The sequence below is a fragment of the Streptomyces sp. NPDC048291 genome, assembly GCF_043201715.1.
Lineage (GTDB): Bacteria > Actinomycetota > Actinomycetes > Streptomycetales > Streptomycetaceae > Streptomyces.
On record NZ_JBICZC010000005.1, the window covers coordinates 1 to 57,671 of the forward strand.

A 57,671-nucleotide genomic window follows, 5' to 3' on the forward strand; every position below is an offset into this window, starting at 1 on the left:
AAACGCCCGGTTACATTCCGAACCCGGAAGCTAAGCCTTACAGCGCCGATGGTACTGCAGGGGGGACCCTGTGGGAGAGTAGGACACCGCCGAACAATTCTTCAAAGGGTTGGATCTGGAACTTCGGTTCCGGGTCCAACCCTTTTTTGGTTTGCGTAACGTGTCGTTCACGTTCCGCGCCGAGCATCCCAGCATGGGTACTGCTGCAATGCTCAGGGCCGCCGGTGTCGGAGTCGGCGACGAGGTCATCGTGCCGGCCTTCGGGAACGTCGAGGTCGCCGAGGCCGTGACACTGGCCGGTGCGCTTCCGGTGTTCGCCGACATAGATCCGCTCACCTACTGTCTCGACGTGACGGCGGTGGAGGCGGCCGTAACCGCCCGTTCCGCAGCGGTCGTTGTCGTGCACCGGTTTGGACGGTGGGCCGACATCCGGCGGTTGCGCGAGCTGGGGCAGCGGCACGGGCTGCTGGTGCTGGAGCAGGGCGAGTCGGAGGCTCCGTACGACGAGATCGCGCAGCGACGGCAGCGGGCCACCTACCTCGATGCGAAGCTGCGCGGTGTGCGGACGCCGGACGGCGGTGACGGGCACACCTACCAGCAGTACGTCGTGCGGGTGCCGGGGAACGGCCGGCCCGACCGGGACGCCTTCGCTCGGGCCCTGCGGGGCAAGGGAGTTGACTGCCGGGTGCCGGTGAAGACGCCGGTGCACCGACTGCCGGAATTCAGGCGTTGTGTCTCGCTGCCGGAAACCGAGGTGGCCGCGGACGAGACGCTGGCGCTGCCCGTGGACGCCGCGTTGACGAAGCGGGAGATGCAGCGGATCGTGTCCGCCTGCAATGCCCTCGGCGGACTGCTTCAGCCCGCCTTCTGAACGAGTTTGGGAAGTCGGGTCTGTTCGGGGTATGATCTATTCCGTTGCCGCGGGGGAAACCTCGAAAAGGCGACAGGCCCCTATAGCTCAGTCGGTAGAGCGTCTCCATGGTAAGGAGAAGGTCAACGGTTCGATTCCGTTTGGGGGCTCCAGTGAAAAGGCCCCGCCCGTATGGGCGGGGCCTTTCTCATGCCCTCTTTCCCCCGCCCTCTCAGTCCTTCTGAAGGCCGGGGACCCGCATCGCCAGAATGGCCATGTCGTCGGACGGGGCGTCGGACGCGAAGCGCTCCACCGCGCGCATGATGCGTGCGGCGACCGCGCCCGCGGTCAGGCCGGTGCAGGTGGTCAGGACGTCCGCGAGGCCGTCGTCGCCCAACATGCGCGTGCCTTCCCGGCGTTCCGTCACGCCGTCGGTGACGCAGAGGAGGACGTCGCCCGGGTCGAGGGTGACCGTCTGCTCGTACAGCTCCAGGTCCTCGATGACGCCGAGGAGGGGCTGGGGTTCGGCGGCGGCCTCGACCGTGCCGTCCTGGCGCAGGCGCAGCGGGAGCGGGTGGCCGGCGCAGACCACCTTCATCTCCGCGCTGCCGTCCGCCTGGGGGCGCATCTCGCCGTACAGGAGGGTCAGGAAGCGGCTGCGGGCTCCCTCGTCCAGGATGGCCGAGTTGAGGCGCTCCAGGACGGCGGGGCCGCTGAGGCCCTCACGGGCCAGGAGGCGGAGCGCGTGCCGGGCGAGGCCGGTGACCGCGGCCGCGTTGGGGCCCGTACCGCAGACGTCGCCGATGGCGAAGCCGTACGCGTTGTCGGCGATGGGGAAGACGTCGTAGAAGTCGCCGCCGACCTCGTTGCCCTCGCCGGCCGCGCGGTAGATGACCTCGACCTCCATGCCCTCGATGTGCGGGGTGCCCGGGGGCAGGAGGCTGCGCTGGAGGGCCTGGCTGATGGCCGTGCGCTCCGAGTACAGGCGGGCGTTGTCCAGGGCCAGGGCGGCCCGGCGGGACAGGTCCTCGGCCAGTTCCAGGATCTCCTGGCGGAAGTGTTCGTCGGTGGGCTTGCCGAGGGTGAGCATGCCGATGACGCGGTTGCGGGCGACCAGGGGGAGGACGACGGTCTCGCCGCCCACTGCGGAGGCCGTGGCGAGCGTCGGGCCGATGCCGGCGGAGACCTGCCGGGTGGGGCCGCCGGTCAGGCCGAGACTGCGCATGGAGCTGCGCAGGGCGGCCTGGTGGGCGTGCTCGCCGGGGGCGGTCCAGACGCGGGCGCCGGGCGTGGGTACCGGGTCCGGCGGGGGCACCTTGGCGAGCAACGACTTGATGCCGTCGATGAGTTCCTCGTCCTCGTGCAGGACGTACGACAGGTAGGGGTCGGAGGCCTGGTCGGCGATGGTGTAGACGGCGCACCAGGTGGCGAGGGTCGGGACGGTCATCTGGGCCATCAGGGCGAGGGTCTGGTCGCGGTCCAGGGTGCCGGCGAGCAGGTCGGAGGCCTCGACGAGGAAGCTGAGCGAGCCGCGGCGCAGCCGTTCCAGCTCGCCCAGGCGGGCCGACTCGACGGCCAGGGCGATGCGGTCGGCGGCGAACTGGAGGCGCAGCGCCTCCTCGTTGGAGTACCTGCCCGGTGCTTCGGCCGCGACGCCCAGGGAGCCGGTGAGGCGGCCCTCGACCTTCAGCGGGACCGTGACGACCGAGCGCATGCCGGTGCCGGCCAGGAGGGGGACCGCGCCAGGAACGGCCGCCAGATCGTCGTGTACGGCCGGCATGCGGGCCGAGCCGTAGCGGCCGGGGCCGGCTTCCACGGGCACGCGCGCGAAGCGCTGACGGGCGGACGGGAGGCCGGTGGAGGCGCGGACCTCCAACTCGGTCTCGTCGTCGGTGGCGAGGAGCAGGAACGCGGAGTCGCCGTCGAGCATGTCGCGGGCGCGTTCGACCGTGCGCTGGAGGAGGCCGTCGAGGTCGTCCGGGGCGGGGGAGCCGATGAACACCTCGAAGGGGTCGCTGCTCTGGCCGTCGGAGGCGCCGCCGGTGTCGGAGGCGGGGACGCGCAACGGGGTCTGGAGGACGGCCCGTTCGTGGTCGCGGACGAGCAGGCAGACGGTGGAGGGCTCGCCGCCGGTGTCACGGACTCTCAGGTGCGAGGCGTAGACGGGGGTCACGCGGCCGTCGGCGCCGCGGATGCCGTAGCTGCCCTCCCAGCGGGAGAGCTGGAGGGCCTCGGCGATGCCGGTGCCGGTGCCGGGGGTGTGCGGCCAGGCGGCGAGGTCGCTGAGCGGCTTGCCGGTGACGTCGGCGGCGGTGTGGCCGAAGACCTCCTCGGCGTCCTCGTTCCACGCCGAGATGGAGCCCTTGCGGTCGATCTGGACGACCGCGACCCGGACCCGGCCGTCGGCGAGGGGCAGCAGGTCGGCGGGGAGGGACGGGCCGGCCGCGCGGGTGCCCACCGGGCGTTCGGGGAGATCGAGCTGAAACCAGACATTTTTGTGCGTGGACGTGTACTCGACACCCCAGCGGGCGGCGAGGGCCGCGCAGAGCTGGAGTCCGCGGCCGCCCTCGCGGTCGGGGCTGCCCATGTTGACGGCGGAGCCCTGGAGCGGGACCTCGCGTTCCGGGTAGCGGTCGGCGACCTCGATGCGCACCCCGTCGTCCGAGCGCAGGCACAGCACGTCGGCGTGGGTGCCGGCGTGCACCACCGCGTTGGTCACGAGTTCGCTGGTGAGGACCACCGCGTCGTCCACGACGTCGGCGAAGCCCCAGCCCTGGAGGGTGTCGCGGACGAAGGACCGGGCGGTCGCGACCGATCGCCCGACGGGCTCGAAGGTGGCGGCCGCGCGCGCGGTGATCACAGAACTCCCCGTCCGGGTCTCGACATGCGGGCTCGCCTGGCCGGGCTGGTGCCGCTGTTGCGGCATGCGCTCGCCCGTTGGCCGTGGCTCCGGGTTGTGTCCCCCGGGGATCACTCCGGTGGTCATGGTCTGCGGCCGCCCCTCCGAATGCCCGCTCGTTCTCGTGCCACCGCCCAGGCCGGACGGACCGGTGCGGCTGGACAGCCGCATGCAAGGTTACTTACCTTCACGGTCCGAGCGGATGCCGGTCGCCAGTGTTTACGCCCCCAGGGTGTGCGGACGATGTGCGAAGCTGCCGAACTGTTATGGCCTGGTTCGGTGAGGGTGAAACACTGGGCAGGCTTGTGATGAAGGTCCGGTCAGCCCGAATGCGTTGCGTGTTCGGCGGGCAGCAGCCCCTGGTGTGGCCGGATGTCGTCCGGCAGAAATACGCAGCAGTAACTGGTACGCCGGAGTAAGCGGTACGCCGAGTATGGCGGTGTCCGAGCACAGCAGTAACGGTCGACCCCTGCGGGAGGGACACAGTGGAGTCTGGCGCAGCGGCGCGGGGCACTAGGGCGCGCGCGAAGGGCGGACCGTCCCTGAGCAGGCAGCGGGGCGGTGACGGGACCACCGCGGTGGACACGGCTTCGCTGAACCGGTTGCTGGTGGCGCTCGTGGCGATGCGGGACGGCAACTTCCGCAAGCGGCTCACGGTGTCCGGGGACGGCGTGATGTCGGAGATCGCGGCGGTCTTCAACGAGGTGGCCGACCGCAATCTCCACCTCACGGGTGAGCTGTCGCGGGTACGGCGTGTCGTCGGACGTGAGGGAAAGCTCACGGAGCGGCTGGAGACGGGTGCCTGCGAAGGCTCCTGGGCGGCGGCCGTCGACAACTCCAACGCGCTCGTGGACGACCTGGTACGGCCGGTCTCCGAGGTGGGGCGGGTCCTGACGGCGGTGGCGGAGGGCGACCTGTCGCCGCGCATGGAGTTGCGGTCGCCGTCGGCGGACGGGGCCGGGCATCCGCTGCGCGGTGAGTTCCTGAAGGTCGGCCGGACCGTCAACAACCTGGTCGACCAGTTGTCGACGTTCACCGACGAGGTCACGCGGGTGGCCAGTGAGGTGGGCACCGAGGGCAAGTTGGGCGGTCAGGCCCGGGTGCGCGGTATGTCCGGTTCGTGGCGGGACCTCACGGACTCGGTGAACACGATGGCGTACCGGTTGACGGCGCAGGTGCGGGACATCGCGCTGGTGACGACGGCGGTCGCCAAGGGTGATCTGTCGCGGAAGGTCACGGTTCAGGTCGCCGGCGAGATGCTGGAGCTGAAGGAAACCGTCAACACGATGGTGGACCAGCTGTCGGCGTTCTCCTCGGAGGTGACCCGGGTCGCCCGCGAGGTGGGCACGGACGGCATCCTGGGCGGTCAGGCGAACGTGCCGGGGGTGGCGGGGACGTGGAAGGAGCTCACCGACTCCGTCAACACGATGGCCGGCAACCTGACGGCCCAGGTGCGCGGGATCTCGGAGGTGACCACCGCGGTCGCCAACGGTGACCTGTCACGCAAGGTCACCGTTCCGGCGCGCGGTGAGGTCGCGCAGCTCGCCGAGACGATCAACCAGATGACCGAGACGCTGCGGATCTTCGCGGACGAGGTCACGCGCGTGGCCAACGAGGTCGGCGGCGAGGGGCGCCTCGGCGGGCAGGCGAACGTGCCGGGCGCGGCGGGTACCTGGAAGGACCTGACGGACTCCGTCAACACGGTCTTCCGGAACCTCACCACGCAGGTGCGCGACATCGCCGCGGTGACGACGGCGGTGGCCAACGGTGATCTGTCGCAGAAGGTCACCGTCGACGTGGCCGGCGAGATGCTGGAACTGAAGAACACCGTCAACGGCATGGTTGATCAACTGTCGTCGTTCGGTGCCGAGGTCACCCGGGTGGCCCGGGAGATCGGGGTCGAGGGTGAGCTGGGCGGCCAGGCGCAGGTGCCCGGAGCCGCCGGTACCTGGAAGGACTTGACCGACTCCGTCAACACCGCATTCCGCAACCTCACCGGCCAGGTCCGCAACATCGCCCAGGTGACGACGGCGGTGGCCAACGGTGATCTGTCGCAGAAGGTCACGGTCGACGTCTCCGGCGAGATGCTGAAGCTGAAGAACACCGTGAACACGATGGTGGACCAGCTCTCCAGCTTCGCCGACCAGGTGACGCGGATGGCCAGGGACGTGGGCACGGAGGGCCGCCTCGGCGGTCAGGCGCGCGTGGACGGCGTCTCGGGCACCTGGAAGGAGCTGACGGACTCCGTCAACTTCATGGCCGGCAACCTGACCTCGCAGGTGCGGCAGATCGCCCAGGTGACGACGGCGGTGGCACGGGGCGACCTGTCCCAGAAGATCGACGTCGACGCGCGTGGCGAGATCCTCGAACTGAAGAACACGATCAACACGATGGTCGACCAGCTGTCCGCCTTCGCCGACCAGGTCACCAAGGTGGCCCGTGAGGTGGGTACGGAGGGCCGGCTCGGCGGTCAGGCGCAGGTTCCCGGTGTGGCCGGTGTGTGGCGGGACCTGACGGACTCCGTGAACGGCATGGCCGGCAACCTCACGGCCCAGGTGCGCAACATCGCCCAGGTGGCCACCGCGGTGGCCCGGGGTGACCTCTCCCAGAAGATCACCGTGGACGCGCGCGGTGAGATCCAGGAGCTGAAGAACACCCTGAACACGATGGTCGACCAGCTGTCGTCGTTCGCCCAGGAGGTCACGCGCGTGGCGCGCGAGGTGGGCACCGAGGGCATCCTCGGCGGCCAGGCCGAGGTGCAGGGGGTGGCGGGCACCTGGAAGGACCTCACCCAGTCCGTGAACTTCATGGCGAACAACCTGACCATCCAGGTGCGCAACATCGCCGAGGTCACGACCGCGGTCGCCAAGGGCGACCTGTCGAAGAAGATCACCGTTGACGCGAAGGGCGAGATCCTCGAACTCGTCACGACGGTCAACACCATGGTTGACCAGCTGTCGAGTTTCGCGGAGCAGGTGACCCGGGTGGCCCGTGAGGTGGGCACCGAGGGCATCCTGGGCGGTCAGGCGCGGGTTCCGGGTGTCACGGGCATCTGGAAGGACCTCAGCAACAACGTGAACCAGATGGCCAACAACCTGACCATGCAGGTGCGGAACATCTCCCAGGTGTCGGCGGCGGTCGCCAACGGCGACCTGACCCGGCAGGTCACCATCGAGGCCAGCGGCGAGGTGGCCCAGCTCGCCGACACCATCAACCAGATGGTGAAGACGCTGAGTTCGTTCGCCGACCAGGTCACCAAGGTGGCCCGTGAGGTGGGCACGGACGGCATCCTGGGCGGTCAGGCGCACGTACCGGGTGTGGCGGGTACGTGGAAGGACCTCACCGAGTCGGTGAACCAGATGGCGTCCAACCTGACCGGTCAGGTGCGCAACATCGCGATGGTCACGACGGCCATCGCGAAGGGCGACCTGACCAAGAAGATCGACATTGACGCGCGCGGCGAGATCCTCGAGCTGAAGACGACGATCAACACGATGGTCGACCAGCTGTCCAGCTTCGCCGAGGAGGTCACCCGGGTCGCCCGCGAGGTGGGTACCGAGGGGGCGCTCGGCGGGCAGGCACGCGTGCGTGACGTCGACGGCACCTGGCGGGACCTCACCGAGTCCGTGAACGAGATGGCCGGGAACCTGACCAGGCAGGTGCGTGCCATCGCGCGCGTGGCGACCGCGGTGACCCGCGGCGACCTGAACCTGAAGATCGACGTGGACGCGTCCGGCGAGATCCAGGAACTCCAGGACTACATCAACAAGATGATCGCCAACCTGCGCGACACCACGGTGGCCAACCAGGAGCAGGACTGGCTCAAGGGCAACCTGGCCCGGATCTCCGCGCTGATGCAGGGCCGCCGCGACCTGGTGGACGTGGCCTCCCTGATCATGAGCGAGCTGACGCCGGTGGTGACCGCGCAGCACGGCGCGTTCTTCCTGGCGATGCCGCTGGTCGACGGCAAGGACACGAACGCCGAGAACGAGGAGGCGTACGAACTGCGCATGCTCGGTTCGTACGGCTACTCGATGGGCTCCATGCCGACGTCGTTCCGGCCCGGTGAGGCGCTGATCGGGACCGCCGCCCAGGAGAAGCGCACGATCCTGGTGGAGAAGGCGCCCACCGGCTATCTGAAGATCTCCTCCGGGCTCGGCGAGGCTCCGCCGGCGCAGGTGATCGTGCTTCCGGTGCTGTTCGAGGGCCAGGTGCTCGGCGTGATCGAGCTGGCGTCCTTCACGCCGTTCACGCAGATCCAGAAGGACTTCCTGAACCAGATCGCCGAGATGATCGCGACCAGCGTCAACACCATCTCCGTCAACACCAAGACCGAGGTGCTGCTGAAGCAGTCGCAGGAGCTGACCGAGCAGCTCCAGGAGCGGTCGGCGGAGCTGGAGAACCGGCAGAAGGCCCTCCAGGCGTCCAACGCCGAACTGGAGGAGAAGGCCGAGCTGCTGGCCCAGCAGAACCGGGACATCGAGGTGAAGAACACCGAGATCGAGGAGGCCCGGCAGGTCCTGGAGGAGCGTGCCGAGCAACTCGCCGTCTCCATGCGCTACAAGAGCGAGTTCCTCGCCAACATGTCGCACGAGCTGCGCACCCCGCTCAACTCGCTGCTGATCCTGGCCAAGCTGCTCGCCGACAACGCCGAGGGCAACCTGTCGCCGAAGCAGGTGGAGTTCGCCGAGACCATCCACGGCGCGGGATCCGACCTGCTCCAGCTGATCAACGACATCCTGGACCTGTCGAAGGTCGAGGCGGGCAAGATGGACGTCTCCCCGACGCGGATCGCGCTCGTCCAGCTCGTGGACTACGTGGAAGCGACCTTCCGGCCGCTGACCGCGGAGAAGGGCCTGGACCTGTCGGTGCGGGTCTCGCCGGAGCTGCCCGCCACCCTGCACACCGACGAGCAGCGGCTCCTCCAGGTGCTGCGCAACCTGCTCTCCAACGCGGTGAAGTTCACCGACTCCGGCTCGGTGGAGCTGGTGATCCGGCCGGCGAGCGGGGATGTCCCGGTGGGGATCAGGGAGCAGCTCCTGGAGGCCGGTTCGCTCAGCGATCCGGACGCGCCGCTGATCGCGTTCTCGGTGACCGACACGGGCATCGGCATCGCGGCCAGCAAGATGCGGGTGATCTTCGAGGCGTTCAAGCAGGCCGACGGCACGACCAGCCGCAAGTACGGCGGCACGGGCCTCGGGCTGTCGATCTCGCGGGAGATCGCGCAGTTGCTCGGCGGTGAGATCCACGCGCAGAGCGAGCCGGGCCGTGGCTCCACGTTCACGCTGTACCTGCCGCTGCACCCGAGCGAGCTGCCGCCGCAGGGCTACCAGCAGTCCGTGCCCCAGCTGGAGGCCGGGGACCTGGTCGCCTCGCAGCACCTGGCGCTGGAGGCGTCCGGCGTGGAGATCGAGACGCCGGCCGAGGTGAAGTCGTACCAGGAGACCCAGAACGGCGCCGCGGCGCTCTTCAGGCGCCGTCGCCGGGGGGCGCCGGTGGCCGAGGCGTGGCCGGTGCTGGCCGAGCAGGAGGCGATGTCCCCGCAGCCGCGCCGGGGCATGCGGTTCGGCGGGGAGAAGGTGCTGATCGTCGACGACGACATCCGCAACGTCTTCGCGCTCACCAGCGTCCTGGAGCAGCACGGCCTGTCGGTGCTGTACGCGGAGAACGGCCGGGAGGGCATCGAGGTCCTGGAGCAGCACGACGACGTCGCGGTCGTCCTGATGGACATCATGATGCCGGAGATGGACGGTTACGCGACGACCAACGCGATCCGCCGGATGCCGCAGTTCGCCGGGCTGCCGATCATCGCGCTCACCGCGAAGGCGATGAAGGGCGACCGGGAGAAGGCCATCGAGTCGGGCGCCTCGGACTATGTCACCAAGCCGGTCGACCCCGATCATCTTCTGGCGGTGATGGAGCAGTGGATGCGCGCGGAGTGACCGGAACGGCCAGGTGTGATGTGAACGTTTCGGGAACGTTCCGTGTGTACGGGGAGTTGCTGACTCAGGGTGGCGGAACCCGTGTAGAAGTGCGGGATTGGGGGAACCTTCTGGTCTCCGGCTGCGTTTCTGCTACGTGCACAGTGACATCGCGGTGACAGGGTGTGGCGACAGGCGGGGTGCGGCTACCATGACCGGCACAAGGACGGGCGGCGAAAGGGAGTCGTCCCCTGGGGCGGCGCCCGGTGCACATCCGGGGCGAGGAGGGCGGGCCATGGTGCAGAAGGCCAAGATCCTCCTGGTCGATGACCGGCCGGAGAATCTGCTGGCGCTGGAGGCCATCCTCTCTGCGCTCGATCAGACACTGGTGCGGGCATCGTCCGGGGAGGAAGCGCTCAAGGCACTGCTCACGGACGACTTCGCGGTGATTCTGCTGGACGTCCAGATGCCGGGCATGGACGGTTTCGAGACCGCGGCGCACATCAAGCGGCGGGAGCGGACCCGGGACATCCCGATCATCTTCCTGACGGCCATCAACCACGGTCCGCACCACACCTTCCGGGGCTACGCCGCGGGCGCGGTCGACTACATCTCCAAGCCCTTCGACCCGTGGGTGCTGCGCGCCAAGGTCTCGGTGTTCGTCGAGCTGTACATGAAGAACTGCCAGCTCCGGGAGCAGGCGGCGCTGCTGCGGCTCCAGTTGGAGGGCGGCGGCAAGGGCGGCGCGGTCGCCGGCAAGGAGTCCGCGGGGCTGCTCGCCGAGCTGTCCGCCCGGCTCGCGGCCGTCGAGGAGCAGGCCGAGGCGCTGTCCAAGCAGCTGGACGACGAGTCCGCGGACGCGGCGGCGGTGGCCACGGCGGCTCACCTGGAGCGCAAACTCACCGGCCTGCGCCGGGCGCTCGACGCCCTCGAACCGGGCACGGGCGGCGCCGCGCCGTCACTCCCCTCGCAGAACTGACCCCGACCGCGGACGCAGTTGCCCATGAGCGTGCGTCAGTTCTGCGCCCCGCGAAGGGCGACACGAACGGGTGAAGCTGTGGGCACACGTGTCCCTTGTCGCATCCCCCGGTAATCTCACACCCATGGCCTCACGTCCCTCGGCAGCCAAGAAGCAGCCCGCGAAGAAGGCCGCTCCCTCGAAGGCTCCGGCGAAGAAGGCCGCCGCGAAGAAAGCCCCGGCCAAGAAGGCGCCCGCCAAGAGGACCGCGGCGAAGAAGTCCGCGCCGGCACCCAAGCCGGCGCCGAGCCCCACCGGGGGCGTGTACCGCCTGGTGCGCGCCCTCTGGCTCGGCGTCGCGCACGCCGTCGGCGCGGTCTTCCGCGGCATAGGACAGGGAGCCAGGAACCTGGATCCGGCCCACCGCAAGGACGGCGTCGCCCTCCTGCTCCTCGGCATCGCCCTGATCGTCGCCGCCGGCACCTGGGCCGACCTGCGCGGTCCGGTCGGCGACCTGGTCGAGATCCTCGTCACCGGCGCCTTCGGCCGCCTCGACCTGCTGGTGCCGATACTGCTCGCGATGATCGCCGTGCGGTTCATGCGCCACCCCGAGCAGCAGGACGCCAACGGACGGATCGTGATCGGCCTGTCCGCGCTGGTCATCGGCGTGCTCGGACAGGTGCACATCGCGTGCGGCTCACCCGCCCGCAGCGACGGCATGCAGGGCATAAGGGATGCCGGCGGCCTCATCGGCTGGGCGGCGGCGACCCCGCTGACGTACACCATGACCGAGGTCCTCGCCGTACCCCTGCTGGCGCTGCTCACGATCTTCGGGCTGCTCGTGGTCACCGCGACCCCGGTCAACGCCATCCCGCAGCGGCTGCGGGCGCTCGGCGCACGCCTCGGACTGCTGCACGACCCCCAGCCCGACGACGAGTACCCGGAGTACGGCGAGGACGACGAGCGCTACGACGAGCAGTGGCGCGAGGCGCTGCCCGCGCGCCCCCGAAGGCGCTCCGGCGCCCCCCAGGAGTACGACCCGGACGGCGCCGAACAGGAGGCCCTCGCCAAGCGCCGGGGCCGGCCGCGGCGCTCCGCCGTGCCGCAGCCCGAGCTGGGCCGCCGGATGGACGCCGTGGACGTGGCGGCGGCGGCCGCCGCCGCACTCGACGGCGCCGTCCTGCACGGCATGCCGCCCTCGCCGCTCGTCGCCGACCTCACCCAGGGCGTCAGCGTCGGTGACCGCGAGGAGACCACCCCGACACCCCTGCCGGCGCCGAGCCCGAGCGCGAGCCCGAGTCCGGTTCCGGCCGCGCGGCCCAAGCAGGAGCGGCTCGCCGTCGAGCCGGTCGTCGCGGACCTGACGAAACCGGCGCCCGCGGTCCACCGCGACCTGCCCCCGCGCGCCGAGCAGCTCCAGCTCTCCGGCGACATCACCTACTCGCTGCCGTCGCTCGACCTCCTCACCCGCGGCGGCCCCGGCAAGGCGCGCAGCGAGGCCAACGACCGGGTGGTCGCCTCGCTCACCAACGTCTTCTCCGAGTTCAAGGTCGACGCGGCCGTCACCGGCTTCACCCGCGGGCCGACGGTCACCCGCTACGAGGTCGAGCTCGGCCCCGCCGTGAAGGTCGAGCGGATCACCGCGCTCACCAAGAACATCGCGTACGCGGTCGCCAGCCCGGACGTGCGGATCATCAGCCCGATCCCGGGCAAGTCCGCGGTCGGCATCGAGATCCCCAACACCGACCGCGAGATGGTCAACCTCGGCGACGTGCTGCGGCTCGCCGAGTCCGCCGAGGACGACGACCCGATGCTGGTCGCCTTCGGCAAGGACGTCGAGGGCGGCTACGTCATGCACTCGCTGGCGAAGATGCCGCACATGCTCGTCGCCGGCGCCACCGGCTCCGGCAAGTCGTCCTGCATCAACTGCCTGATCACCTCGGTCATGATGCGGGCCACCCCGGAGGACGTGCGGATGGTCCTCGTCGACCCCAAGCGCGTCGAGCTGACCGCGTACGAGGGCATCCCGCACCTGATCACGCCGATCATCACCAACCCGAAGCGGGCCGCCGAGGCGCTCCAGTGGGTCGTCCGCGAGATGGACCTGCGCTACGACGACCTGGCCGCCTTCGGCTACCGGCACATCGACGACTTCAACAAGGCCGTCCGGGACGGCAAGCTCAAGACGCCCGAGGGCAGTGAGCGCGAGCTCCAGGCGTACCCGTACCTGCTGGTGATCGTCGACGAGCTCGCCGACCTGATGATGGTCGCCCCGCGTGACGTCGAGGACTCGATCGTGCGCATCACGCAGCTCGCGCGGGCGGCCGGCATCCACCTGGTGCTCGCCACCCAGCGCCCGTCGGTCGACGTGGTCACCGGTCTCATCAAGGCGAACGTGCCCTCCCGGCTCGCCTTCGCCACCTCCTCGCTCGCCGACAGCCGCGTCATCCTCGACCAGCCCGGCGCCGAGAAGCTGATCGGCAAGGGCGACGGACTCTTCCTGCCGATGGGGGCGAACAAGCCGACCCGTCTGCAGGGCGCGTTCATCACCGAGGAAGAGATCGCCGTCGTCGTCCAGCACTGCAAGGACCAGATGACGCCGGTCTTCCGGGACGACGTCGTCGTGGGCACCAAGCAGAAGAAGGAGATCGACGAGGACATCGGCGACGACCTCGACCTGCTCTGCCAGGCCGCCGAGCTGGTCGTCTCCACCCAGTTCGGCTCCACGTCCATGCTCCAGCGCAAGCTGCGCGTCGGCTTCGCCAAGGCCGGCCGGCTCATGGACCTCATGGAGTCGCGAGGTGTGGTCGGGCCGAGCGAGGGGTCCAAGGCGCGCGACGTATTGGTAAAACCTGATGAGCTGGACGGGGTGCTTGCTGTGATCCGTGGGGAGTCCGAGGGGTAGACCTGAAGGGGTAGACCTGTCTGAGGGCTACGGGCGCCTGTGGGCCGGGTGGTGTCACCGCCGTGATCCACCCGTTAGGGACCGTCGGGCAACCGTTTCCCTTTGACGTACGTCAAGTTGAGCGAGAGGAAAGGTGTGCACCCCATTCTGGGGCGCGCACCTGACCCGTCATCGGGATGTCGGGCCATACCGATGGCGTACAAAGTCGTACCGCCCGGTTGCCTCACCCTTTCGCACCCCCCATAGACTGAACCTCCAGCACAGGTGGCTACACGCTCGAAAGGCGCCCCCGTGTCCATCGGCAGCAACTCCCCTGAAGACGAGCGTCCGTTCCCAGACGTGTCCGAGGAAAACCGCCCCTCCGTAGGCCGAGCCCTCAAGCAGGCCCGCATCGCCGCCGGGCTGACCGTCGACGAGATCAGCGGGAGCACCCGGGTCCGTATCGCCATCGTGCACGCCATGGAGGCCGACGACTTCGCCCCCTGCGGCGGCGACGTCTACGCCCGCGGGCACATCCGGACCCTGGCCAAGGCCGTCGGTCTCGACCCCGAACCGCTGCTCGCGCAGTTCGCGGCTGAGCACGGCGGTGGGCGGCCCGCGCCGACGCCCGCCGCGCCGCTGTTCGAGGCGGAACGTATCCGCCCCGAGCGGCGCGGGCCCAACTGGACCGCGGCCATGGTCGCCGCGATCGTCGTCGTGATCGGTTTCGTCGGCTTCACCGCCTTCAAGGGCGGCAACGGCGACGACGCCAAGCAGTCGGTCGCCGAGGGCCCCGCCCCGTCGACCAGCAAGCCGGCCTCGCCGACCCCGAAGGAGAGCAAGCCCGGCAAGACCCCCGAGCCCTCCGACAGCGCGATCGCCGCCGCGCCCCAGGACAAGGTCACCGTCCAGGTCAGCGCGGTCAACGGACGCAGCTGGATCTCGGCCAAGGACCACAACGGCCGGATGCTCTTCGACGGGCTCCTGAAGAAGGGCGAGTCCAAGACCTTCCAGGACAGCTCCAAGATCAACCTGATCCTCGGCGACGCCGGAGCGATCCAGCTCTACGTCAACGGAAAGAAGATCGAGGACCAGTTCCGGCCCGGTGCGGTGGAGCGTCTGACGTACACCAAGGGCGACCCGGAAGTCGGATAGTCGTTCGGATCATGCACGTACACAAGGGGTTGGCCATGATCGGCCAGCCCCTTCGACGTGGGCTGTCAGTGAGACAAAGTAGTCTTGAGCCCATGCCTGAACGCCGTACCGTCGCACTTGTCACTCTCGGCTGCGCCCGTAACGAGGTGGACTCGGAGGAGCTCGCAGGCCGCTTGGAGGCGGACGGCTGGCAGCTCGTCGAGGACGCATCGGACGCGGACGTCGCCGTCGTCAACACCTGTGGATTCGTCGAGGCCGCCAAGAAGGACTCGGTCGACGCCCTCCTGGAGGCCAACGACCTCAAGGGCCACGGCAGAACCCAGGCCGTCGTGGCGGTGGGCTGCATGGCCGAGCGGTACGGCAAGGAGCTCGCCGAGGCGCTGCCCGAGGCGGACGGCGTGCTCGGCTTCGACGACTACTCCGACATCTCCGACCGCCTGCAGACGATCCTCAACGGCGGCATCCACGCCTCGCACACCCCGCGCGACCGCCGCAAGCTGCTGCCCATCAGCCCCGCCGAGCGACAGGACTCGGCCGCCGCGGTCGCGCTCCCCGGGCACGGCCCCGCCGACCTCCCGGACGGCGTCGCGCCCGCCTCCGGCCCGCGTGCGCCCCTGCGCCGCCGCCTGGACGGCGCCCCGGTCGCCTCGGTCAAGCTCGCCTCCGGCTGCGACCGGCGCTGCTCCTTCTGCGCCATCCCGTCCTTCCGCGGCTCCTTCATCTCGCGCCGCCCCAGCGACGTGCTGAACGAGACCCGGTGGCTGGCCGAACAGGGCGTGAAGGAGATCATGCTGGTCTCCGAGAACAACACCTCCTACGGCAAGGACCTGGGTGACATCCGTCTCCTGGAGTCCCTGCTGCCGGAGCTGGCCGAGGTGGACGGCGTCGAGCGGGTGCGCGTCAGCTACCTCCAGCCCGCCGAGATGCGGCCCGGCCTGATCGACGTGCTGACCTCCACCCCGAAGGTCGTCCCGTACTTCGACCTGTCCTTCCAGCACTCCGCTCCGGGCGTGCTGCGGGCCATGCGCCGCTTCGGCGACACCGACCGCTTCCTGGAGCTGCTCGACACCATCCGGAGCAAGGCCCCGCAGGCCGGTGTCCGCTCCAACTTCATCGTCGGCTTCCCCGGCGAGTCCGAGTCCGATCTCGGCGAGCTGGAGCGCTTCCTGAACGGCGCGCGCCTGGACGCCATCGGCGTCTTCGGCTACTCCGACGAGGAGGGCACCGAGGCGGCGACGTACGAGAACAAGCTCGCCGAGGAAGTCGTCGCCGAGCGTCTCGCGCACATCTCCCGGCTCGCCGAGGAGCTCGTCTCGCAGCGGGCCGAGGAACGGCTCGGAGAGACCGTGCACGTCCTCGTGGAGTCCGTGGACGACGAGGACGGCGTCTACGGCCGGGCGGCCCACCAGGCGCCCGAGACGGACGGACAGGTGCTGCTCACCAGCGGCGCCGGACTGCGCGTCGGCCGTATGGTCGAGGCGAAGGTGGTCGGTACGGAAGGTGTCGACCTGGTGGCCGAGCCGCTGCAGGGCTCGCCCGCATGGAGTGAGGAGGCCGGCAGATGACCGGAGTCCCGGCGTCCGCCGCGGGCGGCTCCTCCGGCGCGCACGGCGCCCCGGGCTCCGCCGCCACCTCCGGTGCCGCCCCGGATTCCGGTTCCCACGGTTCCGGTTCCCGTGACACCGGTTCCCGTGACATCGGTTCTCGTGACGCCGGTTCCCACGACGGCGAGCGGTCCGTACGCGGCGGGAAGATCGCCGCTGCCGCCGTCAACCAGGCCAGCCTGTGGAACGTCGCCAACCTGCTGACCATGCTCCGGCTGGTCCTGGTGCCCGGCTTCGTCGCCCTGATGCTGGCCGACGGCGGCTACGACCCGGCGTGGCGCTCGCTCGCCTGGGCGGCCTTCGCCATCGCCATGATCACCGACCTGTTCGACGGGCATCTGGCGCGCACCTACAACCTCGTCACCGACTTCGGGAAGATCGCCGACCCCATCGCCGACAAGGCGATCATGGGAGCGGCGCTGATCTGTCTCTCCGGGCTGGGCGATCTGCCCTGGTGGGTGACGATCGTGATCCTCGCCCGGGAACTCGGCATCACGCTCATGCGTTTCGTGGTCATCCGGTACGGCGTGATCCCGGCCAGCCGCGGCGGCAAGCTCAAGACGCTCACCCAGGGCGTGGCCGTCGGGATGTACGTGCTGGCGTTGACGGGGTGGCTGGCGACCCTGAGGTTCTGGGTGATGGCCGCGGCCGTCGTCCTGACCGTCGTCACCGGACTCGACTACGTGAGACAGGCCATTGTGCTGCGGAGGCAGGGAATCGCCGAGCGCGCGGCGGCGTCGGAGGAGACGGAAGCGTGAGTTCCACGGCCGCCGAACTGGTGCGACTACTGATGGTGAGGGGCCAGACCCTCGCTGTCGCCGAGTCGCTGACCGGCGGTCTGGTGGCGGCGGAGATCACCACGGTCCCGGGGGCGTCCAAGGCGTTCCGGGGCTCCGTCACCGCCTACGCCACCGAACTCAAGCACGACCTGCTGGGCGTCGACGCCACTCTGCTGGCCCAGCGAGGAGCGGTGGATCCGCAGGTCGCGGCCCAGATGGCCGCCGGAGTACGCAAGGCGCTGGGCGCCGACTGGGGCCTCGCGACCACCGGGGTCGCCGGACCGGAACCGCAGGACGGCCAACCGGTCGGGACGGTATTCGTGGCCGTGGACGGGCCGTTCGGCCCTGGTTCCGGTTCTGCCGCTGGCGGAAAAGTGGAGGCCCTGCGGTTGAACGGCGACCGCGCGGAAATTCGTAGAGAGAGTGTACGGAGCGTACTCGCACTGCTCCTGAGGGAGCTTGCGAGCGAACAGACCGGGAATGAGCGGACACAGGATACGGAACAGAACGGGGGGTTTTGATGTTTGCAGCCCTGAGTGAACACGACATCGCTCCCCGCACGGCCGCGGCGCAAGGCGGTACGGTGGGGCGTGAAGGATGCGGCTACGCGGTCCGAGGAGGGAGCCACCGATGATTCTGCTCCGTCGCCTGCTGGGTGACGTGCTGCGTCGGCAGCGCCAGCGCCAGGGCCGTACTCTGCGCGAAGTCTCCTCGTCCGCCCGAGTCTCACTCGGCTATCTCTCCGAGGTGGAGCGGGGGCAGAAGGAGGCTTCCTCCGAGCTGCTCTCCGCCATCTGCGACGCGCTGGACGTACGGATGTCCGAGCTCATGCGAGAAGTGAGCGACGAGCTCGCCCTCGCTGAGCTGGCCCAGTCCGCCCAGGCCACCGAGCCCGTGCCCACGCCGGTTCGCCCGATGCTGGGTACCGTCTCGGTGACCGGCGTACCACCGGAACGGGTGACCATCAAGGCGCCCGCCGAGGCGGTGGACGTGGTCGCCGCGTGACGTCTGCGCGGATGTAGACCGACGCGGCGCCGACCTGGCGTCGAAGAAGTGCGCGAGGCCCCGGCCGGGGCCTCCCGGGCAGACCCGGGACGGTGTGGCCGGGGCCTTCGCGCGTCCGCGGACGGCATGCGTCCATTTGCCGGTGTCCGCCGGTCCGGTCATGGTGGAGGAACGCTGACCGGGGGCTGACGACCGGAGAGAACGCATGTACGTCGTGAAGAGCCCGCCGTCCTGCACGGGCCTGAAGACCGTGGCCGAGACGGTGCGGGGCGCCCTCGCCGATCCGGTCTCCCGGGACGTCTCCGCCGGAAGCAGGGCGGATCCGGAGCGGTGGCACGGGAGGTTCCAGGCGGAGAGCGCGTAGCAGAGGCCGATGCCGGTCCACGGCCGTTGCATCGATGAGCCCTCGGTGCGCCTCCCCGGTGGACCGGGCGGCGTTCTAGCGTCCGGCTGGAGGTGACGGCCATGGTGGGGCGGATAGTGCGCTGGGGGGTTGCGGCGGTGTTCGCGGCGGTGTGGTGGTGGGCCGTGCTGCGGATCACGTTCGCCGACGGCGCCGGTGCGCTGGAAGGGACCGTGGCGGCCGGCGGATGGGGACTGAGCCTGCTGCCGGTGAACTGCGTGCCGAGGGCCCGGGCGGCGGGAGCCCTGGGGCCGGCGCGCTGGCGGACTGCCTGGCGGACTCGGGGGGCTACCAGGGCATCGCCACCCCTCCGTTCGGGCGCAGGATCTGGCCCGTTGTGAACGAGGACGCGTCGGAGGCCAGATAGAGCACGGCGTGCGCGACGTCCGCCGCCTCGCCGACCCGGCCCAGCGGCGACATCCGGGCCATCCGGGCCTCCGTCCGCTGCTGCTCCGCGCCGTCGTCGCGGTCGGTCATGGGGGTGCGGGTCCAGCCCGGGGCGACCGCGTTGACCCGGATGCCCTGCCGGCCGACCTCGTTGGCGAGCGTCTTGGTCAGCTGCACCACGGCCGCCTTGGCCGCGCCGTAGCAGAGCAGGCCGGGGCCGCCGGTGTCGATCGCGCCGGAGGCCATGGTGATGATGCTGCCCCCGCTCCGCCCGGCCAGCATCAGCCGCGCCGCCTCCTGGCAGGCGTACAGCACGCCCTTGAAGTTGACAGCCAGCACCCGGTCGAGATCCTCGTCCCTGGTCTCCAGGACCGGGCTGCGGTGCATGATCCCGGCGATCGCCGCCATGACGTCCAGCCGCCCGCAGGACTGCACGGCCTCCCCGAGCCGGGTCCGGTCGGTGACGTCGAGGGGGTGGGTGCGGGCGGTGCCGCCCCGCTCCTTGATCAGCGCCGCCGTCTCGTGCAGGCCGTCCGCGTCCCGGTCCGCACAGTGCACGGTCGCGCCCGCCTCCGCCAGCAGCACGGCGGACGCCCGGCCGATACCGCCGGCGGCGCCGGTGACGAATGCGGTGCGTCCGCTGAGGTCGTACGCCTGGAGGGACATGAGGGGACGGTACGAGCGTTTCTGACGGTCCGTCAATTAGTTGGGCGGGGGCGGATTCCGTGGGCCCGCCGGGAACCCGGCGCCGGGGCCGGACCGGTCTGGCAGGCGGGGCACCAGTACGTGGGGCGCTCGCGGGAGCCGTCGCCCTGGTCGGCGAGGCGGATCGGGGTGCGGCAGCGCAGGCAGGGGCGGGGCGCGCGGCCGTAGACGAAGAGGTCGTGGTCGCGCAGGCCGGTGGTGCGGCGGACCACGCGGTCGCGGTTTGCCTCCAGGAGGCGCTGGGCCAGGCCGGGGAGGATCGCGGCGCGGTCGGCGGGGAGGGCGCCGACCGGGAGCCAGGGGGTCGCGCCGATCAGGAAGCAGAGCTCGCTCTTGTAGATGTTGCCGATCCCGGCGAGGTTGCGCTGGTCGAGCAGGGCCTCGCCGAGCGGGCGGGCGGGGTCCGCGAGGAGGTTGGCGAGGGCGCGGTCGGGGTTCCAGTCGGGGCCCAGCAGGTCGGGGCCGAGGTGGCCGACGGCGCGCTCCTCCTCGCCGGTGCGCAGGAGCTCCAGGACCTGGAGCCGGTATCCGACGGCGGTGCGGTCGGCGGTGGAGAGGATCGCCCGGATCTGGTGCGCGGGACCGCCTCTCCAGCGCTCACCGGCGCCGAAGACCTTCCAGGCGCCTTCCATCCGCAGGTGCGTGTGCAGGGTCAGGTCGCCCTCGAAACGGGTGAGCAGGTGCTTGCCGCGCGGGGTGGTGCCGAGGACCGTACGGCCGCCGAGGTCGACCGTGGCGTACGTGGGCACCCGGAAGTCGGTGCGGGTCAGCACCTGCCCGGCGAGCGCGTCGTGCAGGCGCCTCGCGGCCTGCCAGACCGTGTCACCTTCAGGCATGGGTCAAGGGTGGCACGGAGGGACGGGGTGGTGAGGCGTCCGCGGGAGGTGAGGCGTCCACCCTGCTTCACGCCCGGAGCCGCAGGCCGCGCGGGGTAGCGATGAAGCCCGCTCCCTCCAGGAGGGCGCCCAGGGGGGAGGTCAGGGCCGAGACGCCGTTGACGCGCTCCACCGTCACCGTGCCGAGGGTGCCCGCGCGGGCGGCGGCCGCGAGGGCCTCAGCCGCCGTGCGGAGCCGGGGGTCGTCGGTGGCGGCCGTGTCCGGGGCGGCGGGCCAGGCCAGCAGGGTCTTGCCGCCGCGCTCCATGTAGAGGGTCAGCTCCCCGTCGACCAGGACCACCAGGGAACCGGCCTTGCGGCCAGGTTTGTGCCCGGCGCCGGTCGGGGGCTCGGGCCAGGGGAGCGCGGCGCCGTAGGCGTTCGCCGGGTCGGCGGCGGCGAGGACCACGGCTCTGGGGTCGGGTGCGGCGGGGGTGCGGGTGCGATGGCCGCCGTAGGCGTAGGGGTTCGGAACGTAGGCGTTGGCTGGGCCACCGCCTCGGGGGCCGCCGTAGCCGGGTGCGGCGAACGGGTCGGCGGGGGCGAGGTCCTTGGGGGAGACGTAGTCGCCCGGGGCGGTGGGTGGCTCGGGCGGCCAGGTGAAGTCGCCGTCCAGGTCGGGGAAGCCGGACGCGTCGAAAGGGCCGAGGGGGTCGAACGGGTCGCCGGGGCCGAGCGGGGCGGCGGGGTCGAATGGGTCGGTGGGGGCCGGAGAGCTGTGGTCGCCGCTCGGGCCGGTGGGCGCGGGGGCGCCGGTGCCCGCGAGACCCGCGCCCGGCAGGACCTCGCCCCGCTCGCGGGCGTTGGACACCGCGCGCAGCCGGTCGACCGCGCCGTCCATCGCGAACTGGGCCGCGCCCAGGCCCTCCACCACGTAACCGCGGCGGGCCTGGCCGCTCTCCTCGAACGCCGACAGGATCCGGTACACCGCGGAGAAGCCGCCCTCCACGCCCTCCGCCGCGACCGCGCCCCTGGTCACCACGCCGTGCCGGTCGAGGAGGGTGCGGGCCAGGGCGTGGGCGCGCACGGTGGTGTCGGGCTCGCGCTGCGGCAGCAGGGACCAGCGCCCGGCCACGGTCGGCGGGCCGGTACGGGAGGCGGGGCGGGCGGCGGCCGTCAGCGAGCCGTATCGGCCGCGCGGGACGGCACGCTTGGCGCGGTGCGCCGTGGAGCCCGCGGTACGGCCCGAACCCAGCAGGGAGCGCATCGGGGCCAGCGTGTCGTTGGTGAGCCGCCCGGACCACGCCAGGTCCCAGACGGCGTCGGCCAGTTGGGGATCGGTGGCGTCGGGGTGCGTGGTGGCGCGGACCTGGTCGGCGATCTGCCGGAAGAACAGGCCGTAGCCCCCGGACAGGGCGTCGAGGACGGACTGGTGGAGGGCGGTCAGCTCCAGCGGGTGCGGCGGCGGGAGGAGCACGGGCGCCGCGTCCGCCAGATACAGGGAGACCCAGCCGTCCTTGCCGGGCAGGGCACCCGCGCCGGCCCACACGAGCTCGCCGGCCGCGGTGAGTTCGTCGAGCATCGCCGGCGAGTAGTTCGCCACGCGGGACGGCAGGACCAGCTTCTCCAGAGCCGACGCCGGCACCGACGCGCCCTGCAACTGCTCCACGGCGCGCACCAGTCCGTCGACGCCGCGCAGCCCGTGCCCCTTGCCGATGTGCTGCCACTGCGGCAGGAACTGGGCGAGCGCGGCCGGTGCCACCGGCTCCAACTCGTGCCGGAGCGCGGCCAGCGAACGGCGGCGCAGCCTGCGCAGCACCGCCGCGTCGCACCACTCCTGGCCGATGCCCGCCGGATGGAACTCGCCCTGCACCATCCGCCCGCCCGCGGCGAGCCGCTGCAACGCGCCGTCCGTGACCGCCACCCCGAGCCCGAAGCGGGTCGCCGCGGTGGTCGACGTGAACGGGCCGTGGGTGCGCGCGTACCGCGCGAGGAGGTCGCCGAGCGGATCCTTCACGGGCTCGGTGAACGCCTCGGGGACACCGACGGGCAGTGCCGTGCCGAGGGCGTCGCGCAGCCGGCCCGCGTCCTCGATCGCCGCCCAGTGGTCGGCGCCGGCGATCCGGACCTTGATGGCCCGGCGCGACCTGGCGAGTTCCCCGGCCCACTGCGGTTCGGCGCCCCGCTCCGCCAACTCGGCGTCCGTGACCGGTCCGAGCAGCCGCAGCACGTCGGCGACGCCTTCCAGGTCCTTGATCCGGCGGTCCTCGGCGAGCCACTGGAGCTCGCGCTCCAGCTCGCTCAGGACGTCCGCGTCGAGCAGTTCGCGCAGCTCCGCCTGGCCCAGCAGCTCGGCCAGCAGCCTGGAGTCCAGGGAGAGCGCGGCCGCGCGGCGCTCGGCGAGCGGGGAGTCGCCCTCGTACAGGAACTGGGCGACGTAGCCGAAGAGGAGGGAACGGGCGAACGGGGACGGCTCCGGGGTGGTGACCTCGACCAGGCGGACCTTGCGGGATTCGAGGTCGCCCATCAGCTCGACCAGGCCCGGCACGTCGAAGACGTCCTGGAGGCACTCGCGGACCGCCTCCAGGACGATCGGGAACGAACCGAACTCGCTCGCCACCTGGAGCAGTTGGGCGGCGCGCTGGCGCTGCTGCCACAGCGGGGTGCGCTTGCCGGGGTTGCGGCGCGGCAGCAGCAGCGCGCGGGCCGCGCATTCGCGGAAACGGGCGGCGAACAGGGCCGAACCGCCGACCTGCTCGGTGACGATCTGGTCGACCTCGCCCTTGTCGAAGGCGACGTCCGCCGCGCCCACGGGGGCCTGCTCGGCGTCGACCGCCGTGTCGAAAGGCGTACCGGCCTTCACGGGGGCCTGGTCGAGCAGGTCCAGGCCCATCAGGTCGGCGTCGGGCAGCCGCAGCACGATGCCGTCGTCGGCGTGCATGACCTGGGCGTCCATGCCGTACCGCTCGGCCAGCCGGGCACCGAGGGCGAGCGCCCAGGGGGCGTGCACCTGGGCGCCGAACGGGGAGTGGACGACGACCCGCCAGTCGCCGAGTTCGTCACGGAAGCGTTCGACCACGATCGTGCGGTCGTCGGGGATGTGGCCGCAGGCCTCGCGCTGTTCGTCCAGGTACGTCAGCACGTTGTCCGCCGCCCAGGCGTCCAGGCCCGCGGCGAGCAGGCGCAGGCGGGCGTCGTCCTTGGGGAGCGCGCCGACCTCGCGCAGGAACGCGCCGACCGCGCGGCCCAGTTCGAGCGGGCGGCCCAGCTGGTCGCCCTTCCAGAAGGGCAGGCGCCCCGGGACACCCGGGGCGGGGGAGACCAGGACCCGGTCCCGGGTGATGTCCTCGATGCGCCAGGAGCTGGTCCCCAGGGTGAAGACATCGCCCACCCGGGACTCGTAGACCATCTCCTCGTCCAGCTCGCCGACCCGGCCGCCGCCCTTCTTCGGGTCGGCGCCGGCCAGGAAGACGCCGAAGAGGCCGCGGTCGGGGATGGTGCCGCCGGAGGTGACGGCGAGCCGCTGGGCGCCCGGACGTCCGGTGACCGTCCCCGCGATCCGGTCCCAGACCACGCGCGGGCGCAATTCCGCGAACGCGTCCGAGGGGTAGCGGCCCGCGAGCATGTCGAGGACCGCGGTGAACGCCGACTCCGGGAGCGCGGCGAAGGGGGCCGCACGGCGGACCGTGGCGAGCAGGTCGTCGACCTGCCAGGTGTCCAGGGAGGTCATCGCGACCAGCTGCTGGGCGAGCACGTCCAGCGGGTTGGCCGGGACCCTCAGGGACTCGATGGAGCCGGTGCGCATCCGCTCGGTGACCACGGCCGCCTGCACCAGGTCGCCCCGGTACTTGGGGAAGACCACGCCGGTGGAGACCGCGCCGACCTGGTGTCCGGCCCGGCCGACGCGTTGCAGGCCGGAGGCGACCGACGGTGGGGACTCGACCTGGACGACCAGGTCCACCGCGCCCATGTCGATGCCCAGTTCGAGACTGGAGGTGGCCACCACGGCGGGCAGCCGGCCGGCCTTCAGGTCCTCCTCGACCAGGGCGCGCTGCTCCTTGGAGACCGAGCCGTGGTGCGCGCGGGCGAGGACCGGCGGGGCGCCCTGGGCCGCGCCCGAGCCGCCCATCAGCTCGGCCGGCGCGTGGTGCTCGTCCAGGGGCTCGCCGGTCGCCCTCTCGTAGGCGATCTCGTTGAGCCGGTTGCACAGCCGCTCCGCCAGGCGGCGGGAGTTCGCGAACACGATCGTCGAGCGGTGGGATTGCACCAGGTCGGCGATCCGCTCCTCCACGTGCGGCCAGATCGACGGCTTCTCCGCCCCCTCGGCGCCGTCGGTGGCCGGGGAGCCACCCAGCTCCCCCATGTCCTCCACCGGGACGACGACGGAGAGGTCGAACTCCTTGCCGGACTTCGGCTGGACCATCTCCACCTTGCGGTGCGGCGAGAGGTAGCGGGCCACCTCGTCGACCGGGCGGACGGTCGCCGACAGGCCGATCCGGCGGGCCGGGGCAGGCAGCAGCTCGTCCAGCCGCTCCAGGGAGAGCGCGAGGTGCGCGCCGCGCTTGGTGCCGGCGACCGCGTGCACCTCGTCCAGGATCACCGTCTCGATGCCGGTCAGTGCGTCGCGCGTGGCCGACGTCAGCATCAGGAACAGGGACTCCGGGGTGGTGATCAGGATGTCCGGCGGGCGGGTGGACAGGGCGCGGCGCTCGGCAGCCGGGGTGTCACCGGAGCGGATGCCGACCCTGATCTCCGGCTCGGGCAGGCCGAGGCGGACGGACTCCTGCCGGATGCCGGTCAGGGGGCTGCGGAGGTTGCGCTCGACGTCCACGGCGAGGGCCTTGAGCGGTGACACGTACAGCACGCGGCAGCGCTTCTTCGGGTCGGCCGGGGGTGGGGTGGCGGCCAGCTGGTCCAGGGCGGCGAGGAAGGCGGCCAGCGTCTTGCCGGAGCCGGTCGGGGCGACCACCAGCACGTCCGAGCCGGCGCCGATGGCCTGCCACGCGCCGGCCTGGGCCGCGGTGGGCGCGGAAAACGCCCCCGTGAACCAGCCGCGGGTCGCGGGGGAGAAGCCGTCGAGGGCTCGGTGTGCGGATTTCGGCATGCGTCCATCCTGCACCCGGGCACTGACAAACGGGGCTGACCTGCGGAGACGTCCTCGGCTTCGCCTTCGGTCTCTGTGTTCCCACCCGCACCACCCGTGACGGTTTCGTCGTCGGGTGCGGGTGGCCCCTGTGGGGCGGATTCGCCGTCGGCGGCTGCGCGAAGAAAGGGGCGGGCGAAGCGGCTGCGCGGCGGAGCGGCTCAGGAGGGGGCGGGGAGGGGCTCAGGAGGGGGCGGGGAGGGGCTCAGGAAGGCTGGGGCGGGGGCGGGGGCGCCCGTGCCGGGTGGCTGGGGGCGGGTGGGGTGGTGGATGTGGTTGAAGGCGGTCGGGTGGGAGGCGCGGGATGTGGTCGGGGGTGGGCGGTCGACAATGGGTGTGTGGCGGGAGCGGACGAGCAGGCGCGGCACTGGCGGTATGAGGCGTTGCCCGGTGTCGACCTGTTGCGTGCCCGGTATGTGCGCAAGACGTTCGTTCGGCACACGCACGAGCACTTCGTGATCGCCGCCATCGCGGACGGCGTGGAGGTCTTCCACCACCGGGGTTCCGACGTGTCGGCGGGGGCGGGGGCGCTCGCGCTGGTCAATCCGGACACCCCGCACACCGGGCGGGCCGGGGTGCCCGAGGGCTGGCGGTACGGGGCGGTCTATCCGTCGCCCGACCTCGTCGCGGGGATCGCCGCCGAGACCACCGGGATCCGGGGCACCCCCGGCTTCGTCGGTCCCGTGCTCGACGACCCGTACAGCGTTGCCCTGGTGCACCGGGTGCTGCGCGCCGCCGACGAGGGCAACGCGCTCGCGGCCGACACCCTGCTGCGGGTGGCGATCACCCGGCTGCTGCGGCTGAACGGCGGCCCGCTGCCGCAGCGGCAGGTCCGTACCGCCGGTGCCCGGCTCGCCGCACGCGCGCGTGCGGTGCTGGAGGAGCGGATGGCCGAGCCGCCGACCCTGGAGCGGCTGGCGGGCGACCTCGGCACCAGCCCGTTCGCGCTGCTGCGGGCGTTCCGGGACGCGTACGGGATGCCCCCGCACACCTGGCTGACCGACGCCCGGGTGCGCCGGGCCCGGCTGCTGCTGGACGCCGGTACGGCACCCGCCGCGACGGCCGTCGCCGTCGGCTTCACCGACCAGCCGCACCTCAACCGGCACTTCGCCCGGATCGTCGGCGTCCCGCCGGGCGCCTACCAACGCGAGCGCAAGAACGTACAAGACGCGCGGGACGGCCGCCCGTAGCGTCCCGGGTGTGGCACAGCAGACAGCACTCGCAGACATACGCGGCGACGGTGAGCCGAAGCCGGACTCCGCCGTCGTCCGGGACGCCCTCGGGGTCGGGGTCGCCGTGGGACTCTCCGGGTTCGCCTTCGGGGTGACCTCGGCAGGCAGCGGGCTCGGCCTGCTCCAGACCTGCGCGCTCAGCCTCCTGGTGTTCACCGGCGCCTCCCAGTTCGCCCTGGTGGGCGCGCTCGCGGCCGGCGGCAACCCGCTCACCGCGGCGGCCGGCGCCTTCTTCCTGGGGGTGCGCAACGCGTTCTACGGGCTGCGCCTCTCGCAGGTGCTGGCACTCCCGCGCGCGGTGCGGCCGTTCGCCGCGCAGTGGGTGATCGACGAGACCACCGCCGTGACCCTCGCCCAGCCGACGCGGCGCGCCGCCCGGATCGGCTTCACGGTCACCGGGCTCAGCCTGTACGTGCTGTGGAACCTCACCACCCTGCTCGGCGCGCTCGGCGCCAAGGCGGTCGGGGACACCGGCGCCTGGGGCCTGGACGCGGCCGGACCCGCGGTCTTCCTGGCCCTGCTCGCCCCCATGCTGAAGACCACGACCGACCGCGCGGTCGCCGCCCTCGCGGTGCTGCTGGGGCTCGGCCTGCTGCCCGTGCTGCCGGCCGGGGTCCCGGTCCTGGTGGCCGCGCTTGCGGCACCGGCCGCCCTGTTCGTCTCCGGCCGCCGGTCCGGCCGCGACCGTACCCGTGACGAGGCACCCGAGGAGACCCGGTGAACTTCTGGATCGCGATCGGCGCGACCGCCCTCGGCTGCTACGCCGTCAAGCTCGCCGGCCTGCTGGTGCCCGCGGGCGTGCTGGAGCGGCCGGTGGTGCGACGGCTGGCCGCCCTGCTGCCCGTGGCCCTGCTCGCCGCCCTCACCGCCCAGCAGACCTTCGCCGACGGGCACGCGCTCGTGCTGGACGCCCGGGCCGCGGGGCTCGGTGCGGCGGCCGTGGCCCTGGTGCTGCGCGCGCCCTTCCTGGTCGTCGTCGGGGTCGCCGTGCTGGTCACGGCGGGGCTGCGCGCCGTCACCGGCTGAGACTTCCGTCACCCGGCTCTCCTCGGCCGACAGCCGCCGTCCGGCAGCCGGCTTCCGTCACCCCACGAAGCGGCCGTACGCCCTGAGCGTCTGCAGGGCCTCCAGGGTCACCCTGGGGCGGGCCTCCAGGGCGGCGGCCGGTGTCCACCGGCGCCAGCGGATCGGCCAGCCGCCGTCCGGCTCCTGCTCGGCGGTGAGGAAGTCGAGCGAGCGGGTCATCTCCTCGTCGGTGAACCACGAGCGCGCGAGCGAGTCCGGGGACTTCGCGAAGTCGTGCGGGTAGTGGTGCTCGCCCGGGGCGTAGCCGGACGCGACCGGATACCCGTCGAGGCGCCCGGGATCCAGCGCGGCCAGGCGCTGCTCGCGCACCAGGCGGCCCAGCCGGTCGGCGACCGCCTCCGCGCGCGAGCGGTCGGGCACCGTGTCCAGGAAGGCGACCGCGGCCTCGATCTCGTAGGGGTGCGACTTCTCCAGGTTCTCGATCGCCTGCCAGCAGAAGTCGGTGGCCCGGAACAGCCACGCGTGCCAGACCTCGTTGCGGTGCAGCAGACCCACCACCGGACCCGTGGCGAGCAGCTCGCTGGGAGGGTCGTCGACGACCGGGACGAACGGCGCCGCCGGATAGCCGCGCTGACTCGGGCGGACCGCGGGCAGCGCCCCGTCCGGGGTGGAGATCGCTGTCAGATAGCGGCAGACGCGCTCCACCCGCTGGCCGCCGCACCGTCCGATGGCGTCCAGGACCCGCAGCGCGTGCCCGGTGTGCAGCGGCTGGCTCACCGGGCCGCGCAGATCGGGCTCCAGGGCGTGTCCGTAGCCGCCGTCCTCGTTGCGGTAGGCCTCCAGCGCGGTCTCCACCGGATCGGGGCCGCCGTTCAGGAAGTGGTAGGAGAAGAGACGCTGCTCCAGTACGCGTGCGGTGAGCCACATGAACTGCTCGGCGCGCAGGAGCGGGGAGTGCGCCGGGGGCGTAGGGGGGAGCGGGGAAACTCCGGTTTCGGCCATGCGCAAGACCGTAGGGCGGAAAGCGGTCTCGGCAAGCGGTCCCGGGCAGGGCCCACTCTCAGGGGCGGGATACTGGTTTCATGCGGTTGACGGTTTTCTGGCAGCGGATGGCGGAACACTTCGGTTCCGGGTACGCCGACACCTTCGCGCGCGATCACGTGATGACGGAGCTCGGCGGACTGACGGTGCACGAGGCGCTGAACGCCGGCTGGGAGGCCAAGGACGTGTGGCGCGTGGTCTGCACGGTCATGAACGTTCCGGGGGAGAGGCGCTGACCGTGCGCGGAGATCGGATACGGGCCACGCGATGTCAGTGGCGTGGGCGAGACTTGCACCGTGGCATCCACTGACGAGGACGGGCGGACCGTCCAGGACGCATCCCCGGTCGACACGGCCGACACGACGCCGCGCGCCGGAGCACCGGCCGCCGACGCCGCGGTACCGGGCGCCCGCATGCCGCGCTGGCTGCCCCGCGCCATGGTGCTGGCGCTCGCCCTCGTCGCCGCCTTCCAGCTCGGCAGCTGGGCCTTCCACCAGCTCACCGGGCTGCTGATCAACATCCTCATCGCGTTCTTCCTGGCGCTCGCCATCGAGCCCGCGGTGAGCTGGATGGCCTCCCGCGGCATGCGCCGCGGCTTCGCGACCTTCCTGGTCTTCCTCGGCCTGGCGATCGCCACCGCGGGGTTCATCACACTGCTCGGCTCGATGCTGGCCGGGCAGATCATCAAGATCGTCGAGGACTTCCCCGACTACCTGGACTCCGTCATCAACTGGGTCAACCACACCTTCCACACCGAGGTGAAGCGGGTCGACGTCCAGGAGGGCCTGCTGCACTCCGACTGGCTGCGCAAGTACGCGCAGAACAGCGCGGCCGGTGCGCTCGACGTGTCCGGACAGGTACTCGGCGGCCTCTTCCAGCTGCTGACGATCACACTGTTCGCGTTCTACTTCGCCGCCGACGGCCCCCGGCTGCGCCGCACCCTGTGCTCCGTGCTGCCGCCCGCCCGCCAGGCCGAGGTGCTGCGCGCCTGGGAGATCGCCGTCGACAAGACCGGCGGCTATCTGTACTCGCGCGGTGTGATGGCGCTGATCTCCGGGATCGCGCACTACATCCTGCTGGAGGCCCTCGGTGTGCCGTACGCGCCCGTGCTGGGCGTGTGGGTGGGGCTGGTCTCGCAGTTCATCCCCACCATCGGCACCTATCTCGCGGGCGCGCTGCCGATGCTGATCGCGTTCACCGTCAACCCGCTGTACGCGGTGTGGGTGCTGGTGTTCGTCGTGATCTACCAGCAGTTCGAGAACTACATGCTGCAGCCCAAGCTGACCTCCAAGTCGGTCGACATCCATCCGGCGGTCGCCTTCGGTTCGGTCATCGCGGGCACCGCGCTCCTCGGCGCGGTCGGCGCACTGATCGCCATCCCGGCGGTGGCGACGCTCCAGGCGTTCCTGAGCGCCTACGTGAAGCGGTACGACGTCACGGACGACCCCCGGGTGCACGGGCACCGCCGGCGCGGTACGGGCGGCGTCGGCCCGCTCACGCGCGCGCGGCGCCTGACGCAGCGCCTGATATGGCAGCGGCCGGCCGAGAGCCCCGGGGACACTCCGTCCTGACGGTCGTCGCGATCCGCAGACGAACCGCGGTCGGTAGGTCGGCAGGTCTAGCGGTCGGCAGGTCAGTAGGTGAGTACCGCCCACACCCCGGCAGCGGCGACCGCCGCCGCGTAGCAGCCCACCGCCGCGGCCACGACCCGCCACCGGGTCCGCTCGCTCCACGTGGTGCGGGACAGCAGCCAGGCCAGGGCCGGCAGGACCAGCACCGCGTGCAGGCTGACCCCGTGCAGCGGCTTGAGCGGGGCCGTCGAGTCGTACGCCGCCTGCTGGTGCCCGGTCCGGACGAGTACCACCCCACGCGCGATCATCGCCGCTCCCGAGGCCAGCGCCACCAGCAGGACCGCGAACCCGGAGCGCACCGCGAGCGCCATGCCCGCCGGACCGGCCGGCCGGCGCCGGAAGGACACCACCGCGAAGACGGTGAGCAGCACCACCAGGACCCCGCCGCCCACCGCCAGCATCATGGACACCGCGGTGTCGAAGGGCGTCTCCATGTCGAGGTGCGAGGGCACCCGGCGCCACGCCTGCAGGGTGATCCCGCCGACCTCCACCACGCAGTCCGCGGCGAAGACGAGCAGCAGGACGGTCCGCGGCCGCTCCCCGACCCTCAGGTAGGAGGCGACCCAGGTGACCGCCATCAGCGTCAGTCCGAAGGACAGCCCGAACGTGACGGGCTTGCGCCAGGAGACCGGCCCGTACCAGGGGCCGCCGTCGACCGCGAACACCACCAGATGCGCCAGACCGGAGAGGACGAGCAGTACGCCGGTCACGTGACAGAGACGCTCGGCGGGGCGCGCCCGGGTCAGGATCCCGGTCAGCGGGTTCGCCGGCGCTTTGCGGGGCGGACTCTTCAGGGAGGAGGACATGCGCCCAGCCTCCCGGCGTCCGTCCGCGCGGTCGTCGTCCGGCCGAAGGCACCCGCCGTACGCCGTGCGGAGTAGCGGAGTAGCGGAGTAGGGGGATCAGGAGACCGTGGCGGCCGGCGGGGTCCACCGCCGGGTGCGGGGGACGGTGCCCTCGACGCCGTAGTCCTTCTTGAGGTGTTCGGGGATGGCGTAGTGCATGACGCGGCCACGGGTGAGCGAGGACAGTTCGAGGACGGTCGTGAGGTGGCCGAGGCGGTCCAGGGCCCAGGCGCCCAGCGGCGAGCGGTCCTCGATGGTCTCCAGGACGCCGAGGAGGTGCGGTACGGCCTTGACGACGGTGTCCCACGGGGTGCGCGGCACCTCCAGCCAGTCCGCGCAGGTGTCGCCGACCAGGTGGCGGATCAGGGCGGAGACGATCGGGTCGAAGAAGGTGCCGGGGACGACCTCCTCGTAGAGGTCGATGAGCTGCCGGGTCAGGACCGCGCCCTCCTCGGAGGGGCCCATGTGGCGGACCATGTACAGGTCGAGGAAGGCGCGTGCCTCTTCGAGGGTCTTCGGGACGGCCGCCTGGTCGACGCCGAGCATGGCGCCCACCACCCGCCACGCGTAGTAGTACGCCTCGGCGCCCTCCGTGGACAGGTGGATGCCCAGCCGGTGCAGGCTGTCGAGGACCAGCATGGAGAAGAACATCTGTCCGCCGATCATGTCCTCCTGGCAGATCGGCGTGCCGAGCGTCTCGGTGTCCCAGCGATTCTCGCGCCTGAGGTGGTGCCGGATGGAGGCGTGCAGCAGGCGCACCTTCTGGGCGGCCGGGACGAAGCGGCCGCCGGCCTCGAAGGCGTCGGGCCGCATGAGGTAGACGGTGAACTGACCGGTCTCCGCCATCCGCTTGGACGGGTACTTCAGCCCGTGGGTGGCCGACAGCAGCTTCGCCACGCGCGGGACGACGTAACAGGCGGGCATGGCGGCGAAGGACAGCGCGGTCGAGATGTGCACGTTGTTGTCGATGAAGAACAGCCGGGCCTTCTCCATCTCGCCCCAGTCCACCCAGGACGGCGGCACCCGGGTGGCCTCCAGGTACTCCCGCGCGACCTCGGGCAGCCCGTCCGGCAGGGGCGCGCCGGCGGTGGAGACGTAGCGCATCAGGGTGTTGAACGTGCCCACCTCCCCGCGCTCGAAGAGTGCGGCGACCGTGGCGTCGGCGAGTTCGTCGCCGGCGTGCCGCAGGGGGTCCATCGAGGCCTCGGTGTGCATCACGGCAGGGCTCCTTGTCGTCGCGGGTGCCGTCCGGCCGGCCAGGCCGTCCGGGCCACCCGTGGGGGTCAGGACAGGCGGACCGCGGCCGAGTGGGCCAGCGAGGTCAGGGCACCGGCGGCGGGGGCCGGCACGTTCAGTTCGTGGAGGGCGTCGAGCGCTTCCGCGACCCGGGCGCCGATCATGTGCTCGATCCGGTCGGGCGCCCCGAGCCGGCACATCACCTCGCGGACCGCGTCCAGGCCGTCCGCGTCCAGGTCACTGCGGCCGAGCAGCGCGCCCAGCCGCTCCCGGTCGTCGGCCCGGGCGAGGCGCCAGGTCTCCGCGAGCAGGGCGGTGGGCCGGTGGCCGCGTACGTCGTCGGCGTTGGCCTTGCCGGTGTGCTCCGGGGCCCCGAACAGGCCGAGCAGGTCGTCGCGCAACTGGAAGGCCTCGCCCAGCGGCAGCCCGTACCCGGAGTACCCCGCGCGCAGCCGCTCGCCGGCCCCGGCCAGGGCGCCGCCGATCAACAGGGGCTGCTCGACGGTGTACTTGGCGGTCTTGTAGCGGATCACCTTCAGCGAGGCCGTGGTGTCCGGACCGGCTCCGGTGCGCAGGATCTCCAGGCACTCGCCCGCGATCAGCTCCCGGGCCAGCACCGACCACAGGGGGCGGGCCCGGGCGAGGTAGGCGGCGGGCAGCCCGCAGGTCGCGAACAGCTGCCCGGCCAGTGACATCAGCAGATCGCCCACGAGCATCGCCAGCGACCGCGCGGTGTCGTCGGCGCGCGGACGGTCCGCCACGGCGGCCCGCAGGGCGAGGTGCGGGGTGGGGCGGCCGTGCCGCAGCGGGCTGTCGTCGATGAGGTCGTCGTGTACGACGGCGGCGGCGTGCACCAGTTCCATCGAGGCCGCCGCCCGCACCAGCGCCTCGCTGTCGGGCTGGCCCACCGCACGCCAGCCCCAGTAGCAGAACGCCGCCCGCAGCCGCTTGCCGTCCGCGACCGCCGCCTCCAGTTGCTCGGCCACCGGGCCCAGGAGCGGGTCGACCGCCGCGAACAGGCAGGCCTCCTCGGCGACGAACCCGCGCAGTACGTCGTCGACGCGGTGCTTGAAGGCGGCCGGATCCCACCGGTCAGTCATCGCCGGCGGTCCGCCGGAGGAGGGCATGCCGGGCGAGGAGCTCCAGATGGGCCGGGGGCACCGCCGCGTACCGGTCCAGGACCAGGCGCCCCCGTGCGGTCAGATCGTGCTCGGCCTCCGCCGCCAGCGCGCCGGCGTCCGAGCGGCGCAGCAGCCCGCGTAACGTCCCGAAGGCGGTGCCCACCGTGCTCACCGCCAGATCGGCCAGCCCCGCCGCCAGCAGCACGGCCTGCTCGTCCAGACCGCGTCGTCCCGTCTCACGTGTCATGCGCTCTCCCACCCACGGCACCCGGAGGCGGCGCCCCGGCCGCCTCTTCGAGCATCGCGGCACGACGGGCGAGGGCAGGCGGAAACTCACGATCGGGTGAACGTCCTGCCGGGTGGTGCGGATCGCCGCGCCGCGCTTCCGCTTCCGGCTGCCGCCCCCGGAGTGGCACGCGCGCCCCCGTTCAGGCCCCCGCGTGAGAGGCGGGTGAGCACCCTGCGGGGAGTGGCGGGAGTACCGCGTGGTGCGCTTGACACGAAAATCGAACATCCATTCTTATGGAAGCTCCGGCACGGCTCACGGCGGGGATCCCGGCGGCAGTTCGACACGGTTTCGGCGGAGAAGTCACCGAGTTGTCCACAGGTCGAACCGGCGTCGGGGCGCATTGTCAGTGGCAGGCGTTAGCGTCTTTGACGTGAAGCGATCGACTCAAGCAAACCGGGTGGAACCCATGGCAGGAACCGACCGCGAGAAGGCGCTCGACGCCGCGCTCGCTCAGATTGAACGGCAATTCGGCAAGGGCGCGGTCATGCGCATGGGCGACCGGACGAAGGAGCCCATCGAGGTCATCTCGACCGGGTCGACCGCGCTCGACGTCGCCCTGGGCGTAGGCGGCCTGCCGCGCGGCCGCGTCGTGGAGATCTACGGACCGGAGTCCTCCGGCAAGACGACCCTGACCCTGCACGCCGTGGCCAACGCGCAGAAGGCGGGCGGCCAGGTCGCGTTCGTGGACGCGGAGCACGCCCTCGACCCCGAGTACGCGCAGAAGCTCGGCGTCGACATCGACAACCTGATCCTCTCCCAGCCGGACAACGGCGAGCAGGCCCTGGAGATCGTGGACATGCTGGTCCGCTCCGGCGCCCTCGACCTCATCGTCATCGACTCCGTCGCCGCGCTCGTGCCGCGTGCGGAGATCGAGGGCGAGATGGGCGACAGCCACGTCGGTCTCCAGGCCCGTCTGATGAGCCAGGCGCTGCGGAAGATCACCAGCGCGCTCAACCAGTCCAAGACCACCGCGATCTTCATCAACCAGCTCCGCGAGAAGATCGGCGTGATGTTCGGCTCCCCGGAGACCACGACCGGTGGCCGCGCGCTGAAGTTCTACGCCTCGGTGCGACTCGACATCCGCCGCATCGAGACCCTGAAGGACGGCACCGAGGCGGTCGGCAACCGCACCCGGGTCAAGGTCGTCAAGAACAAGGTCGCACCGCCCTTCAAGCAGGCCGAGTTCGACATCCTCTACGGCCAGGGCATCAGCCGCGAGGGCGGTCTGATCGACATGGGCGTGGAGAACGGCTTCGTCCGCAAGGCCGGCGCCTGGTACACGTACGAGGGCGACCAGCTCGGCCAGGGCAAGGAGAACGCGCGCAACTTCCTCAAGGACAACCCCGACCTCGCCAACGAGATCGAGAAGAAGATCAAGGAGAAGCTGGGCGTCGGTGTCCGCCCGGAGACGCCCGCCGCCGAGCCGGGCGCGGACGCGGCGGTCACCACCGCGGCGGCCACGGACGATGCGGCGAAGACGGTGCCGGCCCCGGCCGCCGCCAAGGTCACCAAGCCCAAGGCCGCCACCGCCAAGAGCTGACGCCGTGACACGACGAACCGACTGGGCCGACCACGAGTACACGTCCCCCGGTGCCCCACGGGGGAGGGGCGCCGGGGGCGACCCGGGCTCCACCGGGGACGGCGACGAGGCCTACGTCACGGGCGGCGACCACCACGGGGGCGGCACATACGGGGGAGACGGCGCGTACGGGGGCTTGCACGCCGACGGCTTCCACGGTGACGGCACGCCCGGCGACCCGGACGGACCGCGCGGGCACGGGTCACCCGGCCGTGGCTCGCGGAGGCCCGGGACGCGCCGCCGGCGCGGCTTCGGGGAGCCGTCCGGTGAGGACGGGGGTTCCTCCTCCTCGTCGAGGGCCGAGCAGGGGGAACCTCCAGCGGACCCGGCTGAGCGGGCGCGGGCGATCTGTCTGCGCCTGCTCACCGGGACCCCGCGCACCAGGAAGCAGCTCGCGGACGCCCTGCACAAGCGGGAGATCCCGGACGAGGTCGTCGAGGAGGTGCTGTCGCGGTTCGAGGAGGTCGGGCTGATCGACGACAGCGCGTTCGCGGACGCCTGGGTGGAGTCCCGGCACCACGGCCGGGGGCTGGCCCGGCGCGCACTCGCCCGGGAACTGCGCACCAAGGGCGTCGACTCGGCGCTCATCGACGAGGCCGTCGGCCGGCTCGACTCCGATCAGGAGGAGGAGACCGCCCGCGAACTCGTCGCCCGCAAGCTCCGCTCCACCCGGAGCCTCGACCGCGACAAGCGGATCCGCCGCCTCGCCGGCATGCTCGCCCGCAAGGGGTACTCCGAGGGCATGGCCCTCCGGGTCGTCCGGCGGGCGCTGGAGGAGGAGGGCGAGGACACGGAGTTCCTGGAGAGCGGGGACTTCTGACGGGGCGTCGGCCTCGGCCGGGACCACCGGGCCTCCGGGACCGGGGAGCCGTAGGGCTAGGACGCCTGGGGCGTGACCGGCAGGCCCGCCGTCTTCCATGCCTGGAAGCCGCCGACCAGGTCCGTCGCCCGGTGCAGGCCCAACTGGTGCAGGGAGGCGGCGGCCAGGCTGGACGCGTAGCCCTCGTTGCAGATCACGACGACCTGGAGGTCGTGGCCGGTGGCCTCCGGGGTCTTGTGGCTGCCCTGGGGATCCAGGCGCCACTCCAGTTCGTTGCGCTCTATGACGAGTGCACCGGGTATCAGCCCGTCCCGGTCGCGCAGCGCCGCGTACCGGATGTCGACGAGCAGGGCCTCGCCGGAGCGCGCCGCCTCGTACGCCTCCTGCGCCTCGACGCGCCGGTAGCCCGCGCGCACCCGCTCCAGCAGTTCGTCGATGCCCACCGGGCGCGGCTCCGCCGGGCGGGACTCCGCCGGTTCCGTGCCGCTCACTGCCAGTCCTCCGGGCGCTCGACCTGCTCCAGGCGCAGCACCTGTCCGGTGCGGCTGTAGCGGCGGATCCGCGGCAGCGGCGGGTAGTAGGCGTGGACGGAGACCGCGTGGCGCTCGGTGGACTCGTTGAGCACCTCGTGGACGTGGTCGCGGCCGAAGGAGCGGCCCTTGCCGGCCGGCAGCCGGCGCTCGCGGTCGACGCCCTCGGAGAGTTCCAGGGTCTTCCAGCCGTCGGTGGGCAGCCGGGTGGCCAGCGAGTACTCCTTCAGCTCACCACTCGCGGTGAGGAAGGCGCCGACCGACTCGGCGTGGTCGTGCCAGCCGGTGCCGGAGCCGGGCGGCCAGCCGATCAGCCACGCCTCGCTGCCGGCGGGGCCGTCGAGCCGGACCCAGGTGCGGCCCTCGGGGTCGAGCGGGAGCGAGGCGATCAGCTCGGTGTCGGCGGCCGTACGCCGGACGAAGTCGAGGAGGTCCGCCTGGGTGGGCGCGGCGCCGGGCGCGGGGGCGGACGGAGAAACGGAGGAGGAAGAAGAGGAGAGGGAGGCAGACACGTGCACCGATCCTGACGAGGGTTCGCAGAAGCGGGCGCAGACGGCGCCCGGAGAGAAGAGGAATGCGAAATCAGCAGGACGGAAGACACACGCAGCCCGCATAGCGGACCAGGTCCACATGGACCTTCCGCCACAGGCGCACAGTGGTGTCGTTCACGATGCGGAGTACACCACGCCGGTGCGGGCCGGTCAACTCACCGTCAGAATGTGGACGGCCCGGTCACCGCGCGGGGGAACCGGCCGGCGCCTCCGTCTCCTCCCGCTGCTCCGCCTGCTCGGCCGCCTCCTGGTCCTTGCCGCCCAGCGTGGCCTCGGCCGCCGCGTACAGGTCGGCCGGGCGGACGCCGTTGAGGGCGGTGACCAGATGGCCGTCGGGGCGCACGAGCAGCACCGCGTGCGCCGGGGCGCCCGGGTAGGCCTCGGCGACCAGCAGCTCGGCGGGGTGCGGCAGCGCGGTCACGGCCGCCGCGAGCCGGGGCATGATCCCGGCGGAGACCCAGTGCTTGCGGTCCCAGACGCCGGTACCGGGCGCGATGAGGACGACGAGCAGCGCGCCGCGGCCGAGCCGGGAGCGCAGCTGCACGAAGGTGCCGTCCTCCGCGGTGACCCGGACGTCGGCGACCGGTGTCCCCGGCGGGGTGTCGACCGGGATCTCGTGCTCCAGGTGCCGGGGCGCGAGGGGCGAGTCGGCGTACGCCCCCGGCGCACCGAGCGGGCCGTGCCCCAGGTGGCCTTCCGTGAGGAGCGCGTCGTGCCCCCGGGACGCGCCCGGGACGAACCCGCGCAGCCCGCCCCCGCCGCGCAGCACCGGCAGCACCTGGTCGGCGGCGCGCAGCCGGGCGGCCACCACCGCGCGTCGCTCCGTCTGGTAGCTGTCGAGGAGCGCCTCGTGCGGGCCGTGGTGCCAGGCCGGGGCCAGCTTCCAGGCGAGGTTGTCCACGTCCCGCAGCCCCTCGTCCAGGCCGTGCGTCCCGAGCGCGCCGAGCAGGTGCGCGGCGTCCCCGGCGACGAACACCCGGCCCACCCGCCACCTGCGGGCGAGGCGGTGGTGCACGGTGTGGACGCCGGTGTCGAGCAGGTCGTACGGCGGTGTGGTGCCGCCCGTCCAGCCCGCGAGGGTCTCGCGGATCCGGGCCACGAGCAGCTCGGGCGTGACCAGGTCCTTGCCGGGCGGCAGCAGCCAGTCCAGGCGCCACGCGCCGTCCGGGAGGGGGCGGGCGGTCACCTCCCCGGCCGAGGGTCCGGACGTCCGCCACGGCGGGGTCCGATGGAGCAACGCCTGACCGGGCCAGGGGAGTTCCGTGCGCAGCGCGGCGACCGCGTGCCGTTCCACCGCGGTGCGGCCCGGGAAGCGGATGTCCAGGAGCTTGCGCACGGTCGAGCGGGGTCCGTCGCAGCCCACCAGGTAGCTGCCGCGCCACCAGGTGGCCTTGGGGCCGCGGGTGTGCGCGGTGACTCCGGAGCGCTCCTGTTCGACGGCGTCCAGCCGGCTGTCGGTGGCGATCCTGACCAGCGGTTCGTCGGCGATCGCGGCGCGCAGGGCGTTGGTCAGCACGTGCTGGGCGAGGTGCAGCGGGGACGGCTCGCCGGCGTCGTCGAAGACGACCTCGCGCAGCACCTGGCGGCGCCGCATCGACCGCCAGCCGGTCCAGCGGGTGCCCAGTTCCTCCAGCGGGGCGCCGGACAGGCGTGTCACCAGGGCGGCGGTGTCCTCGCGGAGCACCACCGTGCGCGCCGGGCGCGGCTCGTCCTTGCCCGGACCCTCGTCCAGGACGACGGAGGGCACCTCCTGGCGGGCCAGCGCCAGGGCCAGCGTGAGCCCGACGGGCCCCGCTCCGACGATGATCACCGGGTCCACGGCGCGGCGCCCCCTGCCCGTACGCAAGTCCCGACGGACATCGATGAACAAGTGGGTGGAGCAGGGTGCACGATCACAGAACGTATGCAACAGACTGGGCGCCACCCGGTCAAGCGGCGCACCCGGGGACACGTCAGCATGGCGGGCGCGCGGACCCCGTCGGGGCGCCGGAACACGGCGGAGGCGGCGGCCGTGCGGCCACCGCCTCCGTACCCGGTGCGTGTGTTGACTCAGGGTCAGGCGGACGCTCCCGAGCCGTAGGCGCCGGCCACCTCGGCGGCGTTCAGGTCCTGGACGTCCTCGGGGCCCAGCACCGCGCCGGTGCCCCGCTTGCTGCGCCGCAGCCGCTTCTCCAGCCAGGAGGCGAACGTGGTGAGCGCGAGGTTCAGCAGGATGAAGATGACTGCGACGACGACGAAGCTGGGGATGACGTTGGCGTAGTTGGCGGCCAGCGTGCCGCGCGCCGTGAGCAGTTCCGTGAACTGGAGCATCACGCCGCCCAGCGCGGTGTCCTTCACGACCACCACGAGCTGGCTGACGATGGCCGGCAGCATCACGGTGACCGCCTGCGGCAGCAGGATGCCGGTCATCGTCTGCCCCTTGCGCAGGCCGATCGCGTACGCCGCCTCCGTCTGCCCCTTGGGGAGCGCGAGGACACCGGCCCGCACGACCTCGGCGAGTACCGAGGCGTTGTAGAGCACCAGGCCGGTGACGACCGCGTACAGCGGCCGTTCGTCGCTGCCGACGTCGGTGGAGCGGACGTAGAACTCGTTGGCGAACAGCATCAGCAGCAGGACCGGGATCGCGCGGAAGAACTCCACGACCCAGGCGGCCGGTATCCGCACCCAGGTGTGGTCCGACATGCGGGCGATGCCGAAGACCGCGCCCAGCGGGAGGGCGATGACCATGGCGAGCGCCGCGGCCTTGAGCGTGTTGCCGAGGCCCGGCAGCAGGTACGTGGTCCACGCTTCGGAGGTGGTGAACGGCTGCCACAGGTCCCACTTGAGCTGGCCCTTGTCGTCCATCTTCTGCCAGACCCACCAGACCGCGAGGGCGAGGAGCAGTACGAAGGCGACGGAGAGGACCACGTTGCGCCGCTTGGCGCGGGGCCCGGGGGTGTCGTACAGGACGGAGCTCATCGCTTCACCGCCAGGCGCTTGGCGAGCCAGCCGAGGAACAGGCCGGTCGGGAGGGTCAGGACCACGAAGCCGAAGGCGAAGACCGCGCCGATGGCCAGCGTCTGGGCCTCGTTCTCGATCATCGTCTTCATCAGGGCGGCGGCCTCGGCGACGCCGATCGCGGCTGCCACCGTGGTGTTCTTCGTCAGCGCGATCAGGACGTTGGCCAGCGGGCCGATCACCGCGCGGAAGGCCTGTGGCAGCACGATCAGCCGCAGGCTCTGCGAGAAGTTCAGCCCGATCGCGCGGGCCGCCTCGGCCTGCCCGACGGGCACGGTGTTGATGCCCGAGCGGATCGCCTCGCAGACGAAGGCCGCGGTGTAGGCGGTCAGGCCGAGCACCGCGAGGCGGAAGCCCTGGATCTTGAAGTCGGAGGCGCCCAGCGTCATGCCGAAGATGTCGGCGAGGCCGAGCGAGGTGAAGATGATGATGACGGTCAGGGGGATGTTCCGGACGATGTTGACGTAGGCGGTGCCGAATCCGCGCATCAGCGGGACCGGACTGACCCGCATCGCGGCCAGCAGGGTGCCCCAGACCAGGGAGCCGACGGCCGAGAGGACGGTCAGTTCCACCGTCGTCCAGAACGCCCCTAGGACGTCGTAGCCTTGAAGAAAGTCGAACACGATTTCCCGCGCTTCCGGGTGTGTGGCGTACGTGGAGGGCATGGCGCGCCGCCGCCGGGGAAGCGGTGGCGGCGGCGCGCGCGAGGAACCGCGCGATGGGCTGCCGGGTCCCTGCGTCGACGGATCCCCGCGACCTGTGCGGGGGCGGGTTCCGCCTTGCGCGAAGCCTTACTTGACGATCGCGCCGATCTTCGGGGCGGGCTCGTTCTTGTAGTCGGCCGGGCCGAAGTTCTTGGTGACGGCCTTGTCCCAGGAACCGTCGCTTACCATCTTCTCCAGCGCCTTGTTGATCTTGTCTACGGTGGTGGAGTCGCCCTTCTTGACGCCGATGCCGTAGTTCTCGTTGCTCAGCTTCAGGCCGGCGAGCTTGAACTGGCCCTTGTACTTGTCCTGCGCGGCGAAGCCCGCGAGGATCGAGTCGTCCGTGGTCACCGCGTCGACGGAGCCGCTCTGCAGGCCGGCGATGCACTCCGAGTAGGTGCCGACCTCCTTGAGGTTGGCCTTCGGGGCGATCGTCTGCTGGATGTTCTGCGCCGAGGTCGAACCCGTCACGGAACACAGCTTCTTGCCGTTGAGGTCCTCGCCCTTGGCGATGGTCGAGTCCTTCTTGACCAGCAGGTCCTGGTGGGCCAGCAGGTACGGGCCGGCGAAGTCCACCTTCGCCTTGCGCTCGTCGGTGATCGAGTAGGTGGCCGCGATGAACTTCACGTCGCCGCGCGCCAGGGCGTTCTCCCGGTCGGCGCTCTTGGTCTGCACGAACTCGATCTGGTTCGGCTTGTAACCGAGCTGGCCGGCGACATAGGTGGCCACGTCGACGTCGAAGCCCGAGAAGGAACCGTCGGGCTCCTGGAGGCCGAGACCGGGCTGGTCGAACTTGATGCCGACCTTGATCTTGCCGCCGCCCGAGGAACCGCTGTCGTCCTTGTCGCCGCCGCCGCACGCCGTGGCGGACAGGGCGAGCGCGAGCACGGCGGCCGAGGCGGCGGTGACCTTGCGGAGCTGCATGATGAACATCCCTCGTTTTGGTGAAGACGGCTGTGGAGACGGCTGTGCGGACGGCTGTGCGGGCGTCAGCGGGGACGTCTGGGGAGACGTCGGTGAAAAGAAGCGGGGCCTGCCGTGCCTCAGTGGTGCAGGATCTTCGACAGGAAGTCCTTGGCCCGGTCGCTGCTCGGGTTGCTGAAGAACCGGTCCGGGGTGGCCTGTTCGACGATCCGGCCGTCGGCCATGAAGACCACCCGGTTCGCGGCCGAGCGGGCGAAGCCCATCTCGTGGGTGACGACGATCATCGTCATGCCGTCCCTGGCCAGCTGCTGCATGACCTCCAGGACCTCGTTGATCATCTCGGGGTCGAGGGCCGAGGTCGGCTCGTCGAAGAGCATGACCTTCGGACCCATGGCCAGCGCCCGCGCGATGGCGACGCGCTGCTGCTGGCCGCCGGAGAGCTGCGCGGGGTACTTGTCGGCCTGGGTGCCCACGCCGACCCGGTCGAGCAGTGTGCGGGCCTTCTCCTCGGCCTGCTTGCGGTCCGTCCTGCGGACCTTGACCTGCCCCAGCATCACGTTCTCCAGCACCGTCTTGTGTGCGAAGAGGTTGAAGGACTGGAAGACCATGCCGACGTCGGCGCGCAGCCGGGCCAGTTCCTTGCCTTCCTGGGGCAGCGGCCTGCCGTCGATGGTGATCGTTCCGGAGTCGACGGTCTCCAGGCGGTTGACGGTGCGGCACAGCGTGGACTTGCCGGACCCGGAGGGCCCGATCACCACGACGACCTCACCGCGGGCGATCGTCAGGTCGATGTCCTGGAGCACGTGCAACGCGCCGAAGTGCTTGTTGACATTCTTCAGGACAACCAGGTCGCCGGTCGCGGCCACGTCCTGCTTGGCCACCGATACTTCGGTCATCGCTTTCGGGCTCCGTCCTCCTCGGTTGCGGAGGAATGTAGTGAGGGCGAATGACCAGCGTCATTACATCTGAGGGAGATCTGAGCATCACGATCCGGTCGCAGGCGGACACGTGCCGTAGTACCGACGGCCGCCCGGGTATCGGCCGCGTAACGGAACCCGCCCGCCACCGGAACCCACTTGACGCCGTCGGCGTCCATCAGCGTGACTGCTCCTCGTGCACGCGCGCGTGCGCGATTTCTACAACGCGCGGGTTTTCCGCGGACAAGCCGACGGCGAACCACGACCGTACGACCGCTGAACCGGAGGGGGCCGGGATGAGACTGCTGCTCGTCGAGGACGACAACCACGTCGCCGCCGCGCTCTCCGCGGTCCTGGCTCGGCACGGGTTCTCCGTCACCCACGCCCGCAGCGGCGAGGAGGCGCTCCGCGCCCTCGTCCCCGAGAGCGACGGCTACGACGTCGTCCTCCTCGACCTCGGCCTGCCCGACCAGGACGGCTACGAGGTCTGCGCCAAGATCCGCAAGCGCACCAGCACCCCGGTCATCATGGTCACGGCCCGCTCCGACGTACGCTCCCGCATCCACGGCCTCAACCTGGGCGCCGACGACTACGTGGTGAAGCCGTACGACACCGGGGAACTGCTCGCCCGGATCCACGCCGTCAGCCGGCGCACCCACCACGAGGACGGCCAGGCCGGCGCCGACGGCGACAGCGCGCTGCGGCTTGGCGCCGTCCGCATCGAACTGCCCACCCGCCAGGTCAGCGTGGACGGCAAGGTCGTCCAGCTCACCCGCAAGGAGTTCGACCTGCTGGCGCTGCTCGCGCAGCGGCCCGGTGTGGTCTTCCGCCGGGAGCAGATCATCAGCGAGGTCTGGCAGACCAGCTGGGAGGGGACCGGCCGCACCCTGGAGGTGCACGTCGCCTCCCTGCGTGCCAAGCTGCGCATGCCCGCGCTCATCGAGACCGTTCGCGGCGTGGGCTACCGGCTCGTCGCCCCGGCCGCGTAGCGGGGACGGGTGCGCACACGTCTCCTTCCGCTGCTCATCGTCCTGATGGCGGCCGTGCTGCTCGCGCTCGGCGTGCCGCTCGCCGTCAGCACGGCCTCCGCGCAGCAGCAGAAGGTCGTCGTCGACCGTATCGACGACACCGCGCGGTTCGCGGCCCTCGCCCAGTTCGTGACCGACACGCCCGCCACCGCGCGCCCCGTCCGCACGGACGACCGCCTGGAGACCCTGCGCCGCGAACTCGCCAGCTACCACGGCGTCTACGGCATCCGCGCGGGCGTCTTCTACCGGAACGCCTCCTCCATGGCCAACGCGCCCGACGACTGGGTGCTGCCGACGACCGGCGAGGTCCGGGAGGCCTTCGACGAGGCCCTGCTCAGCCGCCGCAGCCACGACCCCGCGCAGGTGTGGCCCTGGCAGCGCAGCCGGCTGGTGGTGGCCTCGCCGGTGATCCGGGACGGCGACGTCGTCGCCGTGGTGGTCACCGACTCGCCGACCGGCCCGATGCGTTCCCGCACCCTGCGCGACTGGCTGGTGATCGGCGCGGGCGAGTGCGCGGCGATGCTGCTCGCCGTCGGCGCGGCGCTACGGCTGACCGGGTGGGTGCTGCGGCCGGTACGGGTGCTCGACGCCACCACGCACGCGATCGCCAGCGGCCGGCTCAAGTCCAGGGTCGCGGCGGCCGGCGGTCCGCCGGAACTCAGACGGCTGGCCCGGGCGTTCAACGAGATGGCGGACAACGTCGAGGACGTGCTGGAGCAGCAGCGGGCCTTCGTCGCCGACGCCTCCCACCAGCTGCGCAACCCCCTCTCCGCGCTGCTGCTGCGCATCGAACTGCTCGCCCTCGAACTCCCCGAGGACAACGAGGAGATCGCCTCGGTCCGCACCGAGGGCAAGCGGCTCGCACAGGTCCTGGACGACCTGCTCGACCTGGCGCTGGCCGAGCACGCCGAGGCGGACCTGATGCCGACCGACCTCGGGCGGCTGGCCGAGGAGCGGATCGCCGCGTGGGCGCCGGCCGCCGCGGCGAAGGGGGTCCGGCTGACCGGCGAGTGCCCGGCGGCCACCGGGTGGGCCGACCCGGTCACGCTGTCCAGCGCGCTGGACGCGGTGATCGACAACGCGGTGAAGTTCTCGCCGGAGGGCGGCCTGGTCGAGGTGACCGTGGCCGCCGGCCGTGACGTCGCCACGGTCGTGGTGACCGACTCGGGGCCGGGGCTGACGGACGAGGAACTCGCGCGCGTGGGGGACCGGTTCTGGCGCAGCGGACGGCATCAGAACGTGAAGGGGTCGGGGCTGGGGCTGTCGATCACGCGGGCGTTGCTGGCGGCGGGTGGGGGTGCGATCGAGTACGAGCACCATGAGCCGCGGGGGTTGCGGGTGACCGTGTCCGTGCCGCGGGGTGGGTGAGAGGCGGGGGCGGGTGGGTGCGGTTGTGGTCCGGGTGCGGGTGGGTGGGGGTTGCTCGCGCAGTTCCCCGCGCCCCTGACGGGGCGCTCCAGACCGGGGCGTTTCCGCAGTGGGCCGCTTTCGGAGTGGGGCGCCTTGCGGTTACGGCTTCACCGAGCGGTAGTAGCGTCGCGCGCCCTCCTGCAGCGGTAGCGGGTCCGTGTAGATCGCGGTGCGCAGGTCGACGAGTTGGGCCGAGTGGACGTGGTTGCCGATGTCGTCGCGGCTCTTGATGACCGTGCGGGTCACCCACTCGGTGAGTCGGGGGTCGACGTCCTTGCGGGTCATCAGGACGTTGGACACCGCGATCGTGGGCACCGTCGTGCCCTGCTGCACGGACGGGTACGCCGATTCCGGCATGTTGGTCGCCCGGTAGTAGAGCGAGGCCGCGCCCTCGGTGTGCAGCTTGGTGACGAGGCTTCCGCCGATCGGGACGAACGTGAAGCTGAACTTCTTCGCCAGGTCGAGCAGCCCCTTGGTCGGCAGCCCGCCCGACCAGAAGAACGCGTCGATCTTGCCGCGCCGCAGCTGGTCCGGGCCGGTGTCTATGCCCTCGGACACCGGTGTGATGTCCTTCGCCGGATCCACCCCGGCGGCCCTGAGCACCCGGTCGGCGATCAGCCGCACCCCCGAGTTGGGCAGCCCGATCGCCACCCGCTTGTGCCGCAGCTGCGCGACGTCGGTGATGCCCGAGTCGCGCGGTACGACGAGCTGGACGTAGTCGTCGTAGAGCCGGGCCACCCCGCGCAGCAGCCCCGCGTGCGGGCCTTCGTTCAGCTCGTAGGTCTCCACCGCGTCGGCCGCCGCGATGGTGAAGTCGGCGTGGCCGGTCGCCAGCCGCCGTACGTTCTCGTACGACCCGTTGCTCTGCACCAGCTTCACCTTCAGGCCCGGCATGTCCTTGCGCAGCTCGGTGCGGAGCCGCTCGCCGTACTCCTGGTAGACGCCGCGCAGCGTCCCGGTGCTGAAGACGATCGTGCCCGTCGGCGGCTTCTCGCCGAGCGGCAGCAGCCACCACAGCAGCAGGCCGAACGCGACGACGCCGGCGGTCGCGCACTGGAGGGCGCGGCGCCTGCCGATACGGGGGAGCAGCTTGGACATGCGCGCGATCCTGCCAGCCGGCCACCGTCCTGACCAGGGCGGGGCGTGGGGCCGGGGGCACGGCGGCGGACCGGGACTGTCAGTGGCGGCCGTTAGAGTCGTTCGCATGACCAGTTCCGTCCCCGGCGTCCCGACCGGTACCTCGCCCGCCCGCCTCGTCCGGGAGTTCCACCACGCCTTCGGCCTGGACACCCGTGCCACGCCGGCCGAGGTGTCGCCCGAACTGGCCGCGCACCGGGGCGAGCTGCTCGCCGAGGAGGCCGCGGAGGTCGCCGAGGTCGCGGTCGACGGGCCCCTCGACCGGCTCGCGCACGAACTGGCGGACGTGGTCTACGTGGCGTACGGCACCGCGCTGGTGCACGGGATCGACCTCGACGCGGTGCTCGCGGAGATCCACCGGGCCAACATGAGCAAGCTGGGGCCCGACGGGCAGGTGGCCCGCCGGGCCGACGGCAAGGTGCTCAAGGGGGAGCACTACCGGGCGCCGGACGTCTCGGCGGTGCTGCGCCGCCAGGGCTGGATACCGGGCGGCGCGGCCTGACCCGGGGTCAGAGGGTGCCGCCCGCCAGCTTCCACTCGCGGTGCAGGGTGCCCAGCGGGATGCCCCGCTCCAGCACCGGTGTGCCGAAGACCGACAGCTGGAGGCGGAGGGTGCCGGAGAGGTCGACACCGCCGTAGAGGTTCCAGGTTCCCTGGGCGTCCGCGCCCGGGGTGGCGGAGGTGGCGGTGACCGTGCCGGTGGCCTCGCCGCGCAGGTACGGTGCCAGGTCGGCGGTGACGCCCACGGCGCCGTAGAGGCCGACGGAGGCCTCGGCGCCCAGCGTGGTGCGGACACTGCCCGAGGTGGTCACGGCGGTGCGCACCGGCGTGCTCGTCATGGTCGAGCTGCTGACCGGCGTCCAGCCCTGGGCGGTGCCGAAGGTGCCGCCCGCCTTGAAGTCGCCCTTCACGTTCTGCTCCACGTCGACCGTGATCTTCCCGTCGCCGCTCACCTGGAGGTAGCAGGTCAGGTCGAGGTTGACGACGACGGGGACCGCGCCGACCTGGAGGACCGGGTCGGCGTGCAGCTTGGCGAACGGGATGCGCAGCGGGGTGGCCGTGGCCCCGGCCCGCCCCTTGACCGCCCAGCCGGAGTTCCAGTCGCCGGAGACGCCGAGGTAGGCGGTGCCGGGTGCGGTGCCGGTGCCCGCGCCGCCGTAGGCGAAGTCGACCTGCGGGGCGACCTGGACGAAGCCGGAGACCGAGGCCGCGGCGGAGGCCGACCCGCTCACGGCGGCCGGCACTTCGGTGCTGACGTCCAGGCGGAGGCTGCCGAGCGGCACGGTGGCACCCTCGGGGCCGACGTGCACGTCGCCTGCCTTGGACCAGGAGACCTTGACGTCGGGCAGCAGCTTGTCGACGTCGAAGGCGGCCGGGTCGACGGGCACGGTGTCCTTGGCGGTGTCGTCGCCGAGCAGGGCGTCGAGGGTCGCGGGCTCGGTCTGCACCTCGGTGCCCGCGTCGGTCTCGCCGAGCACCTTGGTCACCTTGGCGAGCAGCCCGTCCGGGGCGCCGGGCGCGGGGGCGCTGGCGATGACGTCACCGACGGCGGTCTGCCGGGCGGCGGCCGATGCCGATGCCGACGGCGCCGGCGATGCCGCGGGGCTGGGGGAGACGGCCGGGGAGGCCGGGTTCGCCGTGTCCCCCGAACTGCCCGGCGAACGGCCCGGGGAGGTGCCCGGTGCGTTCCCCTTCGCCGCCGTGGCTATGACGGCACGTCGGGTCCTGCTGTCGTACGAGGCGACGGTGAGCGTGGTGCGGTGGGCCGGACGGCCCGCACCCGCCGAGCCCGCGGCCGTGGTGGCGGCGGTGGCCGGTGCGGCGGCCACGGCGAGCGTCCTGCCGTCCGCGCGGGCGGCGGCGGTGGAGTCGTCGGAGACCTGGGCGGCCTCCCGGGCGTGGTCGTCGGCGGAGGCCTGGTGCTGCGGCGACGAGCAGCCCGCGGCGAGGAGGAGGGCGGTCACGGCGAAGGCGGGCATGAGGGCATGCCCGAGCCTTGTGCGTCTGCGCAAGGTCAGTCCTGAGGGTGGGGGGTGACGAAGAGACACCGACCATGGTTACCGGCGAGTAGAACCGGCCGGTAACTCGGTGTGGCCCCGAGCATGCCACGCCCGCGGCACAGGCTCCCCACAATCCGGCCACATCCCGACGTGACCTGAACCACGGCGACTTCAGGCCGCGGTGGCCGTTTCCGCGAGGGTGAGGGTCAGTCCTGCCGCTGCGCGGCCGCCCGGCGCTGCCGCTTGCTCAGGGGCGCCTGGGAGAGGTCCTCCGCGCTGGACCGGAGGTTCTTGTAGCCGTAGCCGCGCTCGGTCAGCCATGCCCTGGCCGCCTCCTCGGCGCGCTCGGTCGCCTCCAGGATGTCCTCCTCGTCCTCCCCGGTGTCCTGGAAGCGGAAGGTGAAGGCCGGACGGGCGGCGATGTCGTAACTGAGGTGGCCCTCGGCCGTGAAGGCCGCGCGCAGCACGTCGTGCTCGGCGGCCCGGGCGAGGAGTTCGGCGCGCTGCCCGGCGCCGAGGCCGTCGAAGACGCCGCGGACGGTGACGCGGAAGGTGCGGGTGGTCATGGCGCGACCCTAGGCAGGACGGGGCGCACCGCTCCACCGCATTTCCGGCGCCCCGCCGGCCCCGGCCTCCGGCTAGCCTCCGACCTGGCCGAGCCGCAGGTTCCAGCGCCCGGGGCCGCCCGTGACCTCCGTCGCGGACAGCGGCGGTACGTCCACCCGCCAGAACGCGGCCTCGGGCGCCCCCAGCGTGTGCAGCACCAGGGCCCGCACCACCTCCGGCTCCACCACGGCGATCGTCCTGCCGATGGTCAGGCCCGTCCGGTCCAGCCAGCCGGCGACCCGTGCGCACAACTCCCGTACCGATTCGCCCCCGTGGGGCGCGGCCCCCGGGTCGGTAAGCCACCGGAGCAGCGCGTCGGGTTCGACGGTGCCGACCTCCTCCAGCGTCCGCCCCCGCCAGCGGCCCGCGTCCAGACCCGACAACTCGGGCTCCGCCGAGGCGTCGAGGCCCAGCGCGGCGGCCGTCTCCCGGCAGCGCACGCTGGGGGAGCTGACCGTCTCGCCGGCGGCCGGCAGGGACAGCGCCACCGCCTCGGGCTTCTCGATCGAGTCGCCGTCGTCGAAGCGGGCCCGTCGCAACGAGGGGGTGAAGGCGGGGGCTATGAGGATGACTCGGCAGGTCACGGGCGGACGTTCCTCCTCGGACGGACAACGGACAACGGACAACGGACAACGGACAACGGACAACGGACAACGGACGCCGACGGCGGCGGGCGCCGGACGCGCACGACAGTACGCCGTGCGGCGCCCGCGGGTCCGCCGTGCGGTACCCGCAGGACGCCGTCCGGCACCCCGCGCCAAGCCGTCCGGCACCCCGCGCCAAGCCGTCCGGCACCCCGCGCCAAACCGTCCGGCGCCGCCCCGGATGTCGTCGGCTACAGCTCCGCGCGTACCGTGCGCGCTGCCGCGACCAGGTTCTCCAGGGAGGTGCGGACCTCCGGCCAGCCGCGGGTCTTGAGGCCGCAGTCGGGGTTGACCCAGAGCCGGTCGGCGGGGATGGCCGCCAGGCCGGTCCGTACCAGGGCGGCGGCCTCCGCCGGGCTCGGCACGCGGGGGGAGTGGATGTCGTAGACCCCGGGTCCCGCCTCGCGCGGGTAGCCGTGGGCGGCCAGTTCGCGGGCGACCTGCATGTGCGAGCGGGCCGCCTCCAGGCTGATGACGTCCGCGTCGAGGTCGTCGATGGCCTGGACGATGTCGCCGAACTCGGCGTAGCACATGTGGGTGTGGACCTGCGTCTCCGGACGGACTCCGGCGGTGGTGAGCCGGAACGCCTCGGTCGCCCAGGCGAGGTAGGCGGGGCGGTCGGCGGCCCGCAGCGGCAGGGTCTCCCGGAGGGCGGGTTCGTCGACCTGGATGACGGAGGTGCCCGCCGCCTCCAGGTCGTTCACCTCGTCGCGCAGGGCGAGGGCGATCTGGCGGGCGGTGTCGCCGAGCGGCTGGTCGTCGCGGACGAAGGACCAGGCGAGCATGGTGACCGGGCCGGTGAGCATGCCCTTGACCGGGCGGGAGGTGAGGGACTGGGCGTACGACGTCCAGCGCACCGTCATCGGCTCGGGCCGGGAGATGTCGCCGGCCAGGACCGGCGGGCGTACGTACCGGGTGCCGTAGGACTGGACCCAGCCGTGCTGGGTGGCCAGGTATCCGGTGAGCTGTTCGGCGAAGTACTGGACCATGTCGTTGCGTTCGGGTTCGCCGTGCACCAGGACGTCCAGGCCCGCCTTCTCCTGGAAGGCGACCACCTCCTGGATCTCGGCCCGCACCCGGTCCTCGTAACCGGCCGTGTCGATGCGTCCGGCGCGCAGGTCGGCGCGTGCGGTGCGCAGTTCGCCGGTCTGCGGGAACGAGCCGATGGTCGTCGTGGGCAGCAACGGCAGCCGCAGGTGCGCGCGTTGGGCGGCGGAGCGTTCGGCGTACGACTGCGGGCGCCGGGCGTCGGACTCGGTGACGGCCGCGGCGCGGGCGCGCACGGCGGGGTCGCGGGTGATCGGTGAAGTCGCCCGGGAGACCAGGTCGGCGCGGTTGGCGGCGAGTTCGGCGGCGATGGTGTCGGGGCCCTGGGCGAGGCCCTTGGCGAGGGTGACGACCTCGGCCGTCTTCTGCCTCGCGAAGGACAGCCAGCGCAGGATCTGCGGCTCGATGTCCCGCTCGGCGGAGGCGTCGAGGGGGACGTGCAGGAGGGAGCAGGAGGCGGCGACGTCGACCCGGTCGGCGAGACCCAGCAGGGTGCCGAGGGTGGTGAGGGACGCCGACAGGTCGTTCACCCAGATGTTGCGGCCGTTGACCACACCGGCGACCAGCCGCTTGCCGGGCAGCCCGCCGACGGCGGCCAGGGCGTCCAGGTTGACGGCCGCCGCCTCGGTGAAGTCGAGGGCGAGCCCCTCGACCGGGGCCTTGGCCAGCACCGGCAGGGCCCCGCCGAGCCGGTCGAAGTAGGAGGCGACCAGGAGCTTCGGCCGGTCGGTGAGGGCGCCGAGGTCGCGGTAGGCACGGGTGGCGGCGTTGAGTTCGGCCGGGGTGCGGTCCTGGACCAGGGCGGGTTCGTCGAGCTGCACCCACTCGGCGCCGGCCGCCCGCAGGTCGGCGAGCACCTCGGCGTAGACCGGGAGCAGCCGGTCGAGCAGGGTGAGCGGGTCGAAGCCGGCGGGCACGCCGGGCGCCGGCTTGGCGAGCAGCAGATAGGTGACGGGGCCGACCAGTACCGGCCGGGCGGTGAGCCCGAGGGCCAGGGCCTCCGTCAGCTCGCCCACCTGCTTGGCGGAGTCCGTGGCGAAGACGGTGTCGGGACCCAACTCCGGCACCAGGTAGTGATAGTTGGTGTCGAACCACTTCGTCATCTCCAGCGGCGCGACGTCCTGCGTGCCGCGGGCCATGGCGAAGTAGCCGTCGAGCGCGTCGGCGTCGACGGCGGCCCGGTGCCGCTCGGGGACGGCGCCGACCATCACGGTGGTGTCGAGGACGTGGTCGTAGTACGAGAAGTCGCCGGTCGGCACCTCGTGGATGCCGGCCTCGGCCAGCTGCCGCCAGGTGGAGCGGCGCAGTTCGGCGGCGGAGGCCCGCAGGGCGCCGGCGGTGACCCGGCCCCTCCAGTAGCTCTCGATCGCCTTCTTCAGTTCCCGGTTCGGCCCCTGGCGGGGGTAGCCGTACACGGTGGCCCGGGCTGCCGCGGCTGCGGACTCGGTGGTCACGGAGATCTCCTTCGCGAGACGATTCCCTGAGATCCCGGCGACGGGACGAGAGCGCGAAGGGGCGACGAACCGGACGGCAACGGTCGTACGCCGTGAGGGAGTACGCGACCGTCCGTCCGATATGCACGCCGACCCGCCCACGAGGTCACCGGGATGTCCGCGCACGAGTGGTTCGCGCACGGGCAGTTGGCAGGTCTTCGGACTCGCGGGCACGCCCTCCTCCGGAGGACACCTACTGGCCGTCGCTTCCCGGACCCTGTACGTCGGATCCAGTGCGTATGACGGCGGTCGTTCCCGCTCACCGCTGCGGGGCAGTCCCGGATTCCCACCGGGTTCCCTCTTGCGACGCCCTGTCCGGCTGACAGGACGAACCAGCTGCGAGGGCCACCTTACGACGTCCGCGAGGGCCGTGTCCCCGTCGGCCCGGAGGACATGATCACGGACATCGCCCCGGACCTCGCCCGGAGCCGCTGACGCCTGATTGTCGGTGCCGGCTGACACACTGACGGACGTGGACACTGAACGCAGGGAACGGGCCGCACGCTTCGTGGAGTTGCACCGGGAGGGCTGCTTCCTGCTCCCCAACGCCTGGGACGCGGGCAGCGCCCGCGTCCTGGAGTCGGCCGGCTTCCCGGCCGTGGCCACCACCAGCGCGGGCATCGCCTTCTCCCTGGGCCGCGCAGACCACGACTACGGCGGCGGCCGGGTCGACCGCGCCACCATGGTGGGCCGGATCCGTGAGATCGCCGCCGAGGTCCGGATCCCGGTGAGCGCGGACCTGGAGGACGGGTTCGGCGAGGCGCCCGGGACCGTCGCCGAGACGATCTCGACGACCCTCGCGGCCGGGGCCGCCGGCGGCAACATCGAGGACTTCACGGGCGACCGCTCCCGCCCGCTGTACGAGCCGGAGCTCGCGGCCGACCGGATCCGCGCCGCGCGCGAGGCGGTCGACGCGGCCGGCGAGCCGTTCGTCCTGGTCGGCCGGACCGACGTGCTGCTCACCGGCGGCCCGCTCGACGAGGCGGTCCGGCGGGCCAACGCGTATCTGGCGGCGGGCGCCGACTGCGCGTTCGTGCCGGGCGCGGCGGACGCCGGGACGATCGGCAGGCTGGTGCGGGAGATCGACGGCCCGCTGAACGTGGTGATGGGCCTCACCGGAGGCGTCCTGTCCCTGGCCGACCTCCGTGAACTCGGCGTGCGCCGGGTCACGGTGGGCGGCAGCATCGCACGGGCGATGTACGCACAACTGCTCGCCGCGGCCCGCGAGCTGGCCGAGCGGGGCACCTTCACCTACGCCCGGAACCAGATCTCCCAGACGGACCTGAACGAGCTGTTCCGCAGCTGACGCACCGGGCGGTACGGCCCGCGGGGCCGGCGGGGTGTCAGCCGGCGTCCGCCTGCTGCTGCTCCTGTAGGCGCCGGTATGCGGCGACGAGGAACACCCAGATCTCGCTGACCGTGGGGAACGGCGCGACGGCGTGCCGGAGGCGTTTCAGCGGGACCTCGCCGGCGACCGCCACGGTGGCCGCGTGCAGCAGCTCGCTGACGCCGGACCCGACCATGGTCACCCCGAGCAGCACGTCCCGGTCGACGTCGACGACGAGCCGGGCGTGGCCGGTGTAGCCGTCGGCGTAGAGGTTGGCGCCCTGGGCGGCGTTGAGGTCGAGGTCGACCGTCTCGACGCGGTGCCCGGCGGCGGTCGCCTGCTCGGCGGTCAGGCCCACCGCGCCCGCCTCCGGGTCGGTGAAGAAGACCTGGGCCACGGCATGCCGGTCGGCGGTCGTGGCGTGGTCGCCCCACTCCCCGTCGTCCAGCGGCCGCCCGGCGGCCCGGGCACCGATGGCGTCCCCGGCCGTCCGTGCCTGGTACTTGCCCTGGTGGGTGAGGAGCGCGCGGTGGTTGACGTCCCCAAGGCCGTACAGCCATGCCCCGTCGACCCCGTCGACCAGGCAGGTGGTGTCCACGTCCAGCCAGGTACCGGGGGCCAGACCCACGGTCTCCAGGCCGATGTCGTCCGTGTTGGGCGTGCGTCCGGTGGCGAACAGGACCTCGTCGGCCTCCAGTTCGCTCCCGTCGCCGAGGGTGAGCGTCACCGGCCCCTCCGGGTCCGGGCGGCGCAGCGCGGTCACCTGGACGCCGGTCCGCACGTCCGCGCCGGCCTCGGCCAGCCCCTGGGCGACCAGCTCCCCGGCGAAGGCCTCCATACGGGGCAGCAGCCGCCGCCGGACGAGCAGCGTGACCTGCGAGCCGAGCCCCTGCCACAGCGTCGCCATCTCCACGCCGACCCCGCCGCCGCCGACCACGACCAGCCGGCCGGGCACGGTGCTGGAGTCGGTGCCGTGCCGGTTCGTCCAGGGCCGGGCCTCCTCGATGCCCGGGATGCCGGGCAGCGCGGGCCGGCTGCCGGTGGCGAGGGCCACCGCGTGCCGGGCGACGAGGGTCTGCCGGGCGCCGTCGTCCCGGCTGACGGTGACCCGGCGCGGCCCGTCGAGCCGGCCCTGGCCGCGGAACAGGTCGGCGCCGATGGACTTGACCCACAGTGCCTGCCCGCTGTCGTCCCAGTCGGTGACGTAACGGTTGCGGCGGGCGAAGACCGCGGCGTCGTCGATCCGTCCGGTGACGGCCTGCCGGGCGCCGTCCACGCGGCGGGCGTCGGCGACCGCGAGAACCGGCCGCAGCAGCGCCTTGCTGGGGACGCAGGCCCAGTAGGAGCACTCGCCGCCGACGAGTTCCCGCTCCACGACGGCCACGGAGAGCCCGGCGGCCCGGGCCCGGTCGGCGACGTTCTGCCCGACCGGGCCCGCGCCCAGGACGATCACGTCGTACGTGCTGCTCTCCCCGGTCGCCTCCGCTGCCGCGCCGGGGGCTTCCTGCGGTGCTGCGTTCGGTTCGCTCATTGCCGCCTCACATGACGATCGGTGCCGGTCCGCACAGTTCCGGGCCGCCGGGGCCCCGAGCCGCCATGAGCGCGGCCTCTGGCCGCCGCCCGGCCCCGCCCAGCGCACGGGGCGCTGATGGAGGTCATCGGATCCGCTGACGAGGAGCGCGGAATCCCGGAACGCCGCTGCCGCTGTGGACTCCCGTCGCCTCATGGACGAGGCGGCGGGACGATGGATTTGCCCGACTTTCAATACTTTAAGGACACCTCATGAGTCCTGCTGACCTGACCGGACGCGTGGCCCTGCTGACCGGCGCGACCAGCGGTATCGGCGCCGCGACCGCGACACTGCTCGCCGAGCGGGGCGCGCACGTCCTGGTCGCGGGCCGTGACGCGGACCGCGGTGAGCGGGTGGTCGCGGGCGTCCGGGAGCACGGCGGCAAGGCCGACTTCCTGGCGGCCGACCTGCGGGACGCCGACTCGGTGCGGCGCCTGGCCCGCGAGGCCACCGCACGGGGCGGCGGCCATGTCGACATCCTTGTCAACAACGCCGGCGTCTACCCGTTCGGACCGACCGCGGAGACCCCCGCCGACCAGGTGGACAGCGTCTACGACCTGAATGTGAAGGCGCCGTTCTACCTGGTGGGCGAGCTCGCCCCGGCCATGGCCGAGCGCGGGCGGGGCGCCGTCGTCAACGTCAGCACCATCGCCGCCGAGTACGGCATCGCGGGGATGGCGCTGTACGGGTCGAGCAAGGCGGCGGTCAACCTGCTGACCAAGGCGTGGGCCGCCGAGTTCGGCCCGCGGGGGGTACGGGTCAACGCCGTGGAGCCGGGTCCCATCCGCACCGAGGGCACGGCCGGCATGGGGGACGACCTGACCGCCCTGGCCGCACAGGCGCCCGCCGGCCGGCCCGGTGAGGCACGCGAGGTCGCCGAGGCGATCGCCTACCTGGTGAGCGACGCGGCGAGCTTCGTGCAGGGCGCGGTCCTGCCGGTCGACGGCGGCCGTACGGCCGTCTGACGCGCCGGACGGACGGCCCGCACCGGACCCGCCTCCCGAGACGGCGGGCCGTGCGCGGGACGGGGCGACCGGGGGGGATCCGTAATGGGTAAGGTAAACCTAAGTTCATCTTCTTTTCGCTGTCGAGGGCGGGTCTGCCGCCACGGAGGGAGGCTCGATGACGGACTTCGCGACCACCCCGCGCCGGTCGGCCGCGGTGACGCTCGCCCGGGTACGGCTGGGGGCGGGCGGTCCGTTGGCCGGTGTGCGGGTGGCGGGCGGCAGGGTCACGCATGTCGTCCCGGAGCAGGGAGCCGTGCGGCCCGCCGGATCTGCCGCGGATGAGCGGGTCGTCGATCTGGACGGGCGCGTCCTGCTGCCCGGACTGTGGGACGCCCATGTCCACCTCGCCGAGTGGGCGAGCGCGCGCCGCCGGCTCGACCTCTCCGGAACCGCCTCCGCGCGCGAGGTGGCCGACCGGGTGCGCGCCCACGGCCGTACGGCACCCGGCGCCGCAACGGTCCTGTTCGGATACGGCTTCCGGGACGGGCTCTGGCCCGACGCCCCGGACCGGCGCATCCTCGACGCGGCCCTGCCGGACCGCCCGGTCGCCCTGGTGAGCGCCGATCTGCACGCCGTGTGGCTGAACTCCGCCTGCCTGGCCCTGGTCGGCCGCGGCGACCACCCGACCGGACTGGTCCGGGAGGCGGAGGGGCACGAGGTGCTCGCGGCCCTGCCCGAGGTGCCGGCCGGGACGCTGGACGACTGGGTCGCCGACGCCTGCCGGGCCGCCGCCGCACGCGGGGTCACCGGCGTCATCGACTTCCAGTACGGCGACACCGTGGGCGCCTGGGAACGGCGCTCGGCACAGGCCCCGCCGGCCGTACGGGTGTCGGCCGCCGTCTACCCGAGCCACCTGGACGCGGCCGTGGCGCGCGGGCTGCGCACCGGCTCAGGGATCGGTTCCGGGGAGGGCGCGGCCGACGGCCTGGTACGGGTCGGTCCGCTCAAGCTCTTCACGGACGGCTCGCTCAACACCCGTACCGCGCTGTGCCGCGACCCCTACCCGGGCCTTGAGAACACGGACGGCGCGCACGGCATCGAGCAGACGGCGCCGGACGAGCTGGTACGGCTCATGCGCCGGGCCGCCGCGCACGGCATCGAACCGGCGGTGCACGCCATCGGCGACCGGGCCAACACCGTGGCCCTGGACGCCTTCGCGGCCGTGCGCTGCCGCGGCCGGATCGAACACGCGCAGCTGCTGAGCCCCGGGGACCTCCCGCGCTTCGCGGAACTGGACGTCACGGCGGGGGTGCAGCCCCGGCACGCGACGGACGACCGTGACGTCGCGGACCGGTACTGGGCCGGACGTACCGCACGCGCCTTCGCCTACGCCGACCTGCTGGCCGCCGGGGCACGGCTGGAGTTCGGCTCGGACGCGCCCGTCTCGCCGCTGGACCCCTGGCTCGCCGTCGCGTCGGCCGTCACCCGCACCGACGACGACCGCCCCGCCT

General features: G+C 72.3%; 46 protein-coding genes, 1 tRNA gene, 1 rRNA gene and 1 riboswitch (1 of these 49 running past the window's edge). Of the genes, 25 read left to right on the forward strand and 23 right to left on the reverse strand.

Annotation, left to right across the window (positions count from 1 at the left end; all coding sequences use genetic code 11):
* From rrf to ACGF5O_RS14095, 3 genes are all read left to right on the forward strand, one after another.
* Positions 1-95: ribosomal RNA gene (gene rrf / locus ACGF5O_RS14085) — 5S ribosomal RNA — on the forward strand; the annotation flags it as partial.
* 113 nt (positions 96-208) lie between these two features.
* Positions 209-871, forward strand: coding sequence for a DegT/DnrJ/EryC1/StrS family aminotransferase (locus tag ACGF5O_RS14090; protein ID WP_393810609.1), 663 nt, complete (start codon positions 209-211; stop codon positions 869-871).
* A 76-nt stretch (positions 872-947) separates the two neighbouring features.
* Positions 948-1,023, forward strand: a tRNA-Thr gene (locus tag ACGF5O_RS14095).
* A 59-nt stretch (positions 1,024-1,082) separates the two neighbouring features.
* Here ACGF5O_RS14095 and ACGF5O_RS14100 read toward each other — a convergent pair.
* A complete protein-coding gene (locus ACGF5O_RS14100; RefSeq protein WP_393810151.1) occupies positions 1,083-3,836 on the reverse strand; it encodes a SpoIIE family protein phosphatase in 2,754 nt (917 codons plus the stop codon).
* 398 nt (positions 3,837-4,234) lie between these two features.
* Here ACGF5O_RS14100 and ACGF5O_RS14105 point away from each other — a divergent pair, with 398 nt between their 5' ends.
* The 9 genes from ACGF5O_RS14105 to ACGF5O_RS14145 all read left to right on the forward strand — a co-directional run bounded on the left by ACGF5O_RS14105 (position 4,235) and on the right by ACGF5O_RS14145 (position 18,419).
* Positions 4,235-9,691 carry a HAMP domain-containing protein gene (locus tag ACGF5O_RS14105; RefSeq protein WP_393810152.1) on the forward strand — a complete coding sequence of 1,819 codons (5,457 nt, stop codon included), beginning with the start codon at positions 4,235-4,237 and terminating at the stop codon, positions 9,689-9,691.
* 274 nt (positions 9,692-9,965) lie between these two features.
* Positions 9,966-10,649 carry a response regulator gene (locus ACGF5O_RS14110; protein WP_362598287.1) on the forward strand — a complete coding sequence of 228 codons (684 nt, stop codon included), beginning with the start codon at positions 9,966-9,968 and terminating at the stop codon, positions 10,647-10,649.
* A 124-nt stretch (positions 10,650-10,773) separates the two neighbouring features.
* The gene (locus ACGF5O_RS14115; protein ID WP_393810153.1) at positions 10,774-13,533 is read left to right on the forward strand and encodes a DNA translocase FtsK; all 2,760 of its coding nucleotides are present in this window, start codon (positions 10,774-10,776) and stop codon (positions 13,531-13,533) included.
* 291 nt (positions 13,534-13,824) lie between these two features.
* Entirely contained in the window at positions 13,825-14,667 is an 843-nt protein-coding gene (locus ACGF5O_RS14120; protein ID WP_393810154.1) for a RodZ domain-containing protein, read from the forward strand.
* 92 nt (positions 14,668-14,759) lie between these two features.
* Positions 14,760-16,232 (forward strand): 30S ribosomal protein S12 methylthiotransferase RimO, encoded by a 1,473-nt coding sequence (gene rimO / locus ACGF5O_RS14125; RefSeq protein WP_351715567.1) that lies wholly within the window; start codon positions 14,760-14,762, stop codon positions 16,230-16,232.
* Entirely contained in the window at positions 16,229-17,029 is an 801-nt protein-coding gene (gene pgsA, locus ACGF5O_RS14130) for a CDP-diacylglycerol--glycerol-3-phosphate 3-phosphatidyltransferase (RefSeq protein ID WP_393810155.1), read from the forward strand. Before rimO ends, pgsA begins: the two co-directional genes overlap by 4 nt.
* On the forward strand, positions 17,026-17,571 hold the full coding sequence (locus tag ACGF5O_RS14135; protein ID WP_393810156.1) for a CinA family protein: 546 nt from the start codon (positions 17,026-17,028) through the stop codon (positions 17,569-17,571). The genes pgsA and ACGF5O_RS14135 overlap by 4 nt, the downstream gene beginning before the upstream one ends.
* Positions 17,572-17,680: 109 nt before the next feature.
* Entirely contained in the window at positions 17,681-18,055 is a 375-nt protein-coding gene (locus ACGF5O_RS14140) for a helix-turn-helix transcriptional regulator (RefSeq protein WP_351484950.1), read from the forward strand.
* A 205-nt stretch (positions 18,056-18,260) separates the two neighbouring features.
* Positions 18,261-18,419, forward strand: a complete 159-nt coding sequence (locus ACGF5O_RS14145) for a hypothetical protein (RefSeq protein WP_393810157.1) — start codon at positions 18,261-18,263, stop codon at positions 18,417-18,419.
* Between the two features lie 327 nt (positions 18,420-18,746).
* Here ACGF5O_RS14145 and ACGF5O_RS14150 read toward each other — a convergent pair whose 3' ends face one another.
* The 3 genes from ACGF5O_RS14150 to ACGF5O_RS14160 all read right to left on the reverse strand — a co-directional run bounded on the left by ACGF5O_RS14150 (position 18,747) and on the right by ACGF5O_RS14160 (position 25,469).
* Positions 18,747-19,511 carry an SDR family NAD(P)-dependent oxidoreductase gene (locus ACGF5O_RS14150; protein WP_393810158.1) on the reverse strand — a complete coding sequence of 255 codons (765 nt, stop codon included), beginning with the start codon at positions 19,509-19,511 and terminating at the stop codon, positions 18,747-18,749.
* A gap of 32 nt (positions 19,512-19,543) precedes the next feature.
* The gene (locus tag ACGF5O_RS14155) at positions 19,544-20,386 is read right to left on the reverse strand and encodes an Fpg/Nei family DNA glycosylase (protein WP_393810159.1); all 843 of its coding nucleotides are present in this window, start codon (positions 20,384-20,386) and stop codon (positions 19,544-19,546) included.
* A gap of 67 nt (positions 20,387-20,453) precedes the next feature.
* Positions 20,454-25,469: an ATP-dependent helicase gene (locus ACGF5O_RS14160; protein ID WP_393810160.1), complete on the reverse strand. Its 5,016-nt coding sequence runs from the start codon at positions 25,467-25,469 to the stop codon at positions 20,454-20,456.
* Between the two features lie 377 nt (positions 25,470-25,846).
* Here ACGF5O_RS14160 and ACGF5O_RS14165 point away from each other — a divergent pair, with 377 nt between their 5' ends.
* From ACGF5O_RS14165 to ACGF5O_RS14175, 3 genes are read left to right on the forward strand one after another with little or no spacing between them, the layout of a single operon-like run.
* Positions 25,847-26,698: an AraC family transcriptional regulator gene (locus ACGF5O_RS14165; RefSeq protein WP_393810161.1), complete on the forward strand. Its 852-nt coding sequence runs from the start codon at positions 25,847-25,849 to the stop codon at positions 26,696-26,698.
* A gap of 10 nt (positions 26,699-26,708) precedes the next feature.
* Positions 26,709-27,461 (forward strand): AzlC family ABC transporter permease, encoded by a 753-nt coding sequence (locus tag ACGF5O_RS14170; protein ID WP_393810162.1) that lies wholly within the window; start codon positions 26,709-26,711, stop codon positions 27,459-27,461.
* Positions 27,458-27,766 (forward strand): AzlD domain-containing protein, encoded by a 309-nt coding sequence (locus tag ACGF5O_RS14175; protein WP_393810163.1) that lies wholly within the window; start codon positions 27,458-27,460, stop codon positions 27,764-27,766. Before ACGF5O_RS14170 ends, ACGF5O_RS14175 begins: the two co-directional genes overlap by 4 nt.
* 57 nt (positions 27,767-27,823) lie before the next feature.
* Here the strand turns inward: ACGF5O_RS14175 and ACGF5O_RS14180 are convergent, their stop codons facing one another.
* Positions 27,824-28,768 carry a hypothetical protein gene (locus tag ACGF5O_RS14180; protein ID WP_393810164.1) on the reverse strand — a complete coding sequence of 315 codons (945 nt, stop codon included), beginning with the start codon at positions 28,766-28,768 and terminating at the stop codon, positions 27,824-27,826.
* Positions 28,769-28,848: 80 nt separating this feature from the next.
* Here ACGF5O_RS14180 and ACGF5O_RS14185 point away from each other — a divergent pair, with 80 nt between their 5' ends.
* Entirely contained in the window at positions 28,849-29,043 is a 195-nt protein-coding gene (locus tag ACGF5O_RS14185) for a DUF3046 domain-containing protein (protein ID WP_362598249.1), read from the forward strand.
* Positions 29,044-29,103: 60 nt separating this feature from the next.
* Entirely contained in the window at positions 29,104-30,378 is a 1,275-nt protein-coding gene (locus tag ACGF5O_RS14190) for an AI-2E family transporter (RefSeq protein WP_393810165.1), read from the forward strand.
* 62 nt (positions 30,379-30,440) lie between these two features.
* Here ACGF5O_RS14190 and ACGF5O_RS14195 read toward each other — a convergent pair whose 3' ends face one another.
* The 4 genes from ACGF5O_RS14195 to ACGF5O_RS14210 form a co-directional block, all read right to left on the reverse strand.
* Positions 30,441-31,244 carry a hypothetical protein gene (locus tag ACGF5O_RS14195; RefSeq protein WP_393810166.1) on the reverse strand — a complete coding sequence of 268 codons (804 nt, stop codon included), beginning with the start codon at positions 31,242-31,244 and terminating at the stop codon, positions 30,441-30,443.
* 96 nt (positions 31,245-31,340) lie between these two features.
* Positions 31,341-32,501: an oxygenase MpaB family protein gene (locus ACGF5O_RS14200; protein WP_393810167.1), complete on the reverse strand. Its 1,161-nt coding sequence runs from the start codon at positions 32,499-32,501 to the stop codon at positions 31,341-31,343.
* 65 nt (positions 32,502-32,566) lie between these two features.
* Complete coding sequence (locus ACGF5O_RS14205; protein ID WP_393810168.1) at positions 32,567-33,619, reverse strand: polyprenyl synthetase family protein; 1,053 nt, start codon at positions 33,617-33,619, stop codon at positions 32,567-32,569.
* A complete protein-coding gene (locus ACGF5O_RS14210; RefSeq protein ID WP_393810169.1) occupies positions 33,612-33,887 on the reverse strand; it encodes a polyprenyl synthetase in 276 nt (91 codons plus the stop codon). Before ACGF5O_RS14210 ends, ACGF5O_RS14205 begins: the two co-directional genes overlap by 8 nt.
* Positions 33,888-34,335: 448 nt before the next feature.
* On the opposite strand from ACGF5O_RS14210, the gene recA reads away from it, so the two are divergent.
* Together recA and recX are read left to right on the forward strand one after the other, a co-directional pair.
* Positions 34,336-35,469: a recombinase RecA gene (gene recA, locus ACGF5O_RS14215; RefSeq protein ID WP_362598231.1), complete on the forward strand. Its 1,134-nt coding sequence runs from the start codon at positions 34,336-34,338 to the stop codon at positions 35,467-35,469.
* Positions 35,470-35,473: 4 nt separating this feature from the next.
* On the forward strand, positions 35,474-36,328 hold the full coding sequence (recX, locus tag ACGF5O_RS14220) for a recombination regulator RecX (RefSeq protein ID WP_393810170.1): 855 nt from the start codon (positions 35,474-35,476) through the stop codon (positions 36,326-36,328).
* A 56-nt stretch (positions 36,329-36,384) separates the two neighbouring features.
* On the opposite strand, the gene ACGF5O_RS14225 is transcribed toward recX, so the two are convergent.
* From ACGF5O_RS14225 to ACGF5O_RS14260, 8 genes are all read right to left on the reverse strand, one after another.
* The gene (locus ACGF5O_RS14225) at positions 36,385-36,825 is read right to left on the reverse strand and encodes a rhodanese-like domain-containing protein (RefSeq protein ID WP_393810610.1); all 441 of its coding nucleotides are present in this window, start codon (positions 36,823-36,825) and stop codon (positions 36,385-36,387) included.
* Positions 36,816-37,370, reverse strand: coding sequence for a cysteine dioxygenase (locus tag ACGF5O_RS14230; RefSeq protein ID WP_393810171.1), 555 nt, complete (start codon positions 37,368-37,370; stop codon positions 36,816-36,818). Before ACGF5O_RS14230 ends, ACGF5O_RS14225 begins: the two co-directional genes overlap by 10 nt.
* Positions 37,371-37,440: 70 nt before the next feature.
* Positions 37,441-37,527, reverse strand: a complete 87-nt coding sequence (locus ACGF5O_RS14235) for a putative leader peptide (RefSeq protein ID WP_350779852.1) — start codon at positions 37,525-37,527, stop codon at positions 37,441-37,443.
* Between the two features lie 63 nt (positions 37,528-37,590).
* A complete protein-coding gene (locus ACGF5O_RS14240) occupies positions 37,591-39,228 on the reverse strand; it encodes an FAD-dependent monooxygenase (RefSeq protein WP_393810172.1) in 1,638 nt (545 codons plus the stop codon).
* 236 nt (positions 39,229-39,464) lie between these two features.
* A complete protein-coding gene (locus ACGF5O_RS14245) occupies positions 39,465-40,367 on the reverse strand; it encodes an amino acid ABC transporter permease (RefSeq protein ID WP_393810173.1) in 903 nt (300 codons plus the stop codon).
* Positions 40,364-41,029: an amino acid ABC transporter permease gene (locus ACGF5O_RS14250; protein ID WP_393810174.1), complete on the reverse strand. Its 666-nt coding sequence runs from the start codon at positions 41,027-41,029 to the stop codon at positions 40,364-40,366. The genes ACGF5O_RS14245 and ACGF5O_RS14250 overlap by 4 nt, the downstream gene beginning before the upstream one ends.
* 168 nt (positions 41,030-41,197) lie before the next feature.
* Positions 41,198-42,034: a glutamate ABC transporter substrate-binding protein gene (locus ACGF5O_RS14255; RefSeq protein ID WP_393810175.1), complete on the reverse strand. Its 837-nt coding sequence runs from the start codon at positions 42,032-42,034 to the stop codon at positions 41,198-41,200.
* Positions 42,035-42,153: 119 nt separating this feature from the next.
* Positions 42,154-42,930 carry an amino acid ABC transporter ATP-binding protein gene (locus ACGF5O_RS14260; protein WP_393810176.1) on the reverse strand — a complete coding sequence of 259 codons (777 nt, stop codon included), beginning with the start codon at positions 42,928-42,930 and terminating at the stop codon, positions 42,154-42,156.
* A 317-nt stretch (positions 42,931-43,247) separates the two neighbouring features.
* Between ACGF5O_RS14260 and ACGF5O_RS14265 the strand changes: the two genes are divergently transcribed.
* Positions 43,248-43,940 carry a response regulator transcription factor gene (locus ACGF5O_RS14265; protein WP_362598197.1) on the forward strand — a complete coding sequence of 231 codons (693 nt, stop codon included), beginning with the start codon at positions 43,248-43,250 and terminating at the stop codon, positions 43,938-43,940.
* A 9-nt stretch (positions 43,941-43,949) separates the two neighbouring features.
* Complete coding sequence (locus tag ACGF5O_RS14270; RefSeq protein ID WP_393810177.1) at positions 43,950-45,347, forward strand: ATP-binding protein; 1,398 nt, start codon at positions 43,950-43,952, stop codon at positions 45,345-45,347.
* A gap of 141 nt (positions 45,348-45,488) precedes the next feature.
* Here the strand turns inward: ACGF5O_RS14270 and ACGF5O_RS14275 are convergent, their stop codons facing one another.
* Positions 45,489-46,487 (reverse strand): TAXI family TRAP transporter solute-binding subunit, encoded by a 999-nt coding sequence (locus ACGF5O_RS14275; RefSeq protein WP_393810178.1) that lies wholly within the window; start codon positions 46,485-46,487, stop codon positions 45,489-45,491.
* A gap of 106 nt (positions 46,488-46,593) precedes the next feature.
* Here ACGF5O_RS14275 and ACGF5O_RS14280 point away from each other — a divergent pair, with 106 nt between their 5' ends.
* Positions 46,594-47,028 (forward strand): MazG nucleotide pyrophosphohydrolase domain-containing protein, encoded by a 435-nt coding sequence (locus ACGF5O_RS14280; RefSeq protein ID WP_393810179.1) that lies wholly within the window; start codon positions 46,594-46,596, stop codon positions 47,026-47,028.
* 7 nt (positions 47,029-47,035) lie between these two features.
* Here the strand turns inward: ACGF5O_RS14280 and ACGF5O_RS14285 are convergent, their stop codons facing one another.
* The 4 genes from ACGF5O_RS14285 to metE form a co-directional block, all read right to left on the reverse strand.
* The gene (locus tag ACGF5O_RS14285; protein WP_393810611.1) at positions 47,036-48,505 is read right to left on the reverse strand and encodes a hypothetical protein; all 1,470 of its coding nucleotides are present in this window, start codon (positions 48,503-48,505) and stop codon (positions 47,036-47,038) included.
* Between the two features lie 227 nt (positions 48,506-48,732).
* Positions 48,733-49,092 carry a DUF6204 family protein gene (locus ACGF5O_RS14290; RefSeq protein ID WP_393810180.1) on the reverse strand — a complete coding sequence of 120 codons (360 nt, stop codon included), beginning with the start codon at positions 49,090-49,092 and terminating at the stop codon, positions 48,733-48,735.
* Between the two features lie 72 nt (positions 49,093-49,164).
* Positions 49,165-49,716, reverse strand: a complete 552-nt coding sequence (locus tag ACGF5O_RS14295) for a histidine phosphatase family protein (protein WP_393810181.1) — start codon at positions 49,714-49,716, stop codon at positions 49,165-49,167.
* 251 nt (positions 49,717-49,967) lie between these two features.
* Positions 49,968-52,277, reverse strand: coding sequence for a 5-methyltetrahydropteroyltriglutamate--homocysteine S-methyltransferase (metE, locus tag ACGF5O_RS14300; protein ID WP_393810182.1), 2,310 nt, complete (start codon positions 52,275-52,277; stop codon positions 49,968-49,970).
* A 170-nt stretch (positions 52,278-52,447) separates the two neighbouring features.
* Positions 52,448-52,668, reverse strand: a riboswitch (cobalamin riboswitch).
* Positions 52,669-52,788: 120 nt separating this feature from the next.
* Here metE and ACGF5O_RS14305 point away from each other — a divergent pair.
* Positions 52,789-53,622, forward strand: a complete 834-nt coding sequence (locus tag ACGF5O_RS14305; protein ID WP_393810183.1) for an isocitrate lyase/phosphoenolpyruvate mutase family protein — start codon at positions 52,789-52,791, stop codon at positions 53,620-53,622.
* Between the two features lie 37 nt (positions 53,623-53,659).
* Here ACGF5O_RS14305 and ACGF5O_RS14310 read toward each other — a convergent pair whose 3' ends face one another.
* The gene (locus ACGF5O_RS14310; RefSeq protein WP_393810184.1) at positions 53,660-55,174 is read right to left on the reverse strand and encodes a dihydrolipoyl dehydrogenase family protein; all 1,515 of its coding nucleotides are present in this window, start codon (positions 55,172-55,174) and stop codon (positions 53,660-53,662) included.
* A gap of 251 nt (positions 55,175-55,425) precedes the next feature.
* Between ACGF5O_RS14310 and ACGF5O_RS14315 the strand changes: the two genes are divergently transcribed.
* Positions 55,426-56,178: an SDR family NAD(P)-dependent oxidoreductase gene (locus ACGF5O_RS14315; RefSeq protein ID WP_393810185.1), complete on the forward strand. Its 753-nt coding sequence runs from the start codon at positions 55,426-55,428 to the stop codon at positions 56,176-56,178.
* Between the two features lie 157 nt (positions 56,179-56,335).
* A protein-coding gene (locus tag ACGF5O_RS14320; protein WP_393810186.1) for an amidohydrolase crosses the window boundary here: on the forward strand, positions 56,336-57,671 show its 5' portion. Its footprint extends 197 nt past the window's final position; the window shows 1,336 of its 1,533 coding nt (coding positions 1-1,336); the start codon lies at positions 56,336-56,338; its stop codon lies beyond the right edge, outside the window.

Coding starts and splice junctions, on each gene's coding strand:
- ACGF5O_RS14090 (WP_393810609.1), top strand. CDS start 209: ATGCTCAGGGCCGCCGGTGTCGGAGTCGGCGACGAGGTCATCGTGCCG.
- ACGF5O_RS14100 (WP_393810151.1), bottom strand. CDS start 3,836: ATGACCACCGGAGTGATCCCCGGGGGACACAACCCGGAGCCACGGCCA.
- ACGF5O_RS14110 (WP_362598287.1), top strand. CDS start 9,966: ATGGTGCAGAAGGCCAAGATCCTCCTGGTCGATGACCGGCCGGAGAAT.
- ACGF5O_RS14115 (WP_393810153.1), top strand. CDS start 10,774: ATGGCCTCACGTCCCTCGGCAGCCAAGAAGCAGCCCGCGAAGAAGGCC.
- rimO (WP_351715567.1), top strand. CDS start 14,760: ATGCCTGAACGCCGTACCGTCGCACTTGTCACTCTCGGCTGCGCCCGT.
- pgsA (WP_393810155.1), top strand. CDS start 16,229: ATGACCGGAGTCCCGGCGTCCGCCGCGGGCGGCTCCTCCGGCGCGCAC.
- ACGF5O_RS14140 (WP_351484950.1), top strand. CDS start 17,681: ATGATTCTGCTCCGTCGCCTGCTGGGTGACGTGCTGCGTCGGCAGCGC.
- ACGF5O_RS14145 (WP_393810157.1), top strand. CDS start 18,261: ATGTACGTCGTGAAGAGCCCGCCGTCCTGCACGGGCCTGAAGACCGTG.
- ACGF5O_RS14150 (WP_393810158.1), bottom strand. CDS start 19,511: ATGTCCCTCCAGGCGTACGACCTCAGCGGACGCACCGCATTCGTCACC.
- ACGF5O_RS14155 (WP_393810159.1), bottom strand. CDS start 20,386: ATGCCTGAAGGTGACACGGTCTGGCAGGCCGCGAGGCGCCTGCACGAC.
- ACGF5O_RS14160 (WP_393810160.1), bottom strand. CDS start 25,469: ATGCCGAAATCCGCACACCGAGCCCTCGACGGCTTCTCCCCCGCGACC.
- ACGF5O_RS14180 (WP_393810164.1), bottom strand. CDS start 28,768: ATGGCCGAAACCGGAGTTTCCCCGCTCCCCCCTACGCCCCCGGCGCAC.
- ACGF5O_RS14185 (WP_362598249.1), top strand. CDS start 28,849: ATGCGGTTGACGGTTTTCTGGCAGCGGATGGCGGAACACTTCGGTTCC.
- ACGF5O_RS14195 (WP_393810166.1), bottom strand. CDS start 31,244: ATGTCCTCCTCCCTGAAGAGTCCGCCCCGCAAAGCGCCGGCGAACCCG.
- ACGF5O_RS14205 (WP_393810168.1), bottom strand. CDS start 33,619: ATGACTGACCGGTGGGATCCGGCCGCCTTCAAGCACCGCGTCGACGAC.
- ACGF5O_RS14210 (WP_393810169.1), bottom strand. CDS start 33,887: ATGACACGTGAGACGGGACGACGCGGTCTGGACGAGCAGGCCGTGCTG.
- recA (WP_362598231.1), top strand. CDS start 34,336: ATGGCAGGAACCGACCGCGAGAAGGCGCTCGACGCCGCGCTCGCTCAG.
- ACGF5O_RS14245 (WP_393810173.1), bottom strand. CDS start 40,367: ATGAGCTCCGTCCTGTACGACACCCCCGGGCCCCGCGCCAAGCGGCGC.
- ACGF5O_RS14255 (WP_393810175.1), bottom strand. CDS start 42,034: ATGCAGCTCCGCAAGGTCACCGCCGCCTCGGCCGCCGTGCTCGCGCTC.
- ACGF5O_RS14260 (WP_393810176.1), bottom strand. CDS start 42,930: ATGACCGAAGTATCGGTGGCCAAGCAGGACGTGGCCGCGACCGGCGAC.
- ACGF5O_RS14265 (WP_362598197.1), top strand. CDS start 43,248: ATGAGACTGCTGCTCGTCGAGGACGACAACCACGTCGCCGCCGCGCTC.
- ACGF5O_RS14275 (WP_393810178.1), bottom strand. CDS start 46,487: ATGTCCAAGCTGCTCCCCCGTATCGGCAGGCGCCGCGCCCTCCAGTGC.
- ACGF5O_RS14280 (WP_393810179.1), top strand. CDS start 46,594: ATGACCAGTTCCGTCCCCGGCGTCCCGACCGGTACCTCGCCCGCCCGC.
- ACGF5O_RS14285 (WP_393810611.1), bottom strand. CDS start 48,505: ATGCCCGCCTTCGCCGTGACCGCCCTCCTCCTCGCCGCGGGCTGCTCG.
- ACGF5O_RS14290 (WP_393810180.1), bottom strand. CDS start 49,092: ATGACCACCCGCACCTTCCGCGTCACCGTCCGCGGCGTCTTCGACGGC.
- ACGF5O_RS14310 (WP_393810184.1), bottom strand. CDS start 55,174: ATGAGCGAACCGAACGCAGCACCGCAGGAAGCCCCCGGCGCGGCAGCG.
- ACGF5O_RS14315 (WP_393810185.1), top strand. CDS start 55,426: ATGAGTCCTGCTGACCTGACCGGACGCGTGGCCCTGCTGACCGGCGCG.